The 57,671-nt window shown below is 43.2% G+C and carries 54 protein-coding genes, 2 tRNA genes and 3 pseudogenes (1 of these 59 running past the window's edge); 21 read left to right on the forward strand and 38 right to left on the reverse strand.

All coding sequences use genetic code 11. From position 1 onward, the window contains the following. The coding region (locus SLS51_RS14175; RefSeq protein ID WP_323839384.1) for a transposase at positions 1-268 on the forward strand (268 nt) is incomplete at its 5' end. A 145-nt stretch (positions 269-413) separates the two neighbouring features. Here the strand turns inward: SLS51_RS14175 and SLS51_RS14180 are convergent. Both SLS51_RS14180 and SLS51_RS14185 read right to left on the reverse strand, forming a co-directional pair. Continuing rightward, positions 414-1,802 (reverse strand): hypothetical protein, encoded by a 1,389-nt coding sequence (locus tag SLS51_RS14180; RefSeq protein WP_323839385.1) that lies wholly within the window; start codon positions 1,800-1,802, stop codon positions 414-416. 13 nt (positions 1,803-1,815) lie between these two features. Further along, positions 1,816-2,257 (reverse strand): annotated as a pseudogene (locus SLS51_RS14185) (helix-turn-helix domain-containing protein); the annotation flags it as partial. 783 nt (positions 2,258-3,040) lie between these two features. Here SLS51_RS14185 and pyrI point away from each other — a divergent pair. The 4 genes from pyrI to nrdG all read left to right on the forward strand — a co-directional run bounded on the left by pyrI (position 3,041) and on the right by nrdG (position 6,857). Further along, positions 3,041-3,505, forward strand: coding sequence for an aspartate carbamoyltransferase regulatory subunit (gene pyrI, locus SLS51_RS14190; protein ID WP_323839386.1), 465 nt, complete (start codon positions 3,041-3,043; stop codon positions 3,503-3,505). Positions 3,506-3,597: 92 nt separating this feature from the next. Continuing rightward, positions 3,598-3,984, forward strand: a complete 387-nt coding sequence (gene ridA, locus SLS51_RS14195; protein ID WP_323839387.1) for a 2-iminobutanoate/2-iminopropanoate deaminase — start codon at positions 3,598-3,600, stop codon at positions 3,982-3,984. A gap of 250 nt (positions 3,985-4,234) precedes the next feature. Continuing rightward, the gene (gene nrdD, locus SLS51_RS14200; protein WP_323839388.1) at positions 4,235-6,373 is read left to right on the forward strand and encodes an anaerobic ribonucleoside-triphosphate reductase; all 2,139 of its coding nucleotides are present in this window, start codon (positions 4,235-4,237) and stop codon (positions 6,371-6,373) included. A gap of 19 nt (positions 6,374-6,392) precedes the next feature. After that, complete coding sequence (gene nrdG, locus SLS51_RS14205; protein ID WP_323839389.1) at positions 6,393-6,857, forward strand: anaerobic ribonucleoside-triphosphate reductase-activating protein; 465 nt, start codon at positions 6,393-6,395, stop codon at positions 6,855-6,857. Positions 6,858-6,859: 2 nt separating this feature from the next. On the opposite strand, the gene SLS51_RS14210 is transcribed toward nrdG, so the two are convergent. Together SLS51_RS14210 and bhsA are read right to left on the reverse strand one after the other, a co-directional pair. Beyond that, on the reverse strand, positions 6,860-7,291 hold the full coding sequence (locus SLS51_RS14210) for a YhbP family protein (protein ID WP_323839390.1): 432 nt from the start codon (positions 7,289-7,291) through the stop codon (positions 6,860-6,862). Between the two features lie 124 nt (positions 7,292-7,415). Continuing rightward, entirely contained in the window at positions 7,416-7,667 is a 252-nt protein-coding gene (bhsA, locus tag SLS51_RS14215) for a multiple stress resistance protein BhsA (protein WP_323839391.1), read from the reverse strand. A gap of 274 nt (positions 7,668-7,941) precedes the next feature. Here bhsA and SLS51_RS14220 point away from each other — a divergent pair, with 274 nt between their 5' ends. Then, positions 7,942-8,256, forward strand: a complete 315-nt coding sequence (locus SLS51_RS14220) for a GIY-YIG nuclease family protein (RefSeq protein WP_323839392.1) — start codon at positions 7,942-7,944, stop codon at positions 8,254-8,256. Here SLS51_RS14220 and SLS51_RS14225 read toward each other — a convergent pair. Then, the gene (locus SLS51_RS14225) at positions 8,225-8,728 is read right to left on the reverse strand and encodes a GNAT family N-acetyltransferase (RefSeq protein WP_323839393.1); all 504 of its coding nucleotides are present in this window, start codon (positions 8,726-8,728) and stop codon (positions 8,225-8,227) included. The two genes, SLS51_RS14220 and SLS51_RS14225, sit on opposite strands and share 32 nt — an antisense overlap. Beyond that, a complete protein-coding gene (locus SLS51_RS14230) occupies positions 8,722-9,018 on the reverse strand; it encodes a hypothetical protein (RefSeq protein ID WP_323839394.1) in 297 nt (98 codons plus the stop codon). The genes SLS51_RS14225 and SLS51_RS14230 overlap by 7 nt, the downstream gene beginning before the upstream one ends. Before the next feature lie 620 nt (positions 9,019-9,638). Here SLS51_RS14230 and SLS51_RS14235 point away from each other — a divergent pair. The 7 genes from SLS51_RS14235 to SLS51_RS14265 all read left to right on the forward strand — a co-directional run bounded on the left by SLS51_RS14235 (position 9,639) and on the right by SLS51_RS14265 (position 19,822). Next, the gene (locus SLS51_RS14235; protein ID WP_323839395.1) at positions 9,639-10,583 is read left to right on the forward strand and encodes a prenyltransferase; all 945 of its coding nucleotides are present in this window, start codon (positions 9,639-9,641) and stop codon (positions 10,581-10,583) included. A gap of 20 nt (positions 10,584-10,603) precedes the next feature. Further along, positions 10,604-13,129, forward strand: coding sequence for a hydroxymethylglutaryl-coenzyme A reductase family protein (locus SLS51_RS14240; protein WP_323839396.1), 2,526 nt, complete (start codon positions 10,604-10,606; stop codon positions 13,127-13,129). A 165-nt stretch (positions 13,130-13,294) separates the two neighbouring features. Then, positions 13,295-16,039 carry a phosphoenolpyruvate synthase gene (locus SLS51_RS14245; protein WP_323839397.1) on the forward strand — a complete coding sequence of 915 codons (2,745 nt, stop codon included), beginning with the start codon at positions 13,295-13,297 and terminating at the stop codon, positions 16,037-16,039. After that, positions 16,032-17,087 carry a hypothetical protein gene (locus tag SLS51_RS14250; protein WP_323839398.1) on the forward strand — a complete coding sequence of 352 codons (1,056 nt, stop codon included), beginning with the start codon at positions 16,032-16,034 and terminating at the stop codon, positions 17,085-17,087. Before SLS51_RS14245 ends, SLS51_RS14250 begins: the two co-directional genes overlap by 8 nt. Further along, positions 17,084-18,670 carry a fatty acid CoA ligase family protein gene (locus tag SLS51_RS14255; RefSeq protein WP_323839399.1) on the forward strand — a complete coding sequence of 529 codons (1,587 nt, stop codon included), beginning with the start codon at positions 17,084-17,086 and terminating at the stop codon, positions 18,668-18,670. The genes SLS51_RS14250 and SLS51_RS14255 overlap by 4 nt, the downstream gene beginning before the upstream one ends. After that, the gene (locus SLS51_RS14260) at positions 18,667-19,290 is read left to right on the forward strand and encodes a CDP-alcohol phosphatidyltransferase family protein (RefSeq protein WP_011148591.1); all 624 of its coding nucleotides are present in this window, start codon (positions 18,667-18,669) and stop codon (positions 19,288-19,290) included. Before SLS51_RS14255 ends, SLS51_RS14260 begins: the two co-directional genes overlap by 4 nt. Beyond that, complete coding sequence (locus tag SLS51_RS14265) at positions 19,280-19,822, forward strand: CDP-archaeol synthase (protein WP_323839400.1); 543 nt, start codon at positions 19,280-19,282, stop codon at positions 19,820-19,822. The genes SLS51_RS14260 and SLS51_RS14265 overlap by 11 nt, the downstream gene beginning before the upstream one ends. A 93-nt stretch (positions 19,823-19,915) precedes the next feature. Here the strand turns inward: SLS51_RS14265 and SLS51_RS14270 are convergent, their stop codons facing one another. The 3 genes from SLS51_RS14270 to SLS51_RS14280 are packed head-to-tail and all read right to left on the reverse strand — an operon-like array spanning position 19,916 to position 23,188. Beyond that, on the reverse strand, positions 19,916-21,064 hold the full coding sequence (locus SLS51_RS14270; protein ID WP_323839401.1) for an ABC transporter permease: 1,149 nt from the start codon (positions 21,062-21,064) through the stop codon (positions 19,916-19,918). Further along, a complete protein-coding gene (locus SLS51_RS14275) occupies positions 21,064-22,209 on the reverse strand; it encodes an ABC transporter permease (RefSeq protein WP_323839402.1) in 1,146 nt (381 codons plus the stop codon). The genes SLS51_RS14270 and SLS51_RS14275 overlap by 1 nt, the downstream gene beginning before the upstream one ends. Before the next feature lie 7 nt (positions 22,210-22,216). Beyond that, on the reverse strand, positions 22,217-23,188 hold the full coding sequence (locus SLS51_RS14280; RefSeq protein WP_323839403.1) for an HlyD family secretion protein: 972 nt from the start codon (positions 23,186-23,188) through the stop codon (positions 22,217-22,219). Between the two features lie 237 nt (positions 23,189-23,425). On the opposite strand from SLS51_RS14280, the pseudogene SLS51_RS14285 reads away from it, so the two are divergent. Then, a pseudogene (locus SLS51_RS14285) lies at positions 23,426-24,201 on the forward strand (LytS/YhcK type 5TM receptor domain-containing protein); the annotation flags it as partial. Between the two features lie 226 nt (positions 24,202-24,427). Here the strand turns inward: SLS51_RS14285 and SLS51_RS14290 are convergent. The 17 genes from SLS51_RS14290 to rlmE all read right to left on the reverse strand — a co-directional run bounded on the left by SLS51_RS14290 (position 24,428) and on the right by rlmE (position 42,483). Next, positions 24,428-26,344, reverse strand: a complete 1,917-nt coding sequence (locus SLS51_RS14290) for a DEAD/DEAH family ATP-dependent RNA helicase (protein WP_323839404.1) — start codon at positions 26,342-26,344, stop codon at positions 24,428-24,430. Beyond that, a complete protein-coding gene (gene yrbN / locus SLS51_RS24140) occupies positions 26,334-26,414 on the reverse strand; it encodes a protein YrbN (RefSeq protein ID WP_369293942.1) in 81 nt (26 codons plus the stop codon). Before yrbN ends, SLS51_RS14290 begins: the two co-directional genes overlap by 11 nt. A 101-nt stretch (positions 26,415-26,515) precedes the next feature. Further along, positions 26,516-27,400: a lipoprotein NlpI gene (gene nlpI, locus SLS51_RS14295; RefSeq protein WP_112894265.1), complete on the reverse strand. Its 885-nt coding sequence runs from the start codon at positions 27,398-27,400 to the stop codon at positions 26,516-26,518. A 248-nt stretch (positions 27,401-27,648) separates the two neighbouring features. Beyond that, complete coding sequence (gene pnp / locus SLS51_RS14300; protein WP_323839405.1) at positions 27,649-29,778, reverse strand: polyribonucleotide nucleotidyltransferase; 2,130 nt, start codon at positions 29,776-29,778, stop codon at positions 27,649-27,651. A gap of 245 nt (positions 29,779-30,023) precedes the next feature. Further along, complete coding sequence (gene rpsO, locus SLS51_RS14305; protein ID WP_323839406.1) at positions 30,024-30,293, reverse strand: 30S ribosomal protein S15; 270 nt, start codon at positions 30,291-30,293, stop codon at positions 30,024-30,026. A gap of 122 nt (positions 30,294-30,415) precedes the next feature. Further along, a complete protein-coding gene (truB, locus tag SLS51_RS14310; RefSeq protein ID WP_323839407.1) occupies positions 30,416-31,363 on the reverse strand; it encodes a tRNA pseudouridine(55) synthase TruB in 948 nt (315 codons plus the stop codon). Continuing rightward, a complete protein-coding gene (rbfA, locus tag SLS51_RS14315) occupies positions 31,363-31,773 on the reverse strand; it encodes a 30S ribosome-binding factor RbfA (protein WP_323839408.1) in 411 nt (136 codons plus the stop codon). The genes truB and rbfA overlap by 1 nt, the downstream gene beginning before the upstream one ends. 65 nt (positions 31,774-31,838) lie before the next feature. Next, positions 31,839-34,568, reverse strand: coding sequence for a translation initiation factor IF-2 (infB, locus tag SLS51_RS14320; RefSeq protein WP_323839409.1), 2,730 nt, complete (start codon positions 34,566-34,568; stop codon positions 31,839-31,841). A 24-nt stretch (positions 34,569-34,592) separates the two neighbouring features. Beyond that, on the reverse strand, positions 34,593-36,101 hold the full coding sequence (nusA, locus tag SLS51_RS14325) for a transcription termination factor NusA (protein WP_323839410.1): 1,509 nt from the start codon (positions 36,099-36,101) through the stop codon (positions 34,593-34,595). A gap of 21 nt (positions 36,102-36,122) precedes the next feature. Further along, positions 36,123-36,575: a ribosome maturation factor RimP gene (rimP, locus tag SLS51_RS14330; RefSeq protein ID WP_036776519.1), complete on the reverse strand. Its 453-nt coding sequence runs from the start codon at positions 36,573-36,575 to the stop codon at positions 36,123-36,125. Between the two features lie 211 nt (positions 36,576-36,786). After that, a tRNA-Met gene (locus SLS51_RS14335) sits at positions 36,787-36,863 on the reverse strand. 58 nt (positions 36,864-36,921) lie between these two features. Then, a tRNA-Leu gene (locus SLS51_RS14340) sits at positions 36,922-37,010 on the reverse strand. A 56-nt stretch (positions 37,011-37,066) separates the two neighbouring features. Further along, on the reverse strand, positions 37,067-37,405 hold the full coding sequence (gene secG, locus SLS51_RS14345) for a preprotein translocase subunit SecG (RefSeq protein WP_323839411.1): 339 nt from the start codon (positions 37,403-37,405) through the stop codon (positions 37,067-37,069). Between the two features lie 176 nt (positions 37,406-37,581). Continuing rightward, a complete protein-coding gene (gene glmM, locus SLS51_RS14350; protein WP_323839412.1) occupies positions 37,582-38,919 on the reverse strand; it encodes a phosphoglucosamine mutase in 1,338 nt (445 codons plus the stop codon). Beyond that, entirely contained in the window at positions 38,916-39,761 is an 846-nt protein-coding gene (gene folP, locus SLS51_RS14355) for a dihydropteroate synthase (RefSeq protein WP_323839413.1), read from the reverse strand. Before folP ends, glmM begins: the two co-directional genes overlap by 4 nt. 82 nt (positions 39,762-39,843) lie before the next feature. Continuing rightward, a complete protein-coding gene (ftsH, locus tag SLS51_RS14360; protein WP_323839438.1) occupies positions 39,844-41,796 on the reverse strand; it encodes an ATP-dependent zinc metalloprotease FtsH in 1,953 nt (650 codons plus the stop codon). 57 nt (positions 41,797-41,853) lie between these two features. Continuing rightward, on the reverse strand, positions 41,854-42,483 hold the full coding sequence (rlmE, locus tag SLS51_RS14365) for a 23S rRNA (uridine(2552)-2'-O)-methyltransferase RlmE (RefSeq protein WP_323839414.1): 630 nt from the start codon (positions 42,481-42,483) through the stop codon (positions 41,854-41,856). A 141-nt stretch (positions 42,484-42,624) separates the two neighbouring features. Between rlmE and yhbY the strand changes: the two genes are divergently transcribed. Further along, positions 42,625-42,918 carry a ribosome assembly RNA-binding protein YhbY gene (gene yhbY, locus SLS51_RS14370; RefSeq protein ID WP_323839415.1) on the forward strand — a complete coding sequence of 98 codons (294 nt, stop codon included), beginning with the start codon at positions 42,625-42,627 and terminating at the stop codon, positions 42,916-42,918. Positions 42,919-43,050: 132 nt separating this feature from the next. On the opposite strand, the gene greA is transcribed toward yhbY, so the two are convergent. Next, positions 43,051-43,527: a transcription elongation factor GreA gene (gene greA, locus SLS51_RS14375; RefSeq protein ID WP_112877184.1), complete on the reverse strand. Its 477-nt coding sequence runs from the start codon at positions 43,525-43,527 to the stop codon at positions 43,051-43,053. A 260-nt stretch (positions 43,528-43,787) separates the two neighbouring features. Between greA and dacB the strand changes: the two genes are divergently transcribed. Continuing rightward, positions 43,788-45,236, forward strand: a complete 1,449-nt coding sequence (gene dacB, locus SLS51_RS14380; RefSeq protein ID WP_323839416.1) for a serine-type D-Ala-D-Ala carboxypeptidase — start codon at positions 43,788-43,790, stop codon at positions 45,234-45,236. Between the two features lie 69 nt (positions 45,237-45,305). Here dacB and cgtA read toward each other — a convergent pair whose 3' ends face one another. From cgtA to rplU, 3 genes are all read right to left on the reverse strand, one after another. Continuing rightward, the gene (gene cgtA, locus SLS51_RS14385; protein WP_323839417.1) at positions 45,306-46,481 is read right to left on the reverse strand and encodes an Obg family GTPase CgtA; all 1,176 of its coding nucleotides are present in this window, start codon (positions 46,479-46,481) and stop codon (positions 45,306-45,308) included. Between the two features lie 252 nt (positions 46,482-46,733). Then, complete coding sequence (gene rpmA, locus SLS51_RS14390) at positions 46,734-46,991, reverse strand: 50S ribosomal protein L27 (RefSeq protein ID WP_036776537.1); 258 nt, start codon at positions 46,989-46,991, stop codon at positions 46,734-46,736. Between the two features lie 19 nt (positions 46,992-47,010). Next, the gene (rplU, locus tag SLS51_RS14395) at positions 47,011-47,319 is read right to left on the reverse strand and encodes a 50S ribosomal protein L21 (protein ID WP_011148618.1); all 309 of its coding nucleotides are present in this window, start codon (positions 47,317-47,319) and stop codon (positions 47,011-47,013) included. A gap of 251 nt (positions 47,320-47,570) precedes the next feature. Between rplU and ispB the strand changes: the two genes are divergently transcribed. Then, complete coding sequence (gene ispB, locus SLS51_RS14400; protein ID WP_323839418.1) at positions 47,571-48,542, forward strand: octaprenyl diphosphate synthase; 972 nt, start codon at positions 47,571-47,573, stop codon at positions 48,540-48,542. Positions 48,543-48,564: 22 nt separating this feature from the next. On the opposite strand, the gene SLS51_RS14405 is transcribed toward ispB, so the two are convergent. Next, complete coding sequence (locus SLS51_RS14405) at positions 48,565-48,945, reverse strand: DNA-binding protein (protein ID WP_041380418.1); 381 nt, start codon at positions 48,943-48,945, stop codon at positions 48,565-48,567. Positions 48,946-49,021: 76 nt separating this feature from the next. After that, complete coding sequence (locus SLS51_RS14410) at positions 49,022-49,369, reverse strand: DNA-binding protein (RefSeq protein ID WP_323839419.1); 348 nt, start codon at positions 49,367-49,369, stop codon at positions 49,022-49,024. A gap of 185 nt (positions 49,370-49,554) precedes the next feature. On the opposite strand from SLS51_RS14410, the gene SLS51_RS14415 reads away from it, so the two are divergent. Beyond that, positions 49,555-49,821 (forward strand): helix-turn-helix domain-containing protein, encoded by a 267-nt coding sequence (locus SLS51_RS14415; RefSeq protein WP_011148622.1) that lies wholly within the window; start codon positions 49,555-49,557, stop codon positions 49,819-49,821. 226 nt (positions 49,822-50,047) lie between these two features. On the opposite strand, the gene mdh is transcribed toward SLS51_RS14415, so the two are convergent. Beyond that, complete coding sequence (gene mdh, locus SLS51_RS14420) at positions 50,048-50,986, reverse strand: malate dehydrogenase (RefSeq protein ID WP_323839420.1); 939 nt, start codon at positions 50,984-50,986, stop codon at positions 50,048-50,050. 454 nt (positions 50,987-51,440) lie between these two features. Between mdh and argR the strand changes: the two genes are divergently transcribed. Beyond that, the gene (gene argR, locus SLS51_RS14425; protein ID WP_323839421.1) at positions 51,441-51,911 is read left to right on the forward strand and encodes a transcriptional regulator ArgR; all 471 of its coding nucleotides are present in this window, start codon (positions 51,441-51,443) and stop codon (positions 51,909-51,911) included. Positions 51,912-51,956: 45 nt separating this feature from the next. Here the strand turns inward: argR and mpl are convergent, their stop codons facing one another. Beyond that, entirely contained in the window at positions 51,957-53,327 is a 1,371-nt protein-coding gene (gene mpl, locus SLS51_RS14430) for a UDP-N-acetylmuramate:L-alanyl-gamma-D-glutamyl-meso-diaminopimelate ligase (protein ID WP_323839422.1), read from the reverse strand. A 165-nt stretch (positions 53,328-53,492) separates the two neighbouring features. Between mpl and fbp the strand changes: the two genes are divergently transcribed. Next, a complete protein-coding gene (fbp, locus tag SLS51_RS14435) occupies positions 53,493-54,497 on the forward strand; it encodes a class 1 fructose-bisphosphatase (RefSeq protein ID WP_323839423.1) in 1,005 nt (334 codons plus the stop codon). 161 nt (positions 54,498-54,658) lie between these two features. Here fbp and SLS51_RS14440 read toward each other — a convergent pair whose 3' ends face one another. Both SLS51_RS14440 and SLS51_RS14445 read right to left on the reverse strand, forming a co-directional pair. Beyond that, complete coding sequence (locus tag SLS51_RS14440; RefSeq protein WP_036810116.1) at positions 54,659-54,958, reverse strand: helix-turn-helix domain-containing protein; 300 nt, start codon at positions 54,956-54,958, stop codon at positions 54,659-54,661. Then, positions 54,945-55,106: pseudogene (locus SLS51_RS14445) on the reverse strand (type II toxin-antitoxin system RelE/ParE family toxin); the annotation flags it as partial. The gene SLS51_RS14440 and the pseudogene SLS51_RS14445, both read right to left, overlap by 14 nt. A 249-nt stretch (positions 55,107-55,355) precedes the next feature. On the opposite strand from SLS51_RS14445, the gene ppa reads away from it, so the two are divergent. Beyond that, a complete protein-coding gene (gene ppa, locus SLS51_RS14450) occupies positions 55,356-55,886 on the forward strand; it encodes an inorganic diphosphatase (RefSeq protein ID WP_323839424.1) in 531 nt (176 codons plus the stop codon). A 101-nt stretch (positions 55,887-55,987) separates the two neighbouring features. Here ppa and SLS51_RS14455 read toward each other — a convergent pair whose 3' ends face one another. Both SLS51_RS14455 and tamB read right to left on the reverse strand, forming a co-directional pair. Next, the gene (locus tag SLS51_RS14455; RefSeq protein ID WP_011148628.1) at positions 55,988-56,335 is read right to left on the reverse strand and encodes a gamma-glutamylcyclotransferase family protein; all 348 of its coding nucleotides are present in this window, start codon (positions 56,333-56,335) and stop codon (positions 55,988-55,990) included. Positions 56,336-56,337: 2 nt separating this feature from the next. Further along, a protein-coding gene (gene tamB / locus SLS51_RS14460) for an autotransporter assembly complex protein TamB (protein WP_323839425.1) crosses the window boundary here: on the reverse strand, positions 56,338-57,671 show its 3' end. Its footprint extends 2,443 nt past the window's final position; only the last 1,334 of its 3,777 coding nucleotides appear in the window; the start codon falls outside the window, past its right edge; the stop codon is at positions 56,338-56,340.

Consider the following 57,671-nt stretch of genomic DNA (forward strand, 5'->3'; position numbering starts at 1 on the left):
TGATAAAGGATATGACAGTCAGCGTTTCAGGATGTTTATTAAACAACGGGATGCGACTCCAGTGATCCCTTATCGTAAAAATAGTCGAAAAACAGACCAAGGTATTGATAAATGCTTATACCGTTATCGCCATTTAGTCGAGAATGCTATTGCTCGAATTAAGCATTTTCGAGCAATAGCAACGAGATACGATAAACTTGAACGGAATTATACCAGTATGGTGGCACTCGCATTCATCATTGTCTGGTTGCCGATGTGGGTTGATTGAATAATGACTTTAAAACATCAACAGCCCCTAGAACACATTTGGAAATATCGCCACGCAGCAGAAGTTGCAGCGTCTTGATTTTAGAGATTTGATTACGCCCTTCTGTCGCGAAATCAATTCCGCCTTCTATGAAGGCAGATTTTTACTATAGGATAAGCCAATCTCTGCACGAAATAGCTCTACTAAATATTGAATTATCATTTATAACATCTAGCATAGAATAGCTATTTTGTATCAATTCAAGCCTTACTAATTCTGGATCTGTTTTATCTTGAAATAACCTAGTTGCAGTGTGAAATCCTCGATTGATACCAAGACCATGTCTAAAGTCTGTGCTAGCTAAACTATCTCCGACAGCGCAAGCTGTTACTGAAGAAATTTGATTATGTAATGAATTATTATCATTCGAAAAGATAAGATTAATTTTTGTTGTTACTTTATTTGTTGATAACCATCTCTCGGCTCTAGATGGTACAAAAATAACTCTAATTTTCATTAAATCTAAAAAGTTTTCTTCAAGATTAGCATATGTGTTTTCTATAGTGACTCTTTTATCTATTATCCTACGAACGACTAAAGCAAGACTGTCTGCCTCTGACCAATTGAAACCTTGCAAGTAATTAATGAATTCTAATCCATTAATACCAGAAAGTTTATTTCTTCTAATCATATTGAATAAGTCAACTGCTCTTTTATATAGAAAATGATCTTTCTTAAGAGATGTTATTTTTTCTAAGAATGGTGGTAATTTTATTGAAAAAGGTGTTGTATCAAATTTTAGAAATGGTAATTTGGTACTCATGTGATTTATAGAATACCCACATTCTTCAAAAAATTCACTAAATTTATCAGACGGATATGAGAATTCAGCTACAGATGAGTTTCCTTCGCTAAAAAAGATTGTATTTTCATGACAGTCATGAAATTCAGTTTTTTTATTTTCAACATGAGACATTTCATGTTCTGGCCAGGTCATTTTTAGAGCTGAACCGTATTCATGCTCACTTTCGAATTGAATGCCTATTGTTTTATTCATTAAGATGGAATGATAGCCAGTTGCATCTACAATTAATTCTGGGTTTAAATTTTTTAAAATACTATTATCATCAAAGTGCTCTGTAAAAATAGAAATTAAAACAATATCATTGTCAGAAGATATATCTTTTAATCCTGCCATAAAAAAACGATTTTTATAAAATTTCTCCATATTTTCTAGAATAGTGGATTGTATGTTTTTTATACTCATATGATCTAAGTCACTATATTTCTTCCGATTATCCTCATAATCTTCTTTAAGTACCCCATAAGGACACTTTTTCACTATTTCTGGAAGATAAGAGAGAGAAAAAAGCTTTCGATGAAATTGTACAACCATTGATCTTTCTGCCCAGCCTTTAAAGGTGTAAGCAGAAATAAATCGCTTATCTAAAATCAATACATTTTCCGCAAAATTATTTTCTAATATTTTAAAAGCAGAAAATAGACCTATTGGTCCAGCCCCTAAGACAATAACCGTTTCGTATTTATTATTCATATATACCCACTTATTCCATAAAGGCCCGTTGCTGTTCCGCATTGAACTTGTGTGGTACGCCGGTCGGTTTTTTATAACTAAATCCATTGTGTGGTGCAGCCATTTATTCATGCCGGGAACGGTGTAATTGATATCCCACCACGCTTCGACAAGACGGATAACAGCCTGTGTGGTGGGCAGAAGATTCGCGGTCAAATAAGCGATAAATTCCTGAGTCTGTGTTTCGCTGAGATAGCCCTGAGAATCGCCATTGTCGGGCTTGAGTTTGCGGTGATTAAGGTAATCGCTGATATGACGATTAACGGTCGTTTCATGAAGACCCAGAGCCTGAGCGATCATCACTGAACTCCAGCCATCAGAACCGCTTTGATGCGATCACACACCCTCTTATCACCGCAGGTGTGATGGAGGTGTTCAAGTTCAGCTTTTTGCTCATCGGTAATGAATATTTTCATGCGTGATACCATGAGCCTCATTTTGGGGAAAATCAAACAGTTTCAATAAGTACGGGTATATTTCCGTATAATTAAAATAACTTTTAGTTAAAAAAATAGGCGAATTCGACTAATAAGCCCTCTTTTTAAGTTAAAAAGAGACTTGGATTCACATTATAAGATTAAATACTGAACTCACTATGCTCTCCATTTAAAAATAATATCATAGGTAAATCGATTTACTTTTTTAAATAGCACCCATTTATAGAAAATGGCGTGTTCATAAGTAGATTTTTTTATATATTAAAAAACATGCCTTCATTTTAAATCATTTCAAAAAAAATTAATACTGTTTTTATATGAATTTGCTTTTTTAATTTCAAGTATTTATTTTTCATTTTATTAATTATGCCAATTTATTATTAACTTTTAATATATTTACAGAAAAGTAATATTTTTAGTTATTAACCGTCATTCCGCACCTAATTCCTAATTTAAAATAAGTATTTCTCGACCAACTAGCCGGCTTTCATGGGACATACAGCTGCCTTTCTATATTTCAAAATGAAATTTCACTATTTCTGTGCTAACTCACGCTCTCTGCGGGGACATGGCTTCCTGATATTCCTTGGTAGATTGTCCTGTCAGGAGGAGATTGGGAACAATTTGTAGTACTGAATCACCGGCGCTTTATCTGGATAAACGAGGTACCACCGCCTAAAATGGAAGACGTGTCGATTCTTAACAATATTCTGGAGGATGAATACAGAAAGTTGTCACTAAAATGTATTCATACAAAACACTATGACCCAAGATCATAAACTACAAGTCGAAGCCATTAGATGCGGTACGGTGATTGACCATATCCCGGCCCAAGTCGGTTTCAAACTACTCTCTCTATTTAAGCTAACTGAAACCGATCAACGCATTACCATCGGCCTGAATTTACCTTCCAATCGACTAGGTAAAAAAGATCTCATCAAAATCGAAAATACATTCCTGACAGAACAGCAAGCTAACCAACTTGCTATGTATGCGCCGAATGCTACGGTGAACTGCATTGAAAACTATGAAGTTGTGAAGAAACTTCCCATTAACTTGCCTGAGTGTATCGATAGCGTATTAGTCTGCCCTAACAGCAACTGCATCAGCCACAATGAACCCGTAGAAAGCAGTTTTCGAGTCAAAGTGACAGCGGAAGATGTGGTGCTAACCTGCAAATACTGCGAGAAAGAGTTTGACCGCAATGTGGTGATTCTCAACGATTGAACGATCTATGTCAGTTGCTGAGGCAGAAGCGAACACTATAATAGTACCCTTGATGAAATATTTATTCAGTTATCACATTAACAGGAGAATCTATGTCATACGAGATTAATACCAATAAAGCCCCGGCGGCAATTGGTCCATATGTTCAGGGGGTTGATCTAGGCAATATGGTCATCACTTCCGGCCAGATCCCAGTCAATCCAGATACAGGTGATGTCGCAGAAGATATCGCCGCTCAAGCTCGTCAATCACTGGAAAATGTCAAAGCTATTGTTGAAAAAGCAGGTCTCACTGTCGGTGATATTGTTAAAACAACTGTCTTCGTTAAAGACCTGAATGACTTCGGTACCGTTAACTCAACTTATGAAGCATTCTTCAAAGAACACAATGCATCTTTCCCGGCGCGTTCTTGTGTTGAAGTAGCCCGTCTGCCAAAAGACGTTAAAATCGAAATCGAAGCTATCGCGATTCGTAAATAATCCCTGTCCTGTTTTCTACAACCCCTTAGTTAGTTACTGACCAAGGGGTTGTACTTTTCACTGAACCCTAAAATATTAAGTCTCCATTCTTTGTTTCAGATCAAATGAGATCGTGATTATCTCACGCAAAATTACTATATGTTGTGTTTAAATATAAAAATAAAACCACATATAGCAGCATCTATCTTTAAGCTGGATATCAAAACGAGAATAGTTTGCCCTTTGGATAACATTCTCAAGGAGTCATATTGTGAAAACTGTTGTGATAAAACGGGATGGTCGCCAAGTACCATTTGATGAAACACGTATCAGAGATGCCGTAAAACGGGCCATTTCTGCCGTTGGCATGACGGATGATGGGTATTGTATCCAAGTTGCATCCGCAGTAACGCAATTAATGGCTGACTACAGACAAGTTGATGTACAAGATATTCAGACCGCAGTAGAACATCAATTGATAGCAAACAAGCATGATCACCTTGTCCACCGCTATATTCAATATCGTCACGACAGGGATACTGTCCGAGAATTACACAGCCGACTTAATCAAGAAATCCGTGGCTTAGTTGAACAGAGTAACGTTTCCCTGCTCAATGAGAACGCCAATAAAGACAGCAAAGTGATTCCAACTCAACGGGATCTGCTAGCCGGGATTGTTGCTAAAAATTATGCCAAACAATATATTCTGCCGTGTAATGTGGTATTGGCTCACGAAAAAGGCGAAATCCACTATCATGATCTCGATTATTCCCCCTTTTTCCCAATGTTTAATTGTATGTTAATCGATCTGAAAGGCATGCTAACCCACGGGTTCAAAATGGGTAATGCTGAAATAGAACCACCAAAATCCATTTCAACCGCAACAGCGGTAACGGCTCAAATTATCGCTCAGGTTGCCAGCCATATCTATGGCGGTACCACCATCAATCGTATAGATGAAGTATTGGCTCCTTTCGTTAAAGCCAGCTACGAAAAACACTTGGCGATCGCCGAAGAGTGGGATATCACTGATAAAAAATCTTATGCCGAAGTACGAACAAAAAAAGAGTGTTATGACGCTTTTCAATCACTGGAATATGAAGTTAATACACTGCATACCGCCAATGGGCAGACTCCTTTTGTCACTTTTGGCTTTGGTCTGGGTACATCAAAAGAATCCCGTCTAATCCAACAATCTATTCTGCGTAACCGCATTGCTGGTTTGGGTAAAAACCACAAAACAGCGGTGTTCCCCAAACTGGTATTTGCTATCCGTGATGGCCTAAATCACAAACTCGGTGATCCTAACTACGATATCAAGCAACTGGCTCTCAAATGTGCCAGTAAGCGCATGTATCCAGATATTCTTAATTATGATCAAGTGGTTAAGGTTACAGGCTCCTTTAAAACCCCAATGGGTTGTCGCAGTTTCCTCGGTGTTTATGAGGAAAAGGGGGAACAAATTCATGAAGGACGCAATAACTTAGGGGTTATCAGTTTGAACCTGCCTCGGATAGCTATCGAAGCCAAAGGAGATGAAAAACATTTCTGGCAATTACTAGACAAACGTCTGGCACTGGCAAAGCAAGCACTAATGACCCGTATTACCCGCTTGGAAAGTGTCAAAGCACAAGTTGCACCAATCCTTTATATGGAAGGTGCCTGCGGGATTCGCTTAAAAGCCGATGATAATATCGCTGAAATCTTTAAGCATGGCCGGGCTTCTGTCTCCCTAGGCTACATTGGTATTCATGAGACCATTAACGCATTGTATGGCAATCAAGTTCATCTATTTAATGATCAACAATTACGTGTAAAAGCACTCTCAATTGTTGATCATCTGCGAAAAGCCACTGATCAATGGAAAAAAGAGACAGGTTATGGTTTCAGTTTGTACAGCACACCAAGTGAAAATCTATGTGACCGTTTCTGCCGCCTTGACACCGCTGAGTTTGGAGTAATTGAAGGAGTGACAGACAAAGGTTATTACACCAACAGTTTCCATCTTGACGTTGAAAAGAAGGTCAATCCTTATGACAAATTGGATTTTGAAGCCCCTTATCCACCACTAACAAATGGCGGTTTTATCTGTTACGGCGAATATCCTAATCTGCAACATAATCTAAAAGCACTGGAAGATGTCTGGGATTACAGCTACTCACGTGTCCCTTATTACGGCACCAATACCCCCATCGACGAATGCTATGAGTGTGGATTCACCGGTGAATTCTCCTGTACCAGTAAAGGGTTTACCTGCCCACGCTGTGGCAATCATGAACCTTCCAGAGTATCAGTCATCCGCCGCGTCTGTGGTTATCTGGGAAGCCCCGATGCCCGTCCATTCAATGCGGGCAAACAGGAAGAGGTGAAACGCAGAGTAAAACATCTGACAAATGGGCAATTAGGCTAATTTAAGGCAGGTTGACAACGTGAATTACCACCAATACTACCCTGTTGATGTGGTCAACGGCCCCGGAACTCGCTGCACACTATTTGTCGCGGGGTGCGAACATCAATGCCCCGGTTGTTATAACAAAAGTACCTGGCGGGTGAACTCCGGCCAACCATTTACGCAAGAAATGGAAGACCATGTCATTTTTGATTTACAGGACAGACGCATTAAACGACAAGGACTCTCTTTATCTGGCGGAGATCCCCTACATCCACACAACGCACCCGCAATCCTAAAATTGGTAAAACGGGTTAAAGCAGAGTGCCCAGACAAGGACATTTGGCTTTGGACGGGTTATCGGCTAAAGGAACTTAGCGAAATTCAACGGGAAATTGTCAGCTATATTAATGTGCTAGTGGATGGCAAGTTTATACAAGAGCTTTATGAACCCGGTTTACTATGGCGTGGTAGCGACAACCAGATTATTCATAGATTAAGATAATTTTATCGCTGCCAGCAGATCTTTTTACCAAATCCAAGCGTATTATCAGTCATCTTTATTTCATTGAGATTCAGTTGCCAAATAGGTGTTTTAACAGCAATTGCCACAGGAAAACGGCGGCAATAACGTGCTCTGGCCGCTTTATCTTTTTCACCCTCAAGACGAATGACTTCTCCTTTGAACTGAATACCTTTTATCTGTGCAATATTACGAATCTGCCCGGCAATAGTACCTGCAACCTGTGGATTTACCTGCATCATTTCACCGTGGCGAGTATGAAGTTCAGTCATAAACCAGAAAGCTATTTCATCGACATTGAAAACATAGAAACAATTTGCGCACCAAATATCATCACCGGTTGCTGTACAAAGCGTTAGGACATGCTGTCTTGCGAGGTATCTGTGGATAATCTGAAAGTTTTCAGTGGTGTTCACTCTCTCTCCAATAGCAGGATTATATCTGCCTGGAAGCCCAGAACCACGCCGGGATAAACATCAATCCTACGGCGTGTTCTGATATCTCCTGACAGGGACAGGGTTCAGTCTGCTCTACTATAAATTAGTTATAGATCTCAGCAACACCTGATAATTGATTCTTACCGCTGGCAGAGATAATGCGGAAAGAAGATGCACCTGCTTTGTCAGCTTTTTTGGATAATTCGACACTTAGGGTTTCCAAAGTATCAGCCCCCGTTACAGAAACAACACCAATTCTAGGGGAAGAAGAAGTTTGAACTTCTGTTGCCGCCATACTACCAAAAGAGATAGCACTTAAAGCTAAAGCAACAGCGATATATTTTACGTTTTTCATACTATGATCCTTGATCAATTTTTAGTGGAATGAGTTACTCTCTGTGATGTGGATCATAGTATGCTCTAAAGGCCGGAATAAAAATTAGCAATTATTGCTATTTTATTTCAATTTTTTTGAATGAATAATGCGAGGTATAGCAAATTGATATGTAACAGGTTTTATAAAACTGTTATATTGTAATAACTTAAACTAAATTATTCAGAAAAATGATATAGAAAAACGTTCGAGTAAAATATAAATATCAAAAATAGAAAATTCAGAAAAAAATTATATGGCTGAAAATCAATGGGTTCTTTACTTACTGAAAACAAAATCAGGCATGCTTTATACCGGGATAACAACAAATATTCACCGCCGTTTTGCGCAACATGAAAACGGGAAAGGAGCCAAATCACTGAGAGGGAAAGGACCGTTACAGCTAGTTTTCAGTAGTCACGCCGGAGACCGCTCCAGTGCCTCACGGCTGGAATATCAAGTAAAACAATTAAGTAAACAGCAAAAAGAGAGGCTGGTTATTTGCCAGCCCGTCTGTATAGCAGAATATTTAGCATCAATTAGAAACGGCCAAAGTGTGGGGAGTAAGTAACCAATCCCTGATGGTCAGCCAAAGAACTATCAGCTAATTCATATACCTGAAAATAAGATTCACACGTTGGCCACTGGCAATGCAACTGATGCTCACTGGCAAGCGTAAAACCAAACCGGCGATAGTAGTGTGGATCACCTAAAACAACGACGACGCCATAACCAAATTCATTCAGGCTATCCAAACCTTCATACACCAGCTTTTCACCAATCCCCTGCCGACGATATTCTTCAGCAACCGCTAACGGCGCCAGACCAACCCATTGGTTATCTTCACCATTAATATCCACCGGACTAAAAGCCACGTAGCCGATTACCTGGCCTTCGTCATCTGTAGCAACCACACCTAACGTCAATAATCCACCTTCCCGCAATTGTTGGACCAATTCCGCTTCTGCCGGGGTATCAAAAGATTTCCGTAATAACTGATCTATTCCCGCTGCATCTACTGGAATTTCTACTCTGATCAACATGATAATCGCGCAAGATCGTGCTGATCCGCGCCCTCCGGCAAACTCGCTTCTATACACTCAGCCAATTGGAACAAACCCGCACAAAGAACAGCAAGCATGAACTTCAACGCTATCGTATCTACCAAATTTTTAACACACAACCCTAATTCTGTACGAATAACCATTAGAATCAGATAATTGGCTTCGTCGCTGAAACTAACCTCTTCCTGCTTATACTGGTTAACAACTAAATGACTATCACGGACAGTAATAAACCAGTGCAGAGTAAGATTGTGGATTTTTCCTAACACAGCTCAGACTCCTTACTTGATAAAGTAACGTAGCTATTTAGCCAAAATATATCGGCATTCGCCCGATCCTACATCAAGAATCCAATACAGACCTAACTGTAAATTTTACCTTTTAATTATTAGGGTAATATCTGACTATAAACTGCGCTAAATCAAAACATCCCACCACTAATTCAATTAAAATTACTAATCATTTATTACTTTATTCCGGTATTTTATATGTAGTGACTTTGCCCCACAAAAAATTTATTTACGGAACACAGTTGTCGCCGATAACGGAGAAGAACTTATCTATATCTGTCTGAAATATGATATTAAAGCCCATGATTCTTTAATCTAAATGGAAACAAAATTATCTCATAAACATACAGTTATAAAAAAAAATGTAAACATAAGTTGCATACTGAAATTAAAATTTACACATACTGATTATAGCCGATGGCAAACTTTTGGCTTAATGTATAGCATCAGTCCATACGTATTTCTTAAATTATTGAGAGAGATAATGCTAAAAAGCACGTATAGGCTTTATTAAGATTTGCTTCTGGATTGATTATCCTTGGGCTGAATTGTCACAAATGTATATAGTTTAATCCTTATACAATAAATAGGAACGGTGTATGGAAAGCCAAGATATTTATTCAAAATTCATTGGTAAGAGGATAAAGCTATGGATGGATGAGCGTTTCCCGCTACAAAATGCGCCACTTTTCTTTATCTTTTATATCATCAGCTATTCCGTAGCTTTTTATTCAATAGGGGAAAAGCCCGTTTTGTCATGGGAGATCCTGCTCGGTTGCCTGATGTCCTTCTCCTATTTTTTACTATTACGGATATTCGATGAGCATAAAGATTACCAACTGGATTGTGAACATCATCCACAACGGATTTTACAGCGCGGTATTATTACGCTGAAAAATCTACGGGTACTTGGTATCTGTTGTATCGCATTGCAATTAGGTGGAAGTCTATTGCTAGATCGGGGAATTGGCTCAGTTACTTTTGCCTGGCTGTTGGTCTTTATCTGGACCTGTCTTATGGGGAAAGAATTCTTTATCGGTGAATGGCTAAACCAACACCTTACTTGGTATGCCATTTCCCATATGCTGGTAATGCCACTTATTATCTGGTGGTTAGGCAATATCGCCAGTCCTAACCTCACACTCAATTTCCCAATATGGGTTTTGATGGGCTTGTGCTTTTTCTCTGGATTCAGTTTTGAAATTACACGCAAGTGTAAAGGGCCAGATGAAGAACGTCTTGAAATACCGACCTATTCATCTATTTTCGGCAGAAAAGGAGCTGTCGCTATTATCGCGGCATTACTCACCGTAATGTTGGCGCTACAGATTTGGCTAATCCGTATCACCACTGATGGTATAGCGTTATGGGCGTTAATTATCTTGGTCGTTTGTTATGCATTGTGTCTATGGCAATTAAGTAAATTCCTCCGTAACCCCACCATCCAAAATCGCAAACGCGATGAAGCTGTCGTGGGAATATTCATGGTGCTAGGTTATTCAGTTTGCACTGCTAGCATCTTAATAAAACTTGGGTTTGCTTAGGTATTAAAGGAAATATAGTTATGTTGCAAAAGAATCTCCAATCATATGTAAGTGATGTTTCAGATAATACCACTGCACACACAGAAAACTGTGCGCGAAGTTCTATTCTAGAATTGTCACGTGACATATTCAGCATCAAAAAACACCAAGAGGCATCTGCCGTCCATACAGAAACAACCCAAGTAAAATTATTGCCCCGCCGCCACCTCTACATCTACACCGAGGAAGCCCGACAAAAACGTCTGGATTATTTGGCAAAACATACCGGGCATGCATTGGAACACGTGGCAAACACCCATCTGGATGCGACCAAACTCACAAAAACCATTGAGGGATTTATTGGCTCAATAGAAATCCCTGTGGGAATCGCCGGTCCTCTCTTGATAAAAGGACAATACGCTCAAGGGGTATATTATGCGCCACTTGCTACCACAGAAGGTGCTTTAATTGCTTCGGTATCCCGTGGTTCTTCCGCCATTACGCAATCAGGGGGGACGACCGCGCGTGTACTTGGTCAACGCATGATACGTGCTCCTCGTTTTGAATTTCATAGCGTCTCGCATAGCATTATGTTCAGTGATTGGATCAAAGAACATGTCAGCGAATTACGGTATGAAATAGGACGCCACTCCAAACATGCGCAATTACTGGAAATAAAGCCACAAATCATCGGGCGCAGCGTCCATTTGCAATTTATCTACAATACAGCCGCAGCAGCAGGTCAAAACATGACTACCATCTGCACTTGGTATGCATGTCAATGGATCCAACAACAGTTAACCAAAATGGCGTTTATACCACTGCGTCACTTTATGATCGATGGTAATACATCTAGTGATAAAAAGGTGTCTTATCAACCTTTCATCGAAGGACGTGGAACACGTGTAGTAGCTGAGGTTTATTTAGATGCTGAATCCTGTCAGCAAATCTTGAGAGTCACGCCACAACAACTTGTCACGGCTTATCATCATGTCTGCGAAGGCGCTATCGCCTCAGGGATGATCGGCATAAATATTAATGCCGCAAATGTGATTGCCGGGATGTTTACCGCTCTAGGGCAAGATATTGCCTGCGTACATGAATCGTCAGTCGCCCATTTGCACATGACATTAACTGCCGATAACCGAGTCTATTGCAGTATTACGCTACCTTCTCTGATCGTCGGTACAATCGGTGGCGGAACTTATTTACCACACCAACGTGAATGTCTGAATATGTTGGGCTGCACCGATGAAAACGGCACTGCCCGCCTGGCCGAGATCATCGCCAGCTATTGTCTGGCCCTTGATATTTCAACACTGTCAGCCATTGCTGCGGATGAGTTCGCTCAATCGCATGAAAAACTTGGCCGCTATCGCCCTGTCACCACGAGCAATATCACTGCGCACACCCCACAGGAACTTGATCTGCCCTTCTTCCAGCAAGCAAATTTTAACCCTGTGTTACAAGGGGCCCATTTGACTACAATCAAACCTAAATTTTCTGGTGATGATGGGCACAGCATGCTGACACATCTAAGCTCAAATTATGCGGAACGTTTAATTGGCTTATTTCCTTTTTCTATAACGACATCCGCACAGAACAATTTATCCGTGATGCTGAAACTGAAGCCTCTAGGGAGTGAGGTCGTGAATATGGTACTGGATATCGCTAAACACTGCTCTTCTGAGTTGTTTGCCGTTTTCCAGGATTTTGAACATCAGCTTGAATTTAACCAAAGCCATAGCCGTGAGCTGGCTATTATGAATCAGCAAGATCCACGGTTGATGCGCTATATTCCCGTTATCTATGGTGTGATTGAAAACGAAGCAACCGGAACTTATGCCCTGATTGAAGAATTGCTCCACGATATGGTGTTAATGAACAATATTAACCTGGAAACACCTTGGGAGCAGTGCCACCTTGAAGCCGCCATCCGGGGAGTAGCCGATATTCACTCTATCTGGTTGGGACGGGAAGAAGTGCTCACGTGGAAATTCTCACAACTGCAAATTCCGAATGCCGATACGGTTTCACAGATGAAGCCCCTGTGGCAAAAACTGGGCAATTTTATCCACCAAACGTTTCCTGAGTTGTTCACTGCCGAAGAACATAAAGATTTCCAGCACTGGGTAGACAATGCCGCCACCTGGTGGAAGGAGATCGAACAGATGCCCAGGACATTGATCCACGGTGATTTCAACCCACGCAATATTGCCTTCCGGCAACAGGAAACTGGCTTACATTTATGCGCTTGGGATTGGGAATTGTCTACTTTGCATCTCCCCCAGCGCGACCTGGCAGAACTTCTGGCCTTTAGCTTAGACCCACAAAGTGATGCAGATAAAGTAGCTTATTATATTGAACTACACCGGGTTGAACTTGAGCAAAAATCGGGGATCTCCCTCGATCCAATAATTTGGCATCGAGGCTATGAATTAGCGCTGCATGATTTATGGATGAGAAGGATTCCGCTTTATATGATGGCACACAATGTTGTTGGCTACCCATTTATGGAGCGCACAATGAAAACGCTCCGCTGGCTTATTTCATTAACACGGAATTAATAATCAACCGAATAAACTATTTAATTTACTCTTCCTCTAAAATAAGGGTGCAGCAATAGCTTGTAATACATTTATATCTTATTGATCTATTCACGCCAACAATATTACGTGCAAATAAGAGCATGATGTAAGCAAGGTATACTATTGCTGCATTGGTGGAATAATATGAAATATCTCTACACGCAAGATAATGCTATTGAATTGGCGGAACATTCCTTAGGTGGCAAAGCGGCTAATTTATTATGGCTTACGCAAAACGGTTTTCCTGTACCTAATTATTGGGTCATCAGCAGCGAGGTGCTTAATAGCCTACTCATCAACGATACGTTTGCAAGCAACATCATAGAGCAGTTGGCTACCGTACCACATGATATCAGCCAGGAAAAACTAGACGCTATTGCTGCGCCATTGCGTCAGTGGCTACAGTCAATTCCATTGCCTACTGAATTAGAAGAAGAATTGGCTCTCTTATCAGAGAATCACCCAGATACATTTTTCGCTGTTCGCTCATCAGCCATTGGTGAGGACGCCGCCAATGCTTCTTTCGCCGGGCAGATGGACAGCTACCTATTTCAACGGGGTAAAGCAGCACTTGCCAATAGCTTACGTGCTGTGATGGCCTCAGCTTTTAACACGCGTGCATTACAATATCGCCTACACAAACGGTTACCGATGGGCAATATCAGTAGTGCTGTCATCATTCAGAACATGGTTGCCGGTGAGGTTTCTGGTGTCATGTTTACTGCACACCCTGTTACGGGTAGCAGGCAACATTGCCTAATCTCATCCGCCTGGGGCACCGGAGAAGGCGTAGTTTCCGGCGAATGCGATACCGATGAATTTTCAGTTCATCTCACCACACCTGAGATCGAACGTCATATCACACAAAAAGAGACAGCAACTGTTTTCAATACCACCAACGGCAGCGGTACAGTAACAATACCCGTCGCGAAAGAAAAACAGTGGGAACCGACCTTACTCGATAATAAAATCTATGCATTACGAGATATTGGCAAAGAAATTGCCTCAGCACGAGGGTGTCCACAAGATATCGAATGGACGATTCAAAACCATCAAATCTTTATTCTACAGACCAGGCCAATAACCCGATTGCCACGTCTGGATGATAAAAGCGAAGATCATATTATTTTCGATAATTCCAACATTCAGGAATCTTATTGTGGAATAACAACACCACTGACTTTCTCTTTTGCCCGGGCAGGTTATGCCACCGTTTATGAACAGACAATACGTGCTTTAGGTTGCTCAGATAAACAGGTTAATCAGCATCGTTCCATGCTGGAAAATATGCTCGGCTTAGTTAAAGGTAGGATCTATTACAACATCAACAATTGGTACAAAGGACTACTGTTACTTCCCTCTTTCCAAACCAATAAAAAAGATATGGAAAGAATGATGGGGCTGGAAGACCCGGTTGATTTTATTGAGGATAAAACACTTTCACTGGGCAATAAAATAAAGAAACTGCCAAAAATGGGGTGGGCACTCCTGCGCTTGCTATATGCCTTTAGAACTATGGATCAACGGGTAGAACTATTCTTAGAGCAGTTTAAATGGCATGCCGGCGCCATAAAACAATCAGAGCTGCATACTTGCAACAGCGGCCAACTGATCGAGAAATTGAAATATCTGGATGAACATCTGCTACGACGCTGGACGACACCGATCCTGAACGACTTTTACGTGATGATGTTTAATGGCCGGGTAAATCGGGAACTAATTGCTGCCGGTATTGAGAATTCATCTGCACTATTAGGCGATCTTCTCTCTGGAGATGAAGATATTGAAAGTACCCAACCGACCAAAGTGCTGTTAAAGATGTGCCAATATGCGCGCCAGCACCCTGAGTTGTGCAACCTGTTGACCCTCGGTGATGCACCTACCCTGCTGACCCAAGTACGCCCACTCGATGAATCATTCCACCAGCAGTGCATTGATTATATTAAAAAATACGGCGATCGCACGATGGGTGAATTGAAGCTGGAAACCATCACACTAAAACAAGATCCCAGTTTTTTATTTCTGATACTAAAAAACTACCTTGCTATCGATACCCTCACACCAGAGACGTTATCCAGCCGGGAAAGGAAGTTGCGTACTCAGGCCGAAAATACCGCATTTCAGCAAATACAGGAGCGACTTGGCTCTAAGCGTATGAACGTCTTTAAAAAGAATTTGCAGAAATTACGTCAAGCGATACGTCACCGGGAAAATATGCGTTTTACCCGAACTCGTATGTTTGGGCTGTATCGAGATATCTTCCTACAACTTGGTCAGGCATATGCATTAGAAGGGATACTCGCTGAACCCCGCGATATTTTTTATCTCACGTTAGAGGAGATCTACAGCGGCTACGAAGGAACAGCAATACAGACCCAACTTGAGCCTTTAGTTGCTATACGCAAGCAAGAATATGCCAACTACGAAAAAGAAGATGAACCAGCTCATCACTTTTTCATTAGAGGCTCACTGTATCAACAGCAAGATTACAGCTATCCCTATCAGGCACAACAAGCCCCAACCGATAGCAGCATGCTACAGGGCATAGGTTGCTACCCAGGGCAAGTTGAAACAACTATCCGATTAATTAAAAACCCACAGGATGAAATGTCACTGGCAGGGCAGATCCTGTGTACCGTACGTACCGATCCCGGTTGGGCGCCGTTATTCCCTACAGCAGGCGGATTACTCATCGAGCGCGGTTCCACACTTTCGCATTCCGCCGTTGTTGCTCGTGAACTGGGTATCCCCGCCATCGTCGGCATTCCCGCCGTCACACAAATTTTGAAAGATGGCGATCGGGTACGCATGGATGGAGCAACTGGGACTGTTGTCCGCTTGCACGACACCACTGTAGAAAAACTGACATCAAGGAGTGAACATGTCTAATATCTTCATGGGAGAATGGTCTCCGGCCAATCCACTACCCGAAGGTTTTCTTGACCTTCCACCCAGTATTTATCGCGATTGGCCGCTATGGCCCGGTGAAGACCGGGAAAAAGTACAACAGCAGTTCAGCCCGAAGAATTCTTGGTTTAATCACAGTAAAGCCTGGATTGGCTGCATTCCAGGGAAAGCCCGTCTTGTCGGCTTTTTAGTACCTCATAGAGTTGATGGCCGATCTGCCGCATTTTTCGGCTTTTGGGAAACTGATAATGACATAGCAAGCAACACCATGTTGTTTAGCGCTCTAGAACAATGGGCCAAGGAAAATGGTGCGCATAATCTCTACGGGCCGATTAACTTTTCAACTTTCGGACACTACCGCGTTCGACTTGATCATTTTGATGTGCCTCCCTTTGAGCATGAACCTTATAACCCTCCTTACTATCCCCTTTTGTTAAAAGAGTTAGGGTTTGATATCCGTTATCGCTATACCTCGATATTCGACGATACTCAAGCAACAGAAAGCAACTTTCAGCAAGCTCATCAACGCGCGCAAAGACTTCCTGATGTTCAAGCGACATTATTGCCGCTAACGCCAGAATTATGGGTGCAAGAACAGGTTAAACTCTACTCTTTTATCGACTCGGTGTTTGGTGAGAATTTCGCTTATACCACGCCATCTTGGTCCGCATTTCAACAGCATTGCGGTAAGGAGTTTATCAAACCTTTTTGCCATTACCCTGCATCATTTCTGGCTAAAACTCCTAGTGGCGAAATTGCCGGGATAATTTTGAGTCTGTCAGTCCTGCAAAAAGGTCAACCCGCCATCGGGTTGCTGAAAACCGTGGCAGTCGCACCGCAATACCGGGGCAGTCGGCTGTACAACACGCTATACCACTCATTTGAACAGAGTGCCAGACGTATTCACCCTCGTCTAGGAGGGGCCATGATGCGTGAAGATAATACATCGCTCAAAACCGCAAAACGGCTTTTCAATACACCTGCTGCCACCAAGCATCAATATGCGCTTTATTACAGGAGGATCGCATGACAAATATTTGTCAGCCAATTGTCGATGCAGCCCAAAAACATCCTGAACATTTAGCCCTGCAAGCGCCACATTCACAGGATCATAGTAGCGGTTTAAGTTTTCAGGCGTTTTTTTCTCATGCCTCCCATTTCCAGCATCAGTTAACCCAATCTGGGTTTGTCGCTGGCGATCGCTTGTTAGTGATTATCCAACCAGGCTTAGTACTTTATCCATTGCTTATCGCGATTCTGGGGCTAGGGCTAGTTCCAGTTATGCTTGAGCGCGGGCTTGCCAAAAAACAACTGAGGGAGATACTGCGCCACAGTAAATTATCGGCGGTGATCACTCAACCTACGTTAGGAAAATTCTGGTTTCTGCTCCCTGAACTATGGCGACTGCGACGTTTTGTCATCGGACAACGTATATGGGGCATGAAAGCGCTGGAAACGCCCAGTCAACACTTACCTCTGAATAGCTTTATCTGCCGAGATTTACCGCCGGATACAACTGGGTTAATTACCTTTACCTCGGGTTCTACCGGCACACCCAAAGGCGCAAACCGCACTCATGACAGCTTGCTAGCACAACTTTATGCCATAACAGCACTTTTTGCCGAAGGGAAGAATGAGATAGATCTACACAGTTTCCCCGTTATGGTGCTGCACTCATTGTGCTGCGGCAACAGCAGTATTCTGCCTGATTTTGACTTTTCCCATCCCGCAACCGTCGATCCACAGAAGATCGTCAAGCAAGTACAAGACAAAGGTATTACATGCCTCAGCGGCGCTCCCGCCTATATGAGCAAAATCACCGGTTATGCTAAGAACAAAGGGTTATCATTCCCTAACGTGCGAACAGTCATCGTAGGTGGTGCGCCTGCCAATAAAGCTCTGCTTGAAAACTGCCTGACAGTCTTTCCACATGCTCGGCATTTGGTGGTCTATGGTTCCACCGAGGTTGAACCGATCAGTACCGTCGAAATGACGACTCAATTAAACCACTGGGCAACTCATGATGGCTATCTGGTCGGAAAACCGGTTACACAAGCAGAAATATGTATCCGGGAAATAACGGCTAACCCCCAACAAATTACTCCACTGGCTGCCGGTAATGTCGGTGAAATCTTAGTTGCCGGGCCTCATGTGCTCAAAGACTATATTGATAACCCTCAAGCAACGAAAGAAAACAAACTCCCACGTAAACAAGGAGGTATTTGGCACTGTACCGGTGACGTCGGCTATCTGGACACGGCAGGACAGCTCTGGCTACTTGGACGGGTAAAAGACAAAGTGGTGTTAGATGATGGTCGTATCATCCATCCCTACGTACTGGAAAAAAGAATCAATGAACTGCCTGGGGTCACTCAAAGCGCATTCGTGTTACATCCTTTAGGCGGAGCCGCCCTGATACTGGAAAGCGCTACACTACCGACAGATTTACCCGCTATTTTAGACGAGCTGGATCTCACGCTGGTTACTCGTATTTATTGTGCTAATCCTATCCCAGTTGACATTCGTCATAACAGCAAAATAAACCGCATCGCGTTGATCAATATGCTCGGTAAAGGCCAATTATCTTCCGTTCCACACAAGGAAAAATTATGAATAATAATCATTTCATCATTCATCTAAACAGAGCAGACTATATTACTATCGTTGGGGCGGTATTTAGCGCTCTTGCCGTGGCCGCCGCGTTACAACATTGGCATTACTTAGCTATTGCATTTTTGTATCTTGCCATGCTTGGCGATGCGCTCGATGGTATTCTAGCCAGAAATTTAAATATTGTCCGCCCGTTTGGTCGCTATCTTGATGGATTTATGGATCAACTTATTTACTTGATCTCTCCAGCCATTATCCTCTACCTTTCCGGTTATCAATCTTGGTATTCCCTGTTTATCATTTTAATGATCATTAGCGGCTGTCTGCGATTATCCGTATTTAATGAAGTTGGGAATATTCAGAATGAAAACCAGCTCTCCTATCTTGGTATGCCCGTATTCTGGAGCTTATTTATTATCAGTGGTTACGCTTTGGTAAGCTTGGTAGCCGAGCCGTGGTTAAGCCATCTCTTACTGACATTAGCGCTCCTTACATTCAGTATCGCCATGCTATGGGATCGCCCGTTTTATAAATTCAAGAGTCTCAATACTATTATCAGTACAACACTTGCAGGGTTCGTTTTATTTACTGGTCTTCATTTCTGGAGTCTTTATGCTCAATAGTTTTTATCACGGATGGATTTTAATGATCCCCGTCATCCTTGGTGGTTGTTTACATATGGTGATTGTGACGAAAAACTATTTTTCACGCTGGGCTATTCCAATACATCAACGTTATTTCGGTCGTAACAAGACCTGGCGCGGTTTTATTACTGTACCCATTATTACCGCGCTATTTTCACTATTGTGGTTAGTTCCCAGCACCGGAACACAGGACACGGTTATTCCCCAGACTATTTCCTCCTGCTTATTTGCCGGTTTTCTAGCGGGCTTAGGCTATGTCCTTTTCGAATTACCAAACTCTTGGCTAAAAAGGAGGCTCGGCGCACCTCCGGGACAACACCCGGAACAAAATAAGCGACTGTTTATTTTATTCGATCAACTTGATTCTGCTATTGGCGTCACAATAGCCTATTTTATTTATCTTAATCTGACTTATATCGATGCACTTTTCGTTTTTCTCTGTTTTTTAATCAGCGCCTTCGTTGTTAAAAATATATTGTTTTTATTTTCGCTGAAAAAAACGAGATTCTAAGTAGAAAATTCGATGGAAATACCGCAGCAAAACGGCTGCGGTTTCGCAGCTTATATAATAAAATTCAATTATATGGAAAATAAAAATACGGAATCATGACCTAAATATTCTACGCAAATAATAGGTTATTTTCCTGAATTCACCATTACGCGCCATACCTATCAAAATTCCTAGCAGAGTATAAATCACACCAAGAACCAGCATCATAGCGATATCTCCCAATACATTCTGTACTGGCAATCCCATCTGGTTAACACCGGCAATCGCTTTTGTTGCCCAAGTAGACGGTAAAGCAGAAGAAATTGCTCTCACCCAATCAGGCATTGCCTGTACTGGCCAAATGGTGCCGGAAATATAGAACACAGGCGTGGTAAGCAAGGCGATCGTCAAATAGATCATTTCTACACTGCGCATACATTCTGTCACTAATTTCCCTAATCCAAGTACCGCCAACATAAACAGGAACGTCAGCATTAATAACAAAGGAATAGACGCCTCCTGCCGGTATCCCAATACCCACGGCCAAAGCACAAAAAAGATGATGGAGAGAAAAAGCCAAATTGGTAATAACGCCGACAACGCTCCCAAATAGACAGGTAATGGTGGTTTACCTTTCGGTGTACCACGTATTGTAATACTGACCCGTACACAAGATATCAATAACGAGTGTTGTAATAACATCACCAACAAACCGGGAAAAACAATTGCGGCAAAACTAACACCAGGATTAAATAGCCCAACAGTTTCACTACGAATCGGCATCAATAATAATTCTGTCTGTTCAGGGCTAAAACCATATTTCAATAATAACGTTCTGTTATATTCGTTTAGCAATTGCCGGTGAGCAGAGGTCAATTCTTGCTGAATTTGTCCATTAGCAAGACGGCTGGTTGCATCGCCATAAATCGGAAAGGTGATATTTTTTCCATTAAGGATATTTTTCTCCAAGTCCGCCGGGATAATAATAATCGCAAAAATTTCACGTAGCAGTAGATCGTGACGAGCATCAGCTAAATTATCATAGTTATGGACAGCAATTTTAGCCGTAGAATTGATCTGGCGTATCAAAGCGCGACTAGCAGAGCTGTGATCCTGGTCGATCACGGCAACCGGTAGATCCCATACTGTTGGCCGGACATATACCAAACTCATCATACACAAGGAAACCAGCATCAACATCCACATGGGCTTTTCCAACATTCCCATTAATACCCGGCGAAAAGTTTGCCAATACATCTGCATTATTCATTACCCTGTGGCAAGCCAAGCCGTTTAAATAACCGGTTTCGTACTAACAGAAAGCAAACGACTGGATAAATAAGTAATAAAGCACAAACAGATAAAATACCCAGTAAAGAAACCTCACGCAGAAAAATATCAAACATCGCATTTAAAGCATGTGTTAAAGGCTCAATATTGGCAATTATCCGCGCCGGCAATATCATTGATAATTCTGGCACTGACATACCTGAAAAAGTTGTCGCAATACTTACTAGCACCCCGATTAAACTGTAAGCCGTCAGTGTGCTATTAGTGAAAGTAAACAGCAAAAGACCAATACTTTGAGCGGCAATGACGTAGAAGAAACCTACTACCACCATATATATTGGGTTACCATTCACTTTTGCATCAAATACACCAATCAGAGCAGCCAATTCGACAATCAACAACAGAGTAAAAAACAGGGTATAAGGTGCCAATTTTCCCAACAGAGCGAAAGTAAACGGTTTCATTGTCATCAGCATCTTGCTGCGTGCCATGCTATAAATCGTGCAGGTTACAACAAAAAGCTGTAATAAATGGATTGTGGCCGCAAACTGCTTATAATAGATGTAACTACCGCTGGCATTAAAAAGGCTGTCATAAACGAGCGTAACATTGGCTAATGGAGGTGACTGATGGCCCATTTCTGTCGCCAATATAGAACGGTACTTCGCATTAATCTCTGCCATTAATCCACTGAGATCTTGAATAGAATAACTTCCGGCACCATAAAACAACGCGTTGTAATACATACGCACGGTTGGCTGGTGTCCTTTGAGTGCATTAGCTTCAAAATCGTGCGGGATATAAAGTAAGGAATAATCCTTAGCACTACCAAGCCGTTCAAGAGATTCCTGCAATCCGCCATCATAAGATTTAATCTGCGCATGAGAAGCCGCGTCCAAGTTACGTATTAGATGACGTGACAGCGGGCTCTGATCATTATCAACCACCGATACTGGCAGATTGAGTAATGTCCCTTCTGAAAAATTAGCGCTGATCAGCACAAATAGCATCAAAGGAAATAACCAGCTTAACCAGTGAAAAACCGGACTACGAATCACAGCCCGGATTTCTTGGCTAAAAGCGCGTTCGAAACCACGCCATGCAACCTTGCTCCGCATCAGTCACCTACTCATCCCAACGCCACAAAGCACTCATACCAGGACGCAAACCTTCAATAGTCTGTAAGGGATATAAGCGCACTTCAAAGGTTCTTAAATCGAAATCACCGGTGGCACGAGTTGCACGTTTAGTCGCGTAATCACCCATCGGAGAGATATAACGAATTTCGGCTTCGATCTCTTTATCACCTAGCGCAGGAAGACGAAGTTTGACTTTATCCCCTTTGTGCACCTTTGCCAGAATATCTTCCCGCAGGTTATAAATAAAATAAGCTTCTGGTACACGGACTAATGTCACCAAGGGGCTATTAGCATTAAATAATTCACCAACTTCTGCCGGAATCGGCCCAACTTCCCCCGCGACAGGTGCTTTGACCTGCAAATCATTACTCTGGGTTTGTAACTCGATCAGTTGCTGTTCAGCCTGACGCAAAGCTGCTGCATATTTCTGGCGCAGTTCAATTCTGTCACCATGCATACCTTCATCCAATGCCGCTTTTGCACTCTGCATTTTCTGATAGGCAACATCCCTACTTCTATGGGCATTATCTAGATCGTTCCGTGAAACATAGCCTTTAGACGCTACGCTCTGAATACGATCATATTCACGTACCGCATTATCATATTCGGCCTGAGCTTGTGCCAAACCCGCTTCCAGATTCCGAATACTTTCTTCTCGTGTTCCATGCAAAGATTGCTCCAACTGCGCTTTCGCTTGATCACGAGCAGCTTCTAGTGAAGCAATCTGGGCTAGCAATTCGGGGCTTTCAAGTGTAATCAGCAACTGTCCTGCCTTAACATCATCTCCCCGTTCAACATGACGTTTGATCACTCGCCCCTTAGCTTTAGATGCCACAATCACTTCCGGTGCATCAACTTCTCCTTGCAACAACAAATATTGGTTATGGGAACGAAATAACACAGCCATTGCCGTGAGCAAAATAACCAGTAAAATCGTAAAAAGTGTTCTTTTTTTCATGATGTCTTACACATCCAAAATTACCCGACCCGAAACTAACGCTATAGCTTCTCATTGTTCTACGGAAAATTTCTTATATGTTTGTGCGTATAATCACTGACAGAAAGGAAAACGCTTCATAATAGTGTAGTGGTTTATGATTCTTGTCAAATATTAACCTACTTAAACTAAACTTTTAATAATATTATTAGCTGTTTCTGTAAACTAATAACATTCACAAATCCTCCCGGAAAGTCTATGTACGAATTTAATCTTGTGTTGTTATTACTACAACAGATGTTTGGTTATTGCCTAGCTACTAAGTAAAACACCTCTATTTATTCCACTGTTACAAGTCACTGTGCGTTTACCTCATAACCTACTGTGTTATATCACTTTTTCCATTTTTTGTATTATGGGAACTTATTTTGGATTGCATGTAGGTGATTCCATTGCCAATACCCGCGCTATTGGTGCGGTCCTTGGCGGCCTTCTAGGTGGGCCAAGTGTCAGCGCGCTGGTGGGATTAACCGGTGGACTGCACCGCTACTCCCTTGGTGGGATGACCGCTTTTAGTTGCATGATATCGACCATTATTGAAGATTTAATCGGTGGCATTATCCACAACTATTTGACAAAACGTGGTCAGACAAACCAACTGATTAATCCCTGGACAGCCGCTATCGTCACGTTTTGTGCTGAAATAATACAGATGGGCATTTTACTACTGCTCGCCCGTCCATACAGTGAAGCATTAGCATTGGTCAAAAATATTTCAGCCCCTATGATCGTCACCAATAGTATCGGCTCAGCAATGTTTATACGTATCCTACTTGACCGGCGAGCGATATTTGAAAAATATACTAGTGCATTTTCTGCTCAGGCACTGAAAATCGCTGTCTATACGGAGGGTATTCTGCGAAAAGGATTTAATGAAAATAACAGTATGCGAGTAGCAAAAGTTATTTATCAGCAACTGGAAATCGGCGCAGTTGCTATTACAGACAGAGAAAAACTCCTGGCATTTATACCCGTCATCTTTCAAGTTGCTTCTTTGTTGGCTGCACTCGCTCACCCCGGTCACATCGTTATCTATGCTCCTGGGGATTCGCTCCCTTGCCGTCGCGATCCATCTTGAAATCCATTGGGTATATATAAAAAGCAGCTTTTTTATTATAGAAATACTGAAGCAATTAACCGGCAACAAAAACGGCTCCTGTAAAAAGAGCCGCTTTATTATTTAAGCATCAGTCCAAATGATTACTGTGCGTTACTATTGTTATAACGACGGCGTGGAGCAGATGAAGCATGATCATCACCACGACCACGGAAACTGCTACGGCTTTGGCCTTCACCACGACCTTCACCACTGCGGCGTTCACCATTGAAGCGACGGCCACCACCATTGAAACTCTCACGATCACGACGAGGGCCATTACCGTTGTTACCGTTACCGTTACTGTTACGCCCACCACCACGACGCTCGCGGCGTTCAAATGGCTGTGCATCACCCATTAACTGCATATTCATTGGTTTATTCAGAATGCGGGTACGGGTAAAGTGGGATAATAAATCACCTGGCATGCCTTTTGGCAATTCAATCGTGGAATGCGTTGCAAACAATTTGATGTTGCCAATATAACGGCTGCTAATATCACCTTCGTTAGCAATCGCACCAACGATATGACGAACTTCAACACCATCATCGCGGCCCACTTCAATACGGTACAACTCCATTTCACCGACATCACGGCGTTCACGACGAGGACGATCACTACGTTCGCCACGATCATCAGAATTATTACGACGACGATCGTCACGTTCGTTGAATTCGCGGCGAGGACGACGAGCCGGATCTGGAGGCAAAATCAACGGGCGCTCACCCTGTGCCATTTTCAATAATGCAGCTGCCAGCGTTTCTATATCCAGATCTTCCGCAGGTTGCAGTTTAGACAACAGAGTACGGTACTGATCCAGATCGCTGCTTTCCAATTGCTGCTGCACATTAGCGGCAAATTTTTCCAGACGACGCTGACTCAGCAATTCAGCATTTGGCAGTTCAACTTCCGGGATAGCCAGCTTCATTGTACGTTCAACGTTACGTAACAAGCGACGTTCACGGTTTTCTACAAACAACAACGCACGACCTGCACGACCTGCACGGCCAGTACGGCCAATACGGTGAACATAAGATTCCGCATCCATTGGAATGTCATAGTTAACAACCAGACTGATGCGCTCAACATCCAAACCACGCGCTGCAACATCAGTTGCAATCAAAATATCCAAACGGCCATCTTTCAGACGTTCCAATGTCTGCTCACGCAGTGCCTGGTTCATATCACCGTTTAGCGCCGCACTGTTGTAGCCATTACGCTCCAGTGCTTCTGCTACTTCCAACGTTGCATTTTTGGTACGCACAAAAATAATCGCAGCATCAAAATCCTCAGCTTCAAGGAAACGCACCAAAGCTTCATTTTTACGCATACCGTAAACAGACCAATAGCTCTGGCTGATATCAGGACGAGTCGTTACACTCGCTTGGATACGCACCTCTTGCGGATCGTTCATAAAACGACGAGTAATGCGACGGATAGCTTCTGGCATAGTTGCAGAGAACAGCGCAGTCTGATGTTCAGCAGGGATCTGGCTCATGATGTTTTCAACATCTTCGATAAAGCCCATACGCAGCATTTCGTCTGCTTCATCCAAAACTAAACCGCTCAGGTTAGACAGATCTAACGTACCACGCTTCAGATGGTCCAGAAGACGCCCAGGTGTACCCACAACAATTTGTGGCCCTTGACGTAAAGCGCGTAACTGAACGTCATAACGTTGCCCACCATACAGTGCAACAACATTCACGTTACGTATATGTTTAGAAAAATCTGCACACGCTTCGGCTACCTGTACCGCCAGTTCACGGGTCGGTGCCAACACAAGGATCTGCGGAGCTTTCAACTCAGCATTGATATTATGCAGTAAAGGCAGACTAAATGCCGCTGTTTTACCACTCCCCGTCTGCGCCATACCCAGTACGTCACGGCCATTTAATAAATGGGGAATACATTGTTGCTGAATTGGAGATGGCTTTTCATAGCCAAGATCTTCCAGTGCAGAAAGGATAGGTGCTGATAAACCCAGATCAGCAAAAGAGATTTCAGTCTCAGTGGTCATGTAATGGTGCCTCATTAGTTATGGCGGCCAGTCTACATAACGCATCGAAAAAAATTTCGGTAATTTTCATTTAAAATGTGAACTGGCTCAAAGTATTTAATTAAACGAACAAATAAGCCCTCATCGGTCAAGATGATGGACTTTGCTAATCGATCTCGAAATGTTCGTCAGCTATTGCTGGTCCGATTCTGATAGGTCATCTTGTTCCTGGCCTAACAGCGCCAATTCCAACAATGCATAGCGGTGCTCAACAAAGTTATGTGCGTTGTTAGCTACCGTCAGCTTGAATAACGCAGATGCGCTATCCTTGTCCCCCAGACTTAGGTAATGTTTACCTAAATAGAAGTCAGTTTCACTGAGATGCTCAGCGAGCGAAGTGTTATCCGTTGCATTCTCTTTCAAGCGATTCATCAATGTATATTCACTAATTTTGCCTAAATAGAATTCAACTATATTCCAGCCCCATTGCCCCCGGTTCGCTTTTTCGTAGTGTTGCGACAAGTTTACCATCGCCCCTTTAGGATAAAATTCTTTTTCCACTAGGTACAACCACAACGAACGGAAAGGATCATTTGGATCGTCTTGATAAAACGCCTGCAGATCATCCTGCGCTAACTTATACCGACCACCGTAATACAACGCGATTCCACGGTTAAGACGCGCGTAATTGTAAGTTGGATCAAGCTCTAATACAGAATCAAACGCTTCATAGGCGGCATCAAAATTGCCAGCCTGTGTGAAGTAAATTCCCAGATAATTAAAAATCTCTGGAATATTAGGCCGAATAGATAAGGCAACAGAAAAATCATTCCGTGCCAAAGCTCTTAGCCCGAGACTATCATACAGCACACCTCTCTCATATAAAAGCTGTGCGTACTCATCTTCTGTCAATGACCGACTCGCAAGAATCTGTTCCATACGAGCCAGAATGACTTCTTGCTGCAATGAAGGTTGTAACGGAATAGCAAAAACTTCGTTTTTACGCCAATCCTTGCTGCTGCATCCTGCCAAAAGAAGTATTGCTACAGCATAACACCAGCGCAGAAAAAGATTCATTTCCTACTCCCGAAAGTCAGACATTGATTAAGAATGCCCTATCACCCATATTGCATTTATTGGGCCTCCTGCCCTGAGTCTATAAACGGTGCCTTTTTACAAGACACCGTTTATACCCGTTATCTTTCAAGTTGCCTCTTTGTTGGCTGCACTCGCTCACCCTGGTCACATCGTTATCTATGCTCCCGGGGATTCACTCCCTTGCCGTCGCGATCCATCTTGAAATCCATAGGGTATATACATCAAATTTATTCTGCTGATTGTGGTGCCACTAGTGTATCCTCGACAATTACGCCGACTGTCGCTTCTTTAATGCTCAGGCGAACACGACCCTGGCGATCAATTTCCAAGACTTTAACTGAGACTTCCTGACCAACCTGCAAATAGTCAGCCACTTTCTCAACACGCTTATCAGCAATCTGAGAAATATGTACCAGACCTTCTTTACCACCACCGATAGCAACAAACGCGCCAAAATCAACAATGCGGGTTACTTTACCAGTGTAAACACGAGCAACTTCGATCTCAGCAGTTATTTCTTCAATGCGACTAATGGCATGTTTTGCTTTTTCACCATCAGTTGCAGCAATTTTCACTGTGCCATCATCTTCAATCTCAATGGTAGTACCAGTTTCTTCTGTCAGTGCACGGATAACTGAACCACCTTTACCGATAACATCTTTGATCTTATCAGGGTTGATCTTAATAGTGTGAATACGTGGTGCAAATTCAGAAATATCATTACGTGGGCAGTTAATTGCCTGTTCCATTACACTCAGGATATGCAAACGCGCACCTTTTGCCTGATTCAGAGCAATTTGCATAATTTCACGGGTAATGCCTTCAATTTTGATGTCCATTTGCAGCGCGCTGATACCTTCACAGCTACCCGCCACTTTAAAGTCCATGTCTCCCAAATGATCTTCATCACCCAAGATGTCAGACAGAACAACAAAATTATCGCCTTCTTTCACTAACCCCATTGCAATACCAGCAACAGCAGCTTTAATCGGCACACCTGCGTCCATTAACGCAAGAGATGCCCCACAAACAGATGCCATTGAAGACGAGCCGTTTGATTCCGTAATTTCAGAAACTACCCGAACGGTATATGGGAATTCGTTAGCTTTTGGCATAACTGCCGCCACACCACGTTTGGCCAGACGACCATGACCAATTTCACGACGTTTTGGTGAACCCATCATACCTGTTTCACCAACAGAATATGGCGGGAAGTTGTAGTGCAATAGGAAACGATCTGTGCGCTCTCCCATCAACTCGTCAATGATCTGTGCATCACGTTCTGTACCCAAAGTCGCAGTAACCAAAGCCTGAGTCTCACCACGGGTAAACAGCGCAGAGCCATGAGTTCGGGGCAGAACACCAGTACGTACATCCAATGCACGCACCATATCTTTTTCACGACCATCAATACGTGGTTCACCACGCAAGACACGGCTACGAACAACTTTTTTCTCTAAACTACCCAGAATTTCATGGATTTCAGCTTCCTCTAAAGCTTCATCCTGTTCCAACAGCGCTGCCGTAACTTCCTCTTTGATAGCATCAACCTGAGCATAACGCTCCTGTTTTTCAGTGATACGATAAGCATCACCCAGACGGCCTTCTGCCAATTCAGCTACACGGTCATGCAACGCTTGATTAACAGATTCTGGCACCCAATCCCATTTTTCTTTACCTGCTTCCGCAGCCAACGCATTGATGTTATCAATAACCACTTGTTGTTGATCATGGCCGAATACTACCGCACCTAACATTTGCTCTTCAGTTAGAATGTCTGCTTCAGACTCAACCATCAGCACAGCACCAGCAGTACCTGAAACCACCAGATCCAAACGGCTATTTTTCAGCTCATCACTGGTTGGGTTCAGCACATACTGATCGTTAATATAACCAACACGAGCAGCGCCAATTGGGCCATTGAACGGGATACCAGATAGCGCCAGCACAGCAGAAGCACCGATCATTGCAACAATATCTGGGTTAACTTGCGGGTTAACAGAAACAACTGTTGCTACAATCTGCACCTCATTCAGGAAACCTTCCGGGAACAGAGGACGCAGAGGACGATCAATCAAACGAGCGACCAACGTTTCTCCTTCACCTGGACGACCTTCACGGCGAAAGAAGCTGCCTGGAACACGACCAGCAGCATAAGTACGCTCCTGATAGTTAACAGTCAGTGGAAAGAAATCCTGACCTTCTTTTGCTTTCTTTTGACCAACCACAGTGACAAATACAGCCGTGTCATCCATATTGACCATGACAGCAGCTGTGGCCTGGCGAGCCATCATACCTGTTTCGATAGAAACGGTATGTTGACCATATTGAAATTTACGAACAATCGGATTAAGCAAAATAATATCCTTTCGTTAACATTGCCTTTTATATTCAGCAGACAACAATGAATGATCTCTCCATGCCACATCCTCGCGACTAACGACAGGTCTTACTCCCTTAAGCACTCTCATTAGCCGCGCGAACCTCTGTAACTGAAGAGCCTTAACAAAAACCACCACCAGCATTTTTATGCTGTTATCTATGATGGCTTCTCAGAAGAAAAGGGGCCATATATGGCCCCTTTCCACTGAAACTTGCTCGATTAGCGACGCAGGCCAAGACGCCCAATCAGCGCAGTGTAACTTGTTACATTTTTACGCTTCAGATAGTCCAGAAGTTTACGACGCTGAGAAACCATGCGCAGCAGACCACGACGGCTGTGGTGATCTTTTTTGTGCTCTGAAAAATGGCCTTGCAAGTGGTTAATCTGTGCAGTTAACAAAGCAATCTGTACTTCACTAGAACCACTGTCATTCGAATCACGACCAAATTCAGCAATAATTTGCGCTTTTGCTTCAGTACTTAGAGACATATTACAACTCCAAAAACATATAAACTAAAATTACAGGTGCCGATCTCTAATTCAGCCACCCAACATATAACTGCGCCATTCTACGCTGCAAATAAGTTAAGCGCAAGATAGCCCAAAATACCCTAATCCCGGCTTTCAACAACTAAACGGCGGGGAGCAACAAGCCCATCATCATTGATAACAGCAATGCCAATGAATTTCCGTTCATCACCTTCAGTTACACGTACCATACTTTCAACTAAAGCTGGGGATTTGGCACTGCGCACCGCCTGACCTTGTTTAAAATAAGCCGCAACTACTGGAATCAAATTAACCTCTGGGAAATGAGCAATTGCACTATCCATCGGTAATAGTAATGAATCAATTAATTCGCCTACAGGTATTTCCTGATCTTTGGCCTGCTTTTGTAATTCATATAATTGCTCAAGTGTCACCATGCGATCATTTGGATAATTCGCTACCTGTAAACGTCTTAAATAAATAACGTGAGCACCACAGCCTAATAATTCACCGAAGTCATCAATAATAGTGCGAATATAAGTTCCTTTCGAACAGTGTATTTCCAATTCCAGTTCATCATCTTCCCAACGGATAAACTGTAATTCATAGACTGTAATTGGCCGTGCTTCGCGTTCGACCTCAATACCCTGACGAGCATACTCATACAATGGTTTTCCCTGATATTTCAGTGCAGAATACATGGAAGGAATTTGCATGGTATCACCACGGAATTTATCCAAAGCTGCATCAAGTTGAGCCTGACTTAGCTGGATTGCCCTTTCACTGATGATTTGCCCGTGTGAATCAGATGTGTCAGTTCGCTGACCAAGACGAGCTATCACTCGATAACGCTTGTCAGAATCAAGTAAGAACTGGGAAAACTTCGTCGCTTCACCAAGGCAAACCGGTAGCATACCGGTTGCCAGTGGATCCAACGCACCGGTGTGACCAGCTTTGTTAGCGTTGAAAACACGTTTTACTTTTTGTAACGCATCATTAGAAGAAATATCCTGCGGCTTATCCAGTAACAACACACCATGTATATCACGACCACGACGACGATGCCCCATTACTTCTCCTCTTTGTGATCCGCAGAAGTCCGGCGCTGTTCATCATTCTTTACAACATTAGTAACCAGATTGGACATCCTCATCCCCTCCACCAGGGAATTATCGTAGGAGAAAGTCAGCTCTGGTACGACACGCAAACGCATTGCTTTACCCAGCAGAGAGCGAATAAAACCAGAAGCTTCATTCAATGCCTTAATACCATTCTTTACCACATCGGAATCATGTTCTTCAGTCAACACATTCAGAAAGGTGACGAATACTTTGGCATAAGCCAAATCACGAGAAACTTCAACGCCAGAAACAGTCGCCATACCGATTCGGGGATCTTTCACTTCTCGCTGTAAAATGATGGCAATCTCTTTTTGCATTTCCTGTGCAACGCGCTGAGTACGACTGAATTCTCTTGCCATTGTTATATCTCCTGACATTTGAGGGGCAAAAGCCCCTCAATAATGAAATTAACCAGTGGTAGGAATTAAGCGATAGATCGTTTAACTTCAATAACTTCAAATACTTCGATCATGTCACCAACACGAACATCGTTGTAGTTCTTAACACCGATACCACATTCCATACCATTACGGACTTCGTTAACGTCATCTTTAAAACGGCGAAGGGATTCCAATTCACCTTCATAAATCACTACGTTATCACGCAACACGCGAATTGGATTATTACGTTTAATAGTACCTTCGGTCACCATACAACCTGCAATCGCACCAAATTTCGGTGATTTAAACACATCACGAACTTCTGCTAGTCCCATGATCTGCTGTTTATATTCAGGCGCCAGCATACCACTCATTGCCTGCTTAACCTCATCAATCAGGCTATAGATAACAGAGTAATAACGTAGATCCAAACTTTCATTTTCAACAACCCGGCGTGCAGAAGCATCAGCGCGAACATTGAAGCCCAGAATAATTGCATTAGAAGCAGCGGCCAATGTTGCATCAGTTTCGGTAATACCACCTACGCCAGAGCCGATGATTTTCACTTTCACTTCATCAGTAGACAATTGTTCTAATGCTTCACGGATCGCTTCACATGATCCCTGAACATCAGATTTCAGAACAATATTCAATTCAGAAACTTCACCTTCTTCCATGTTAGCAAACATGTTTTCCAGTTTAGATTTCTGCTGGCGAGCCAGTTTGACCTCACGGAATTTACCCTGACGATACAGAGCAACTTCACGAGCTTTCTTTTCATCACGTACAACAGTTGCTTCATCACCAGCCGCAGGTACGTTGGATAGGCCAAGGATTTCCACTGGAATAGATGGCCCCGCAGAGAACACTTCACGACCTAGCTCGTCACGCATTGCACGAACTCGTCCATATTCAAAGCCACAAAGTACTATATCACCTTTGTTCAAAGTACCTTCCTGAACCAACACTGTCGCAACCGGGCCACGGCCTTTATCCAAGAATGATTCGATAACAACGCCGCTTGCCATACCAGAACGGACTGCTTTTAGTTCAAGAACTTCGGCTTGAAGTAAGATTGCGTCCAGCAATTCATCGATGCCAATACCTGCTTTAGCGGATACATTGATAAACTGAGTTTCACCACCCCACTCTTCAGGCTGAACACCGTGCTGAGAAAGCTCACTCTTCACGCGATCCGGATCAGCTTCTGGTTTGTCGATCTTGTTAACCGCAACAACTACAGGCACATTCGCTGCTTTTGCATGCTGAATAGCTTCAATAGTCTGAGGCATCACGCCATCATCAGCGGCGACAACCAGAACCACGATGTCGGTAGCTTTTGCACCGCGTGCACGCATTGAAGTAAATGCAGCATGCCCAGGGGTATCCAGGAAAGTAATCATGCCACTTTCAGTTTCAACATGGTAAGCACCGATATGCTGGGTAATACCACCCGCCTCACCAGAAGCAACTTTCGTAGAACGAATATAATCCAGCAGAGAAGTTTTACCGTGGTCAACGTGACCCATGATGGTCACAACCGGCGCGCGCGGTTCAGCAACAGCTTCACCTGTATCGCGGTCGCTCATCAGCGCTTCTTCCAGCTCATTCTCACGACGCAGGATAACTTTATGACCCATTTCTTCAGCAACCAGCTGTGCCGTTTCCTGATCGATCACCTGATTGATGGTTGCCATTGCACCCATTTTCATCATGGCTTTGATGACCTGAGAACCTTTGACAGCCATTTTATTCGCCAATTCAGCAACAGTAATAGTTTCACCGATCACAACATCACGGTTAACAGCAGCTACAGGCTTATTGAAGCTTTGTTGCAATGTACTGGTTTTACGCTGCTTGCCTTTTGTACGACCAACGGCGCGGGCTTCTTCACGATCTGCTTTAGATTCAGAATGTTTATTATTTTTCTTCTGGCGAGTAGCCTTACCACTACGACTGCGGGCACGACGATCACCTTCAACTTTAGCATCATTTTCGTCTTCTGCTGCACGGGCATGATGGGAGGTAGTGACATGATAATCGTCGCTATCAATGGAATCTGAATCACTTGACCACTTATCCTGATTCTCTTCAGCCATACGACGAGCTTCCTCAGCAACGCGTTTAGCTTCTTCCTCTACCTTACGACGCATCTCTTCTTCTGCTTTACGCTTAAGATCGGCAGCTTCTGCTTCACGGCGTGCTTTTTCACTTTGAGTTGTTTTATCAGTCTGTGCTGGTTTCTGTTTATGTTCGGTATGTTGATTGGTCACTTTTTCATTTTCCGCTGCCTGGCGCTTAGCTTTTTCAGCTGCTTCACGTTTGGCCTTTTCTTCTGCCTCACGTTTAGCCTGCTCTTCAACGAGTTTCTTCGCTGCTGCTTCGGCTTCGCGTTGCGCTTTTTCTTCTGCTTCGCGCCGTGCTTGCTCTTCCGCTTCACGCTTCGCTTGCTCTTCCGCTTTAGCCTGTTCAACTGCATCACGGTTCACATATGTACGCTTTTTGCGGACCTCAACGGCTACCGGTTTACTTTTACCATCGGTGCCTGAAACATTCAGCGTACTACGTGTCTTACGCTGCAATGTCAATTTATCGGGTTTACCAGCTGAGCCACCTTGTTCGCGGTTCAAATGTGCCAGTAAAGCTTCTTTTTCTTTCTGGGAGACAAAATCAGTTTCAGTTTTTTTAATCCCTGCATCAGCAAATTGCTGTACCAAGCGATCAACCGAAGTCTGTATCTCTTCTGCCAGTGATTTTACGGTTACATCTGTCATGCTGTTCCTTCCTGCTACGGTTTATTACGCATCATCGCCAAACCAACAGATATTTCGGGCAGCCATGATGAGCTCGCCTGTTTTCTCATCATTCAAACCTTCAATATCAGATAGGTCGTCGATACCCTGCTCGGCAAGATCTTCCAGCGTACAGATGCCACGGGCAGCCAGGTCAAATGCCAGAGTACGATTCATACCAGTCAGATTTAACAACTCTTCAGTTGGTTGTTTATCACTGAGGCTTTCTTTCTGAGCCAGTTCCAGAGTAGTTAAAGCAGCTTTCGCACGTTCACGCAGGACTTCGATAGTTTCCTCACCAAGGCCTTCAATTGCCAGAAGTTCCTTAATTGGTACATAGGCCAATTCTTCCAGAGTTGAAAACCCTTCTTCGACTAGAACAGTAGCAAATTCTTCATCAATATCGAGATGCTTAGTGAATGTATCAATAGAAGCATGAGCTTCTGCCTGATGTTTTGCTTGTAACTCTTCAGCAGTCATGACATTTAATTCCCATTTGTCATCACCACGGTGTTTTTTCAACAACTGCGCAGCCAGGCGCACATTTTGACCATTACGGCCAATAGCCTGCGCTAAGTTGTTGCTTTCAACGGCAACATCCATCGTACACTTGTCTTCGTCGACAACAATAGATGCAACATCAGCCGGAGCCATAGCATTAATGACAAACTGAGCAGGATTATCATCCCACAGTACGATATCGATTCGTTCGCCGCCCAGCTCACTGGAAACAGCCTGTACTCGCGCACCACGCATGCCAACGCAAGCACCTACCGGATCGATACGCTTGTCATTCGTTTTTACTGCAATCTTAGCGCGAGAACCCGGATCACGAGCCGCAGCTTTAATTTCAATTAGCTCCTCACCAATTTCCGGAACCTCAATACGGAACAGTTCAACCAGCATTTCTGGGCGGGAACGACTGACAAACAGTTGCGCACCTCGTGCTTCAGGGCGAACATCATACAGCACACCGCGCACGCGGTCACCTGGGCGGAAATTTTCCCTTGGTAACATATCTTCGCGAAGGATAACTGCTTCAGCATTATTGCCTAAATCAAGAGTGATATTCTCACGATTGACTTTCTTAACCACACTGGTGATGATCTCACCTTGCTGTTCGCGGAACTGGTCAACAACCATAGCGCGCTCAGCCTCACGTACTTTTTGTACAATAACCTGTTTAGCGGTTTGCGTTGTAATACGATCAAAGGTCACTGATTCAATTTGATCTTCGGTATAGCTGCCCAAATCGATTTCAGGCTCTTCAAATCTAGCCGCTTCCAGCGTAATTTCACGAGTTGGCTGAGTCACTTCCTCAACAACTAACCAACGACGGAAGGTGTCAAAATCGCCAGATTTACGGTCAATGCTGACACGAACATCAATATCTTGTTCATATTTTTTCTTGGTGGCTGTGGCCAATGCTGTTTCCAGCGCCTCGAAGATCTTTTCGCGTGGAAGGGATTTTTCGTTGGAAACCGCTTCCACAACAGCCAGAATTTCTTTATTCATCCTAGTTGCCTCATCCGAACTTTAAAAGTGGGGTACCAGGTTCGCTTTCTGGATGTTGCTCAGTGCGAACACTTCATCTTTTCCATCCACCGTAACCGTGATCATTTCGCCGTCGACAGTTTTGATAATGCCCAGCCATTTCCGACGGTTTTGCATTGCTATACGTAAAACCAGACTGACTTCCTCACCAATAAAACGCTGGTAATGTTCAACCGTGAACAATGGACGCTCTAAGCCAGGTGAAGAAATTTCCAGGTTATAAAGCACTGAGATAGGATCTTCGACATCCAATACCGCACTGACCTGGTGGCTAACATCAGCACAATCATCAACAGTGATACCATTCTCACTATCAATATAAATCCGCAGTGTAGAAACACGTGCACGAATAAACTCCAAGCCGACTAACTCAAAGCCTAAAGCTTCAACTGGTGCTGAAATCATCGCTGTTAATTTTTGCTCTAATGTGGACAAGCCCACCCCCAAGACATAAAAAAAGGGCTAATTAGCCCAGTAGTTCTGTTGTCAAATAACAAAAAACCCCGAAATTCGGGGCTTTATGCAACTGGACCCTATTTGCTGCCAGTGGCTTCAACCACTCACTTCATGCCCCTTTAAATCAGAATCAATATTTCAAATATTGCTGAATTATTTCGTTCAAAAAGGCGCATCTTAATTTAAGAAGTGGTTGCGGGAGCCGGATTTGAACCGACGACCTTCGGGTTATGAGCCCGACGAGCTACCATGCTGCTCCATCCCGCGTTCGAAAACGTGGCAAATATTACGCCGATAGCTGCAAAAACGCAAGCTATCCGAATAATGGTACCGAGGACGGGACTTGAACCCGTAAGCCCTAGTGTGGGCACTACCACCTCAAGGTAGCGTGTCTACCAATTTCACCACCTCGGCACTGCATAAGGCCATCACTGATTAAACAGCCTCATCTTAATTCTTTCCTATGACGATTACTGCGGGATATCACTATTTGGTGCTACTGGTGCCGTCGGAATCTCCGTTGACTTCTCGACTTTAGCAGGCTCGCCAATGTTGTCCCACTTACTGCTTGTACCAGTCTGGTTACTGGTCATATTGCCAAGCACCAAACTAATAATGAAAAACAGAGTGGCGAAAAGCGCAGTCATACGAGTCATGAAGTTACCAGAGCCCGATGAACCAAACAGCGTTGCAGAGGCACCCGCACCAAAGGAAGCACCCATATCAGCACCTTTACCTTGCTGTAGCATAACCAAGGCAATTAGCCCGATAGCAACTAGCAAGAAAACAACTAAAAGAGCTCCATACATATATCGTACCTATGTCCTCGTGGGGTTTACCACGATTTACGTGGCTACCTTATACCGCATCACCCACTCAAACAGGCTAATCACCTGACCGAGTGGGTCTGAATACTAACCAAACCACATCTGATACGCAAGGTTAATTTCAATAATCAGAATCACTTGGAGAAAAAAACAACAAATTAGCCCGCGTGTTTCACTGCATCAGCAATACGACGGGCCAAAGCAGTAACTTGTACATCATCTTCACCTTCTACCATGACACGAATCAATGGCTCAGTACCAGATTTACGTAACAATACCCGTCCACGGCCATTTAATTCAGCTTCAACAGATTTAGTAGTATTAATTACGCTTTCCGATTTAAGTGGATCGTGTGAACCAGAGAAACGAACATTTACCAGCACCTGTGGCAAAAGTTTCATACCACTACACAGATCGTGCAAACTCATATGGTTACGTACCATAGCACTCAGAATCTGAAGGCCAGCAACAATGCCGTCACCCGTAGTTGTTTTATCCAGTAAGATAACATGACCAGAGTTTTCGGCCCCTAAACGCCAGCCTTCTTCCTGCAATTTTTCCAGCACATAACGGTCACCCACTTTAGTACGCAAAAATGGGATACCAAGCTGCTTCAATGCTAACTCCAATCCCATATTACTCATCAGCGTACCAACAACGCCACCACGCAGTTGTCCTTGTCTCAATGCCTCACGGGCAATAATATAAAGGATCTGGTCACCATCAACTTTCTGTCCCAAATGGTCAACCATAATAACGCGATCACCATCACCATCAAATGCCAAACCAACATCTGCTTTCTCTTCTACAACCCGTTGCTGTAACAAACGAACATCGGTAGCACCACACTTTTCATTAATATTGATACCGTTTGGTTCACAGCCAATCGTCACAACATCAGCCCCTAGTTCTCTGAGTACATTTGGAGCAATGTGGTAAGTCGCACCGTTAGCGCAATCAAGTACAATTTTCAATCCATTAAGACTTTGCTCACTTGGAAATGTACCTTTACAGAATTCGATATAACGACCAGCAGCATCAACAATACGATTTGCGCGCCCTAACTCTGCGGATTCCACACAAGTCAATGGCTTTTCCATTTCAGCTTCAATCGCTTCTTCCACATCATCCGGCAGTTTCGTACCATCAATAGAGAAGAATTTAATACCGTTATCATAATAAGGATTATGAGAAGCAGAGATAACAATTCCAGCTTCAGCACGGAAAGTTCGGGTCAGATAAGCAACAGCAGGTGTTGGCATAGGACCAGTGAACGAAGCAGATAAACCAGCCGCAGCTAAACCTGCTTCTAAAGAAGATTCCAGCATATAGCCAGAAATACGAGTATCTTTACCGATAATGATCTTACGAGAACCGTGACGAGCCAGTACCTTACCCGCAGCCCAACCAAGCTTTAACACAAAATCTGGCGTAATTGGGCTATCGCCCACTTTGCCACGGATACCATCGGTACCAAAGTATTTGCGGTTGCTCATAATTTCTTTTCTTCCTTTGCTGAAAGTGTTGCTCCGACAATGTGCATTGCCTGCACGGTTTCTTTGACATCATGTACTCGGATAATTTGCGCTCCTTGCATAGCAGCGATAACTGCACAAGCTACACTACCGATAACCCTTTCTTGCGGCGGCACATGAAGCAACTGACCTATCATAGATTTACGCGACATTCCTGCTAGCACAGGTAAACCAAATTGCTGAAATTGGTTTAAATACGCCAGTAACTGATAATTATGCGTCAAATTCTTGCCAAAACCGAAGCCAGGATCAAGAACAAGTTTATCTTTTGTTATCCCGGCCATCACACAACGTTTAATTTGCTCAGTAAAAAATTGGTTCACTTCTATTAACAAATTTTCATAATGTAGAGCATCCTGCATAGTACGTGGTTGGCCTTTCATATGCATCAAGCAAACGGGTAAGCCTGATTTAGCTACGCTTTCCAAAGCACCAGGCTCTTGTAATGCACGAATATCGTTAATCAAATGGGCGCCAGCTTTTGCTGACTCACTCATCACCAATGCTTTCGAGGTATCAACAGAAATCCAGATATTAAATCGTTGAGCTAAAGCCTCAACAACCGGAACAACACGATCCACTTCTTCCTGTTCACTAACTTCATCAGCTCCCGGACGAGTAGATTCCCCACCGATATCAATGATCGCAGCGCCTTCATTAATCATATTCTCAGCATGTTGTAAGGCCATATCCAGGGTATTATGAGCCCCACCATCAGAAAATGAATCTGGAGTCACATTCAAAATACCCATTATTTGTGGGCGGGAAAGATCGAGAATATTGTCTCTGGCTCTGAGTTTCATATTAGGCTACCTTCAATGTCAAAACCCCAGGGCTTACCTGGGGTTTCATGAATATCAATCAGACTACGAAACAATGGAACAATTACTGATCTTTATTTCCTGACTGCCCTACTTGCTCACCACCTTGCGCCAATGTATTGATGTCATCAGTTGGTTTTGCAGCCTGTGGAGGAGGTGTATTACCTGTTGGGCGACTGTTATTATTGCTGCCATTATCGCTTTCCCATCCAGCCGGTGGACGCACATTTGTACGATTCATTAAGTCATCAATCTGGGGGGCATCAATAGTTTCGTACTTCATCAATGCATCTTTCATCGAATGCAGAATATCAAGGTTGTCCATCAGAACCTGACGAGCACGTTGATAGTTATGATCGATAATTGCTTTAACTTCCTGATCAATAAGACGAGCAGTTTCATCAGACATGTGCTTAGCTTTAGCAACTGAACGGCCAAGGAACACTTCCCCTTCTTCCTCTGCATAGAGTAATGGGCCAAGTTTTTCCGAGAAACCCCACTGCGTTACCATGTTACGGGCAATTGATGTCGCCACTTTGATATCGTTAGATGCACCAGTAGAAACGCTGTCTGGGCCATAAATAATCTCTTCCGCCAGACGCCCTCCATATAAGGTTGAAATCTGGCTTTCCAACTTCTGGCGACTAGCGCTGATCTGATCGCCTTCCGGTAGGAAAAAAGTCACACCCAAAGCGCGACCACGCGGAATAATGGTAACTTTATGAACAGGATCATGCTCAGGAACCAGACGGCCAATAATGGCATGACCTGCTTCATGATAAGCAGTTGATTCCTTTTGCTCTTCCGTCATCACCATAGAGCGGCGTTCTGCGCCCATCATGATTTTGTCTTTCGCTTTTTCGAATTCAACCATAGAAACTACGCGTCTGTTACCACGGGCAGCAAACAAAGCAGCTTCGTTCACCAAGTTAGCCAAATCAGCACCTGAGAATCCTGGAGTACCGCGAGCAATGACAGAAGCATCAACATCAGTATCCAGAGGAACCCGGCGCATATGAACCTTCAGAATCTGCTCGCGACCACGTACGTCTGGCAAACCAACAACAACCTGACGGTCAAAACGACCAGGACGCAACAACGCAGGATCAAGTACGTCGGGGCGGTTAGTCGCGGCAATAACGATAATACCCTCGTTGCCTTCAAAACCATCCATCTCAACTAGCATCTGGTTCAGAGTCTGTTCACGTTCATCGTGACCCCCACCCAAACCAGCGCCACGCTGACGGCCTACCGCATCAATCTCATCAATAAAAATGATACAAGGTGCTGCTTTCTTCGCCTGCTCGAACATATCACGAACACGGGATGCACCAACACCAACAAACATTTCAACAAAGTCAGAACCAGAGATAGTAAAGAACGGCACTTTCGCTTCACCAGCAATTGCTTTTGCCAGTAAAGTCTTACCAGTACCCGGAGGCCCAACCATCAGAATACCTTTCGGAATTTTTCCACCTAACTTCTGGAAGCGGCCTGGCTCTCGCAGATATTCAACCAGTTCACCAACTTCTTCTTTCGCTTCGTCGCAACCAGCAACATCAGCAAAAGTGGTTTTAATCTGATCTTCTGTCAGCATACGGGCCTTGCTTTTACCAAAAGACATTGCCCCTTTACCGCCACCACCCTGCATCTGACGCATAAAGAAAATCCAGACCCCAATAAGCAGCAACATCGGGAACCAGGAAATGAAAATAGAAGTTAGCAGACTTGGTTCCTCTGGGGGTTCACCAACCACTTTTACGTTTTTATTCAGTAACGTATCTAGCAGTTTTTCATCCTGTACTGGTAGGTAAGTGGTGTATCTGCTGTTATCTTTCCTACTAACGTTAATTTCACGACCTGTGATACGAACTTCGCGCACCTGATCCTGGGCTAATTCATTGATGAAGGTAGAGTAATCCACCCTACGACTATTGGAATCGCTGGGACCAAAACTCTGGAATAACGACATCAGCACAACTGCGATAACTAACCAGAGAATCAGGTTTTTCGCCATGTCACTCAAGGGATTAACCTCATATTACAACTGTGTTAACAAATAGCATTCAGGGTACTATAGTTTCCGCCCTGTCGCTACAATGTATACTTCACGCGATCGGGCCCGCGAAGCGTCTGGCTTACGAATTTTCACGTTCGTAAATAGGGAGCGAATTTCCCTCAGGTATTCATCAAAGCCCTCTCCCTGAAACACTTTGACAATAAAACTCCCCCCGGGGGCCAGCACATCACGACACATATCTAACGCCAATTCAACCAGATACATGGATCGAGGAATATCGACCGCAGGTGTTCCGCTCATATTGGGTGCCATATCCGACATGACGATCTGGACTTTGTTATCACCAACCCGCTCAAGCAATGTTTTCAATACAAGTTCATCACAAAAATCACCCTGAAGGAAATCGACGCCAACAATGGGATCCATCGGTAAAAGATCACAGGCAATCACTCGCCCATTATCACTAATTTGACTCACTGCGTACTGAGACCATCCACCAGGAGCTGCGCCTAAATCGACAACGGTCATGCCAGGTTTAAAAATTTTGTCACTTTGTTGAATTTCATCAAGTTTAAACCAAGCGCGAGAACGAAGCCCTTTTTTCTGTGCTTGCAGAACATATTTATCACTAAAGTGTTCTTGTAACCAGCGACTGGAGCTTGCCGAACGTTTTTTATTGGCCATTGTCCTTTCCAACTATAACTACGAATAAAGAGCCAGATATCTATTGCTCCATACATCAAAACCACAACACACTATTTATGGTGATAGAGATGAGATGGCGGTAGAATGTCTCGTTTTCAATCCTAACTAAGCAAAAAAACAATGGCCCTTAACAAAAAACAAGTACAACACCTAAAAAGTCTCGCTCACCCGCTAAAACCTGTCGTCATGATTGGTAATAACGGCCTGACCGAGGGTGTGTTGGCCGAAATTGAACAAACGCTGTCATACCATGAGCTTATCAAAGTCAAAATCGCAGGCGAAGATCGTGAAACCAAAAATTTGATCGCCGATGCAATTGTCCGCGAGACCGGTGCATATAATGTGCAAATTATCGGTAAAATTCTAGTTCTTTACCGCCAATCGGAAGAACGCAAAATTATTTTACCTAAATAATCAAACCACATTTATGTAAAATGCGGTGCGCATATTATGATAAAAAAGGCCATATTCGGCCTTTTTTACTTTTCCACGATCCTTATGCAACTTTACCTAACGTAAATCAATAGCAACAGGCCAATCCCGAAGTTAAATATATTCAACTTTCAGGATTTCATATTCAACTTCACCACCTGGTGTTTTGATAATAACAACGTCATCAACTTCTTTACCTATCAAACCACGGGCAATTGGTGAATTCACTGAGATTAAATTTTCTTTAATATCCGCCTCATCATCACCCACAATCCGGTAAGTCTGCTCTTCATCAGTATTAACATTTAAAACCGTAACTGTAGTCCCAAAAATAACACGTCCAGCCTTGGGCATTTTTGTGACATCAATCACTTGTGCATTAGAAAGCTTAGCTTCGATTTCCTGAATACGACCTTCGCAGAAACCCTGTTGTTCACGAGCAGCATGATACTCAGCGTTTTCTTTCAGATCACCATGTTCACGCGCTTCAGCAATGTCTGAAATAATTTTTGGACGACGTACGTTCTTTAGATAATCTAGCTCTTCGCGCAACTTATCCGCGCCACGTACCGTCATTGGAATCTGTTTCATTTATTAATCCTCTAAATCTTTCCTGAGCAAAAAACCAGCATCATCCTGATGTTTTCAGATAACAGCACAATGAGCACACCTTGTCGGGCGGGCTTACAGACAATAAACAATAGCGTAAACCATAGGACTACCTAGAGTTCACAATCATATTTTACATATTAATATATCATTCTAACGTAGACTTGGTGATGGGTCATCGTTTACTTTTCCCCACTTTGCGCCTTAGTATTGTGGTATGTCTACATCCATATGCGAAATTTATGTCCTTCTTTAAAATTGCCGGCAGATTAATTTGCGTTACCGCTCTGTATTTGACTATATCCAACGCAAACGCCACACCTGTTGAGGAATATACGCAATATCTGCCTGATGGTACTAATCTGGCGTTAATCGCTCAAAAAGTGGGTAGCAGTACCCCGTTAATTGATTATCACAGGCAACAAATGGCTCTACCAGCCAGTACGCTGAAAGTTGTCACAGCTTTTGCAGCATTGTTACAACTGGGTAAAGATTATCGCTTTATCACCACACTGGAAAGTCACGGAAAAATTTCAAACGGCGCCCTAAGAGGGAATTTGATTGCTCGTTTTGTCGGAGATCCGACACTGACCCGTCAACAACTTCGCAATATGGTCACAGTTCTGAAACAATCTGGCGTGGAAAAAATTGACGGCGATCTTCTGATAGATGTTTCCGCCTTTGCCAGCCACGATAAAGCTCCCGGTTGGGTATGGAATGACATGACCCAATGTTTCAGTGCTCCCCCTGCTGCCGCGATTGTAGATCGAAATTGTTTTTCAGTTTCGCTATATAGTGCTGAACGCCCCGGTGATACCGCATTTATCCGCGTAGCATCTTTTTATCCCGTAAATATGTTCAGCGAAGTTAAAACATTGGCAAAAGGCTCTCCTGAAAGCCAGTACTGCGAACTGGACGTCGTTCCCGGAGAACTGAACCGTTTTACTCTTACCGGATGCCTTACTCAACGCAGTGAACCGTTACCACTGGCTTTCGCGATTCAAAATGGTGCCAGCTATGCGGGGGCAATTCTCAAAAATGAATTGCAAATTGCAGGAATTGAAATCACAGGTAATCTTAAACGCCAAAGTTTACCAACTAAACCGGGAAAAGTTCTGGCTCAAAATCAATCAGAACCATTACATGATCTGCTGAAAGTCATGCTAAAAAAATCTGACAATATGATTGCTGATACCGTATTTCGGACAATAGGCCGACAACACTTTGATATACCAGGAACCTGGCGTTCAGGCTCTGATGCGGTAAGGCAAGTATTAAAACAAAAAGCAGGTATCGATCTAGGAAATACCGTGATGGTGGATGGCTCAGGATTATCCCGCCATAATCTGATTACGCCAGCAACCATGATGGAAGTATTACAGTTTATTGCTCAACATGATCAAGAATTAGATTTTATTTCCATGCTGCCATTAGCGGGTCATGATGGCACATTAAGATACCGGGGAGGGCTGGATGAAGCAGGAGTAAACGGCAAAGTTTCGGCTAAAACCGGTGCCCTGCAAGGAGTTTATAACCTAGCTGGCTTTATAACCACGGCTAGCGGTCAACAAGTTGCTTTCGTGCAATTTATTTCTGCTTACGCCGTACCGCCAAAAGAGCATCGCAACCGTCGGGCCCCTTTGATTCGATTCGAAAGCAGGCTGTACAAAGATTTATACCAACACAACTGATAAAATTGGCGCCACAAAGATGGCGCCCTTAACTATGATGAGAAAGGATATGATGAGAAAGTCAAAGAATCAGCGTTTGTAAATAACTTCAACGCCTTCATCGTCATCTTCGTCCCAATCGTCATCCCAGTCATCGTCTATTTCCGAAACCTGTTCCAATTGCTTCTTATGGTAGTCATCCCACATGAATTCAACTTTCTCAGGCTGAGCTTCACCTTCTGTTCTGCCCATATTACGGGGCTGAGTCTTCATAAACTCCATAATATCCCAGCAAAGCGCTTTAACACCCAGACGATTTATCGCTGAAATCATATAAAAGTCGCCTTCCCAACCCAATTCATCAGCAATAGCTTGGGCACGCTGTCTAGCTTCTTCTGGCTCCAACAGATCAACTTTATTGAACACCAACCAACGTGGTTTTTCTGCCAATTTTTCACTGTATTGCTGTAGCTCGTTGACAATAATCCGGGCATTTTCAACAGGATCTGATTCATCAACAGGACAAATATCGATTAAGTGCAGCAATACCCGGCAACGTTCCAGATGTTTCAAGAAGCGAATACCCAAGCCAGCGCCATCGGAAGCACCTTCAATGAGCCCTGGAATATCAGCAACAACGAAACTTTGTTCGTTATCCATCCTTACTACACCCAAGCTTGGTACCAGAGTGGTAAATGGATAATCTGCAACTTTTGGTTTAGCGGCAGAAACAGCCCGGATAAAAGTGGATTTGCCCGCATTTGGCATCCCTAGCATACCAACATCTGCCAACAACATCAGTTCCAGCATCAGTTCACGAGTTTCACCTGAAGTCCCCATCGTTCTTTGACGAGGGGCCCGGTTAACAGAAGATTTAAAGCGGGTATTACCAAGCCCGTGGAATCCACCTTTCGCTACCATTAGGCGCTGTTCATGACGAATCATATCGCCTAAAACCTCTCCGGTTGCGGCATCACGGATACGGGTCCCAACAGGGACTTTAATCGTGGTATCTTGACCACGCTTGCCTGTACAATCACGGCTTTGACCATTTTGTCCACGTTCTGCCCGAAAGGATTTTTCAAAACGATAGTCAATCAGTGTATTGAGATTTTCATCTGCTAGCAGATAAACATCCCCACCATCCCCACCATCCCCACCGTCTGGCCCACCTTTCGGAATATATTTTTCACGACGGAAGCTGACACAACCATTGCCACCATCCCCCGCAATAACCAGTATCCTGGCTTCATCTACAAATTTCATATTTTTTCTCCGTATGATAGCCATTACAGTGCTGGATGGCTGTGTTACCCAGAGATGGCATACTTTAGAATATAAAAAGCCCCGCAACACATGCAGGGCTTCTGATTCGGTTTATACCCGTTATCTTTCAAGTTGCCTCTTTGTTGGCTGCACTCACTCACCCCAGTCACATAGTTATCTATGCTCCCGGGGATTCGCTCCCTTGCCGTCGCGATCCATCTTGAAATCCATAGGGTTTATAACTCGAAAAACTTATTCAGCTTCGATGCTGATGAATTTGCGGTTTTTCGGGCCCTTAACTTCGAATTTAACTTTCCCGTCAGCTAATGCGAACAGGGTGTGATCACGACCACAACCAACGTTATCGCCAGCATGGAATTTAGTACCACGTTGACGAACAATGATGCTGCCTGCTAATACAGACTCGCCACCAAAACGTTTTACACCCAGACGTTTGCTTTCAGAATCGCGGCCATTACGAGTTGAGCCGCCAGCCTTTTTGTGTGCCATTAATCTGCTCTCCTAAATCTTAAGCGATGCCAGTGATTTTAACATCGGTGAACCACTGACGGTGGCCTTGCTGCTTACGGCTGTGTTTACGACGACGAAACTTAACGATTTTAATTTTCTCGCCACGACCGTGGGCAACCACTTCAGCTTTGATTTTAACGCCTTCAACGACAGGAGCGCCGATTTTGATGTCATCACCATTAGCGACCATCAGAACCTGGTCAAACTCAACAGTTTCACCCGTTGCGATGTCCAGCTTTTCCAGGCGAATTGTTTGACCTTCGCTGACTCGGTGTTGTTTACCACCACTTTGGAAAACCGCGTACATATAAACTCCGCTTTCCGCACGCCCCCTTAAATATCATTCCAGAGCGCGCTATAAATATTCATAATAGGGCGCGAATTCTACGCAAAAAAGCCTAAGAAGACAAGAGCAGAATTAGAGCAGATGATAAAAAAACATAGTTGCTGAATTGTCATTTATTTAGACTGTTTTTCGAGTACAATCAAGACACAGCAATAACTATTTTAATGTTAATATGAACACAGCTCTGCATTAAAACCCATAGCCGAAAAAATATGAATTTAGAATCCATTATCAAGCTAACCGCTGATGATATGGCAGCGGTAAATGAAACCATTCTTAGTCAGTTGAATTCTGACGTTACTCTTATCAATCAGTTGGGCTACTACATAATCAGTGGTGGTGGAAAACGCATTCGCCCAATTATTGCCATCCTGGCTAGCAGAGCATTGGGTTATCAGGGTGATAAGCATATTACTGTTGCTGCATTAATTGAATTTATCCACACAGCGACCCTATTACATGATGATGTAGTGGATGAATCAGACATGCGACGCGGCAAAGCGACTGCCAATGCCATGTTTGGTAATGCAGCAAGCGTGTTAGTTGGTGACTTTATATACACGCGCTCTTTCCAGATGATGACAGAGCTTAACTCCATGCGAGTGCTTAAACTGATGTCAGAGGCAACCAATGTTATCGCTGAAGGCGAAGTTTTACAGTTGATGAACTGCAATGATCCAAATATTTCTGAAGATGATTATATGCGGGTGATTTACAGTAAAACAGCCCGGTTGTTTGAAGTCGCCGCGCACTCTTCCGCGATTCTTTCTCACGCCATCCCAGAGCAAGAAATGGCTTTACAAAATTACGGACGTTATTTAGGCACTGCATTCCAGTTAATTGATGATTTGCTGGATTATAATGCTGATAGCGATACATTAGGCAAAAACACGGGTGATGATCTTAACGAAGGTAAACCGACATTACCCTTGCTACACGCTATGAATCATGGAACTCCAGAACAATCAGCACTTATCCGTGAAGCAATTGAAAAAGGTAATGGCCGCCATTTACTCGAAACCGTACTAACAACCATGAAACAGTGCGGTTCACTGGAATATACCCGTAAACGAGCAGAGGAAGAAGCAGATAAAGCAATAGCTGCTTTGCAGGCGCTGGAAAACTCCCCATACAAGCAAGCACTCGTGGGGTTAGCCCATATTGCCGTACAACGCCTTTCTTAATCGATAGAACGAAACCTGGGGGTTAATCTGACTCCAGGTTTTTCTCTGCGTCTTCAACACCTACATCAATATAACCAATAAGTTTTGCGAGCCCCTCCCGAAGAATAAATTTTACAATTTTTTCCCGCTCAACTTTAGTTAATTGATAGTAAGCCTCAATCCAAATTAAGAATGGGTCTTGTCGTTTGTTTGTATAATCAATAGTGCTTTCTCCTACGGATAGCACATTAAGTACATCTTCAGGCAAACTATTTATATGATATTCAAGAGCCTTGCCCTGAACACCCCGTTTACGTCTATATTCCCATCCTTCCCGCCTTGCCATCAGATTTATTCCCTGTGGCGAAGAAGGAAGTCCGGCAATACCAACCAGCTCTTTAGCTGAGTACCATTCTTTTTTCATACTTTTCTTCTCACTTTGCACCGGGATAACGAAGAAGAATCCAAGTTAGTTGGCATTTCCAATTTCCAAAAATGGGTTAAATAACAGAAAGTTTTTCTAAAAAACTTCTGATACCATCCCGTAAAATCATGGCTATCACAGCCTGTTTCTCAGATTCTGATAACTGATGAAAAGCACTAACCCAAATCGACAAAGGATCTTGCTTCTGCACCTGATACTCAGAAGATGTTTCATGAAGTTCCAATGCCGCAATGGTCGTTTCCGGGAAACAGGAGTAGTGATACTCGACTGCTTTACCTTGTACACCTTGTCTTTTCTGACGTAACCACTCCTCTCGTTTTGCTCTGGCATTAACTCCTTGTGGTGATCCAGGTAACTCACCCACGCCGATTAACTCCCTGGCCGAATACCACTCTTTTTTCATCACGTTTCTCTATTTTTGTAACCAAGTTCAAAAAAGAAGTTTTTAAGAAAAAATTTGGAAATACTTTTAGAAAAATAATGCTATTTTATTTCTCAATAACAGGTTTAAGTTCATTATTGCTCTCATGCATACCTGTTATTTATACCACTAACATAGCATCAAATTTAATAAAAAAAGGATTAAAAATGATTTCAAGGAAATCTGATTGGCATCCTGCCGATATAATTGCAGCTTTACGCAAGCGGGGAACAACCTTAGCTGAGGTATCACGCAGAGCAGGGCTCAGCTCATCGACCCTGGCGAATGCACTATCTCGTCCGTGGCCAAAGGGAGAATGGATAATTGCGAATTATCTGGAAATACACCCTTCAGAAATTTGGCCAAGTCGTTATTTTGATCCAAATACTGGAGAATTATTAGAAAGGAAAGTACGCGAACAAACAAATAATTAGCTAACGAATTATATTAACTGAACAAAAACCGCCGGTAATTCGCTATACCAGCGGTTTTATTGTTTCATAGATATACCCGTTATCCTTCAAGTTGCCTCTTTGTTGGCTGCGCTCGCTCACCCCGGTCACATAGTTTGCTATGCTCCCGGGGATTATCTCCCTTGCCGTCGCGATGCATCTTGAAATCCATAGGGTATATATGTTTTTTATTTATAAAATATATTAATTAGTTATTAATAAATTTTTCGCCTAATTCTATATCTTTTCTCAATACATCTAGCATGTCTTCCAGTGCTTTCTGTTCAAAATCACTCAGCTCACCAATGTTCAAACGCTCTTCTACGCCATTTTTACCCAAACGAACTGGCTGGGCGAAAAAGCGAGCATATTTACCCTCACCTTCAACATAAGCACACTCTACAACATCACTTTCGCCTTGTAAGCCACGGACCAAAGAGAGGCCCAAGCGAGCCGCAGCTTGCCCCATAGACAGAGTTGCAGATCCTCCACCTGCCTTAGCCTCAACGACTTCAGTACCAGCATTCTGAATACGCTTAGTTAAGGCAGCCAACTCTTCATCAGTAAAGCTCACACCTGGGATCTGAGACAACAGAGGTAAGATTGTCACACCAGAATGACCACCGATAACGGGTACTTCGATTTCCTGTGGTTTTTTACCTTTCAATTCAGCAACAAAAGTATTAGAGCGAATAACATCTAGCGTTGTAACACCAAACAGGCGGTTTTTGTCATATACACCCGCTTTTTTCAGCACTTCGGCTGCAATAGCTACAGTTGTGTTGACTGGGTTAGTAATAATCCCAATCAGTGATTTCGGGCAAGTTTTAGCCACTTGTTCTACCAGGTTACGAACGATCCCCGCATTAACATTAAACAGATCTGAACGATCCATGCCTGGTTTACGGGCAACCCCAGCAGAAATCAATACAACATTTGCTCCTTCCAACGCTGGAGTTGCATCTTCACCAGCAAAGCCTTTAATTTTCACTTCCGTTGGAATGTGGCTCAGATCAACAGCCACGCCAGGTGTTACTGGAGCGATATCATATAAAGACAGTTCTGAACCTGAAGGAAGCTGGGTTTTTAGTAGAAGAGCAAGAGCCTGACCAATACCACCGGCTGCACCGAGAACTGCAACTTTCATCCTGATACTCCTTAAATCGTTTATACTTTAAAATGCGGTGAATTCATCTAGTTAAGAACCATAGATTACTACGTTTTTGAAAACAATCGGTTAACCACCAAATTGTGGACTTACGCTCTAATAGTGGGACGTAAAAGTCGCCGTATTCTAGGCAAAATGCTTATCTGTTAATGAGATAACGGACACTATTTTGAGAATTTCCTTATGATTTTACGAAACAATCGGCTAAATACCTTACACCCAACAACAATGCCAAACAACATCATTTGATTAACAATATATTTACTTGATAACCGGCTAAAAAAGCAAATTTCCATATTCATATTTTATGAATTTCTATATAACATAAGACCAATTTTGCACGGTTCAAATTGGCTATAAAATCATTATTATTGCATAAAAATTCATTTATATGCATAATACAAGTTTCATAGCTGATTGAATATGGTGAAATATGCATACTCCCTCTAAACAGGAAGACTTAGTAAAAGCTTTCAAAGCGTTATTGAAAGAAGAAAAATTTAGCTCTCAAGGTGAAATTGTCACGGCTTTACTGGAAGAAGGTTTTGAGAACATTAACCAATCCAAAGTCTCTAGAATGCTCACTAAATTTGGTGCTGTTCGCACCCGTAATGCTAAAATGGAGATGGTTTACTGCCTGCCTGCTGAGCTTGGTGTTCCTACTGCCACTAGCCCACTAAAAAATCTAGTATTAGACGTTGATTACAACCACCCTATAGTTGTGATTCGCACAAGCCCTGGTGCTGCTCAACTTATTGCTCGTCTGCTAGATTCTCTTGGTAAATCAGAAGGTATACTCGGCAGTATCGCAGGTGATGACACCATTTTCGTTACACTCACCAGAGATTCCACAACAGAACAGCTGCGTGAAGCCATCCTTGGGTTGTTCGAACAAGAGCTTTAAATGAACGCGCCAAATATGGCGCGATTCATTTTCCTGTTGCCATTCTCAGGATTGATAAGCTTTTTTATTCAGCTTAGAGAGTAATTTTTCATGAATATCACCAAACCCTCCATTACTCATAACCAGAATATGATCCCCCTGCTGCGCCTTATCAACAATCATATGCACCAGTGAATCTATATCAGCACTCCAATACGCGGGCTGAACACAGTGATCTGCAATTTCTGATACGTGCCATTTAATATTAGCTGGCTGGAATAAGAATACTTCATCAGCACGCCCCAACGCTGGTGCGATCTCATTCTTACTCACACCCATTTTCATCGTATTTGAACGCGGTTCCAGTACAGTAATAATACGGGCTGTTCCTCCAACCTTACTACGCAGGGCTTCGAGTGTTGCCAGAATTGCTGTCGGGTGATGAGCAAAATCATCATAAACAGTAACGCCGTTTTCCTCACCACGTAGTTCAAGGCGACGACGGGCATTAATAAATTCACTTAAAGCACAACAGGCATCTGCGGGCTGGACACCAACATGATGTGCAGCAGCAATTGCAATCAACCCATTGCGCATATTATGTTCACCCACCAGCGACCAGTTCACTTCTCCGACAACTTTGCCACCATAAAACACCTGATAATGACGGCTGTCTGTACTGATCTTTTTTGCCTGCCAGTTACCGGTTTCACCCACTAGTTCCAACTCACTCCAACAGCCCATAGACAAAACCTGTTTCAGGTTAATATCGTTATCCGGGACAAGGATCTTACCACTACCCGGAACGATCCTGACAAGATGATGGAACTGTCTCTGAATAGCAGCCAGATCGCCAAAAATATCGCCATGATCGAATTCCAGATTGTTCATGATCAGCGTACGTGGGCTGTAATGCACAAACTTAGATCGTTTATCAAAAAAAGCACTGTCATATTCATCAGCTTCTATTATGAAAAACGGGCTTTCCCCGATCTGAGCTGATGTTTCAAAATTCCCCGGAACACCACCGATTAAGAAACCTGGTTTATAACCACAAACTTCCAAAATCCAGGCTAACATACCCGCAGTTGTTGTCTTGCCATGCGTCCCTGCAACCGCCAGCACCCAACGTTCTGGCAAAACATAATCATGCAGCCATTGTGGGCCAGAAGTATAAGGGAGCCCACGCTCCAGCACAGCTTCTACACAAGGATTCCCACGGCTCATAATGTTACCGATGATGACCATATCTGGCACAGAATCCAACTGTGCCGGGTCATATCCCTGAATCAGATTAATCCCATGTTTTTCCAGTAAGGTACTCATTGGTGGATAAACATTGGCATCAGAACCAGTCACTTCATGACCAAGAGAACGAGCCAAAATTGCCAGTCCCCCCATAAAAGTGCCGCAGATACCAAGAATATGAATACGCATTGATTTCCTATTCCATAGCATGAAGTTAGCCACTATTCTAACCATCAAAAGCAAGATAAGAAATGGAATAGCCTATGAATCATCCCTTTCTTTGGCTAAACTGCCCGCGTAAGAGTGCAATGGACACTCTAAAACCACTATCAAATCACATTCAGGACTTTCGTCATGAAAACATTAGGCGAATTCATCGTCGAAAAGCAGCACGATTTTTCTCACGCTACGGGTGAACTCACTGCATTGCTTTCCGCTATTAAGCTCGGAGCAAAAATCATTCACCGTGATATCAACAAAGCCGGTCTAGTGGATATTTTAGGAACCAGCGGAGTGTCCAATATCCAAGGCGAAGTGCAAATGAAACTGGACCTGTATGCTAATGAAAAACTCAAAGCAGCACTGAAAGCACGCGGTGAAGTTGCGGGGATCGCTTCAGAGGAAGAAGACGATATCGTTATTTTTGAAGGCGACCGCGCTGAAAACGCAAAATATGTTGTTTTGATGGACCCATTAGATGGTTCTTCAAATATTGATGTAAACGTTTCCGTCGGTACTATCTTCTCTATCTACCGTCGTATTACCCCCATCGGCCAGCCAGTGACTGAAAAAGATTTCCTGCAACCAGGTCATCGTCAAGTCGCTGCCGGCTATGTTGTTTATGGTTCTTCAACTATGCTGGTCTACACCACTGGCTGTGGGGTACACGCCTTTACTTACGATCCTTCTTTGGGAGTATTTTGTCTTTCCCATGAGAAAGTTCAGTTCCCACCCAATGGCAATATGTATTCCATCAACGAAGGGAATTACATCAAATTCCCTATGGGGGTAAAGAAGTACATTAAATATTGCCAAGAACAAGATGAAGCAACTCAGCGCCCTTATACCACCCGTTATATTGGTTCGCTGGTTGCTGATTTCCACCGCAATCTGCTGAAAGGTGGTATCTACATTTACCCAAGCACCGCCAGCCATCCATCAGGAAAATTACGCTTACTGTATGAATGTAACCCAATGGCATTCCTAGCTGAACAAGCCGGAGGTAAAGCGAGTGATGGTGCCAACCGCATTCTGGATATCACTCCATCCAAACTGCACCAGCGCGTCCCTTTCTTTGTGGGTAGTAAATCAATGGTGGAGAAAGCAGAGAGTTTTATGGCTGAGTTTCCAGATGAGTAATTTCATCGGTTAATGACGGATAAGCGGCGGGATTTTTCGTCGCTTTTTTAATTTTAACTAGTTACTTTATTACTGATTGGTGACCACCTAACAGATCACCTTCAATAAAATGGCGACTACACAAAATCGTGCACAAGCTCAAGGAGTAGTCACCACTTCTGTCAGATATGAAAAATTCGCCCATCTCCAGTTGGGAGTTCTACGGTGAGGCTAAGTTTGCCTCCCATAGCTTCAACATAACGCTTTAACGTAGCCAGTTTTATATCGTTACCCCGTTGTTCTATTTGCGTAATTGCAGGCTGACTAACACCTAAACTATCCGCCAGTTTTTTCTGAGAGATATTCAGCTCTTCTCTCATCAGTTGCAAACCAGTTTCTAAAATCATTTCATCAGCCATCTGTTTTATATCTGCTCGATCTTCAACAGAAAATTCTCGTATCTTATCTTTAAGAGTTTTCATTTTTACCCTCCAAACTCGCTAAGTGAGCTTCATACTCAGCATCAGCCACCGAGATCATTTCTTTGTAAAAATGCTTTTCGTTCCCTGACTTATCACCAGCACATAGAACAATAGCTCGTCTTAATGGGTCAAAGGCAAAAAATGCCCTATACAGCAGCTAACTGCACCTTTGTCATGTGTGGTAATGAGCATGTCACTGGTTATTATGCTCTCGCCAGTGGCAGTGTTAAACGGCCTTTTGTTCTAGGTTTTTAATGACTGCACCCCGGGGCTATCATCAAACTCAGCGACAGCATCAATCAACAAGTTACTTGTCAGAAAAATGGAGAGTACTTTAAAAAATGTTTTGGCTATAATACTCCCCACTCTATTCTGGTTTAAAATAAAGGAAACTTTCATGAGCCTGAACTTAGTACCGGCAGGAAAAGAACTGCCTGAAGATATCTATGTCATTATTGAGATCCCTGCAAATGCAGATCCGATTAAATATGAAATTGATAAAGAATCCGGTGCCCTGTTTGTAGACCGTTTTATGTCTACCACGATGTTCTATCCATGCAACTATGGTTACATCAACAACACCTTATCTCTGGATGGTGATCCGGTTGATGTTCTGGTTCCCACGCCATACCCACTACAACCAGGCTCTGTGATCCGTTGCCGTCCAGTTGGCGTTCTGAAAATGACTGATGAATCAGGTGAAGACGCAAAACTGGTTGCAGTTCCACATAGCAAGCTAACCAAAGAGTATGATCACATTAAAGATGTGAACGATTTACCAGAACTACTGCGCGCTCAGATCACTCACTTCTTTGAGCACTATAAAGATCTGGAAAAAGGTAAATGGGTTAAAGTTGATGGTTGGGATAATATCGAAGCTGCTAAAGCAGAAATTATCTCCTCTTTCGAACGTGCCGCTAAGAAATAGCTTTTCCCTTGTTTAAATAATTAAAAAACCTCTGGGGAACATCACCGGCAGAGGTTTTTTAATATCATAATCCCTGTTTATGACAAAAAAGGGATTTTTATTTACTCTTCCACATGACGCTTCAACCAGTCACCGCTTTTTATCCGCCGTAAACCGGTTATTGGAAACTGATAAAGATATATCCATGCATTGCCATACGGTGTCTGAATCAATTCCCTTACATACTCCCGCGAATTATCTTTCAAATCGTCTAATTCTGTCAGTATAGTAGAATTGATTCGATATACCTCACATTCAATACTTCCGTCACCACGGATAACCGCAGGATAATGCCCAAGGTCATATAGCTCATAGCCTTCCAGCCGATGATCACCTAACCATTGAGCATCGGTCATCCAATGATGATTGCCCTGTTTGCGCCGTAAGCTGCCATAAACAATAATTCGCATTTTTAAAACTCAAACTGATAGAGCAAATCCAATGTCTGATCAATACCAGATACCGCTTCCAGATACAATCTAGGCATTAACCTATAGTGTAAGGTTAATGTTGCCAATGAATCAAATATACCAACACCATACTTAACTTGCAGATCTTTTGTAATCTTTCCGCTAACAACTACCTGTGATTTATCACCAACCCCCTGAGTATCCAGTGCTAAGTCGGAAACACCAAATATTTCACCGATCTTACCCACCAACTGACCACTCTGTGCAACCCCCAAACCTATTAATATTGCCGTCATCTGTGAGTTGTCCGAGTTACTATTCTCTAACCCTTCACCACGCAACAGATAAGAAAGTGCTTCCAATTGTGATCTAACAGGCTCTGAAAAAATTTCTACTTTTGGCTGATCCGCCAAACCGGTTACCCTTACCCCGGCAATAACCCGCCCATCGGTAGAATCTGGATTACGGATAGCCTCAATGTTGAGTAATGGCTGATCAGGTGGACCTGAGAACATAATCAGCCCTTTACGAACGATCAGATCCTGCCCATAAGTACGGAAACGGCCATCAAGAATATCAACTTGGCCATTCAAACCCAGGCCTTGTTTATCTTGAACAACCATCAGATCGCCTTTAAGTTGTGCTTTAAGGCCGAAAGCACTAAGACGAACATCATCTCCTATATGAATCGCCAAGTTACTTTGAATCGGGATAGACGCTTTTTTCTGTTGTAATGGCTGAAGATTCTCATTCAATATAACTTCATCCGATGAAGCCTCAACTGTCGATTCTGGTAGCTCCTTCACGGTAATACGCGCCCAAGGAATACCAACGCTACCATCCAATTTCAGCAACTGGGGTGAAGCCTCAAACACCAGAGCAGGGCTAACATCAATTTTCACCATTGGTGGAAAAACTACCCTTAACTTGTCGCCGTTAGCCGTTATTCGTGCATGCCATGCATCCACATTACGCCAGTCCGCGTCACCATTTAGGTTAAGCTGCCCCTTCGGCGTTTTAATAACACCATCAAGAACGGAACGTATTCCATCAAAATTCACACCAATTTGCCCTTGAGTAATATCAAATGGGATCCAATGACCCGAAGCTTGCAGTGCACTCAAGTCTAACCGGCCAAACAATAATGGATTTCTGACATTGCCTCCCAGACGCAGGTGAGCATTCAAATGACCGTCAGCTTTATCACCTTTCCCAAGAATCGGCTTAATTAACGCCAGTGAAATATCCTGAATATCTACATTGCCCGACAGCTTACGGCTCCCAGCAAGATCAGCAACTTGTACGCCACCGTTGAATCGGCCATTTCCCATAATCT

Source organism: Photorhabdus africana, from assembly GCF_035181445.1.
GTDB classification, from domain to species: domain Bacteria; phylum Pseudomonadota; class Gammaproteobacteria; order Enterobacterales; family Enterobacteriaceae; genus Photorhabdus; species Photorhabdus laumondii.

Bases quoted from the DNA above. Each gene is read 5' to 3' on its own strand.
- pyrI (WP_323839386.1), top strand. From the start codon at position 3,041: ATGACCCAAGATCATAAACTACAAGTCGAAGCCATTAGATGCGGTACG.
- rlmE (WP_323839414.1), bottom strand. From the start codon at position 42,483: ATGGCCAATAAAAAACGTTCGGCAAGCTCCAGTCGCTGGTTACAAGAA.
- SLS51_RS14410 (WP_323839419.1), bottom strand. From the start codon at position 49,369: ATGAAAAAAGAGTGGTATTCGGCCAGGGAGTTAATCGGCGTGGGTGAG.
- mpl (WP_323839422.1), bottom strand. From the start codon at position 53,327: ATGCGTATTCATATTCTTGGTATCTGCGGCACTTTTATGGGGGGACTG.
- SLS51_RS14265 (WP_323839400.1), top strand. From the start codon at position 19,280: ATGCTCAATAGTTTTTATCACGGATGGATTTTAATGATCCCCGTCATC.
- yrbN (WP_369293942.1), bottom strand. From the start codon at position 26,414: ATGAAAATTACCGAAATTTTTTTCGATGCGTTATGTAGACTGGCCGCC.
- SLS51_RS14290 (WP_323839404.1), bottom strand. From the start codon at position 26,344: ATGACCACTGAGACTGAAATCTCTTTTGCTGATCTGGGTTTATCAGCA.
- SLS51_RS14240 (WP_323839396.1), top strand. From the start codon at position 10,604: ATGTTGCAAAAGAATCTCCAATCATATGTAAGTGATGTTTCAGATAAT.
- SLS51_RS14245 (WP_323839397.1), top strand. From the start codon at position 13,295: ATGAAATATCTCTACACGCAAGATAATGCTATTGAATTGGCGGAACAT.
- SLS51_RS14455 (WP_011148628.1), bottom strand. From the start codon at position 56,335: ATGCGAATTATTGTTTATGGCAGCTTACGGCGCAAACAGGGCAATCAT.
- rplU (WP_011148618.1), bottom strand. From the start codon at position 47,319: ATGTACGCGGTTTTCCAAAGTGGTGGTAAACAACACCGAGTCAGCGAA.
- ispB (WP_323839418.1), top strand. From the start codon at position 47,571: ATGAATTTAGAATCCATTATCAAGCTAACCGCTGATGATATGGCAGCG.
- nusA (WP_323839410.1), bottom strand. From the start codon at position 36,101: ATGAATAAAGAAATTCTGGCTGTTGTGGAAGCGGTTTCCAACGAAAAA.
- truB (WP_323839407.1), bottom strand. From the start codon at position 31,363: ATGGGGCATCGTCGTCGTGGTCGTGATATACATGGTGTGTTGTTACTG.
- SLS51_RS14260 (WP_011148591.1), top strand. From the start codon at position 18,667: ATGAATAATAATCATTTCATCATTCATCTAAACAGAGCAGACTATATT.
- SLS51_RS14405 (WP_041380418.1), bottom strand. From the start codon at position 48,945: ATGAAAAAAGAATGGTACTCAGCTAAAGAGCTGGTTGGTATTGCCGGA.
- nlpI (WP_112894265.1), bottom strand. From the start codon at position 27,400: ATGAATCTTTTTCTGCGCTGGTGTTATGCTGTAGCAATACTTCTTTTG.
- SLS51_RS14235 (WP_323839395.1), top strand. From the start codon at position 9,639: ATGGAAAGCCAAGATATTTATTCAAAATTCATTGGTAAGAGGATAAAG.
- folP (WP_323839413.1), bottom strand. From the start codon at position 39,761: ATGAAACTCAGAGCCAGAGACAATATTCTCGATCTTTCCCGCCCACAA.
- bhsA (WP_323839391.1), bottom strand. From the start codon at position 7,667: ATGAAAAACGTAAAATATATCGCTGTTGCTTTAGCTTTAAGTGCTATC.
- mdh (WP_323839420.1), bottom strand. From the start codon at position 50,986: ATGAAAGTTGCAGTTCTCGGTGCAGCCGGTGGTATTGGTCAGGCTCTT.
- ppa (WP_323839424.1), top strand. From the start codon at position 55,356: ATGAGCCTGAACTTAGTACCGGCAGGAAAAGAACTGCCTGAAGATATC.
- rbfA (WP_323839408.1), bottom strand. From the start codon at position 31,773: ATGGCAAGAGAATTCAGTCGTACTCAGCGCGTTGCACAGGAAATGCAA.
- rpmA (WP_036776537.1), bottom strand. From the start codon at position 46,991: ATGGCACACAAAAAGGCTGGCGGCTCAACTCGTAATGGCCGCGATTCT.
- SLS51_RS14440 (WP_036810116.1), bottom strand. From the start codon at position 54,958: ATGAAAACTCTTAAAGATAAGATACGAGAATTTTCTGTTGAAGATCGA.
- argR (WP_323839421.1), top strand. From the start codon at position 51,441: ATGCATACTCCCTCTAAACAGGAAGACTTAGTAAAAGCTTTCAAAGCG.
- yhbY (WP_323839415.1), top strand. From the start codon at position 42,625: ATGGCCCTTAACAAAAAACAAGTACAACACCTAAAAAGTCTCGCTCAC.
- SLS51_RS14280 (WP_323839403.1), bottom strand. From the start codon at position 23,188: ATGAAAAAAAGAACACTTTTTACGATTTTACTGGTTATTTTGCTCACG.
- dacB (WP_323839416.1), top strand. From the start codon at position 43,788: ATGTCCTTCTTTAAAATTGCCGGCAGATTAATTTGCGTTACCGCTCTG.
- glmM (WP_323839412.1), bottom strand. From the start codon at position 38,919: ATGAGCAACCGCAAATACTTTGGTACCGATGGTATCCGTGGCAAAGTG.
- greA (WP_112877184.1), bottom strand. From the start codon at position 43,527: ATGAAACAGATTCCAATGACGGTACGTGGCGCGGATAAGTTGCGCGAA.
- SLS51_RS14180 (WP_323839385.1), bottom strand. From the start codon at position 1,802: ATGAATAATAAATACGAAACGGTTATTGTCTTAGGGGCTGGACCAATA.
- SLS51_RS14220 (WP_323839392.1), top strand. From the start codon at position 7,942: ATGGCTGAAAATCAATGGGTTCTTTACTTACTGAAAACAAAATCAGGC.
- fbp (WP_323839423.1), top strand. From the start codon at position 53,493: ATGAAAACATTAGGCGAATTCATCGTCGAAAAGCAGCACGATTTTTCT.
- secG (WP_323839411.1), bottom strand. From the start codon at position 37,405: ATGTATGGAGCTCTTTTAGTTGTTTTCTTGCTAGTTGCTATCGGGCTA.
- infB (WP_323839409.1), bottom strand. From the start codon at position 34,568: ATGACAGATGTAACCGTAAAATCACTGGCAGAAGAGATACAGACTTCG.
- SLS51_RS14270 (WP_323839401.1), bottom strand. From the start codon at position 21,064: ATGCAGATGTATTGGCAAACTTTTCGCCGGGTATTAATGGGAATGTTG.
- ftsH (WP_323839438.1), bottom strand. From the start codon at position 41,796: ATGGCGAAAAACCTGATTCTCTGGTTAGTTATCGCAGTTGTGCTGATG.
- SLS51_RS14225 (WP_323839393.1), bottom strand. From the start codon at position 8,728: ATGTTGATCAGAGTAGAAATTCCAGTAGATGCAGCGGGAATAGATCAG.
- rpsO (WP_323839406.1), bottom strand. From the start codon at position 30,293: ATGTCTCTAAGTACTGAAGCAAAAGCGCAAATTATTGCTGAATTTGGT.
- cgtA (WP_323839417.1), bottom strand. From the start codon at position 46,481: ATGAAATTTGTAGATGAAGCCAGGATACTGGTTATTGCGGGGGATGGT.
- SLS51_RS14415 (WP_011148622.1), top strand. From the start codon at position 49,555: ATGATTTCAAGGAAATCTGATTGGCATCCTGCCGATATAATTGCAGCT.
- ridA (WP_323839387.1), top strand. From the start codon at position 3,598: ATGTCATACGAGATTAATACCAATAAAGCCCCGGCGGCAATTGGTCCA.
- SLS51_RS14250 (WP_323839398.1), top strand. From the start codon at position 16,032: ATGTCTAATATCTTCATGGGAGAATGGTCTCCGGCCAATCCACTACCC.
- SLS51_RS14255 (WP_323839399.1), top strand. From the start codon at position 17,084: ATGACAAATATTTGTCAGCCAATTGTCGATGCAGCCCAAAAACATCCT.
- SLS51_RS14275 (WP_323839402.1), bottom strand. From the start codon at position 22,209: ATGCGGAGCAAGGTTGCATGGCGTGGTTTCGAACGCGCTTTTAGCCAA.